Here is a 57671-nt window from a genome sequence, read left to right on the forward strand (position 1 = left end):
CGGGAGGGGACGGGCCGGAGGGGCCGGTGTTTGGGACGTAAAGCGTCAGCAGTCCCAAACACCGGCCCCGCAGGCCCGTCACCGCACCCACCACAAACCCAGCCCGCCGCAGGCGCAACGGCGAGACCACCCGCGGCGGAACAGACAGCCACGTGCGGGGCGCCGCAAAGCGCAACGGCGAGCAACCACCGCGGCGGAACAGACAGCTACGTGCGGGGCGCCGCAAAGCGTTCAACGGCGAACAACAACCGCGGCGGGACGGCCAGGTACGTGGGAGGAAAGCCAAGCGCAGCGGAACGTCAAGCGACGAGGGGCCGGTCATGTGCCGTGACCGGGGCGGGCAGTGTCGTGGTGCCGGTCAGGTAGCGGTCCGTGGCGGCCGCGGCCGCTCGGCCCTCCGCGATGGCCCAGACGACGAGGGACTGTCCGCGTCCCGCGTCGCCCGCGACGAACACGCCGTCGGCGCCCTCGGCGCCCTCGGCGGCGAAGGCGCCGTCCCGGGCGAAGTTGCCGCGGTCGTCGAGCGCGAGCCCGTACTGCGTCCGCAGGCCGCTGTCCCGTTCCGGGCCGGAGAAGCCGAGGGCGAGCAGGACCAGTTCCGCCGGCAGTACCCGTTCGCTGCCCGGCAGCGGTCGGCGGGCCTGTGGTTCGACCTCGGTGAGGTGCAGCGCACACACCCGGCCCGCCGGGTCCGCCTCGAAGGCCAGGGTCGCGGAGGAGAACAGCCGCGGATCGGTGCCCTCCCGGCCCCGGGCCTCCTCATGGGCGTGCGAGATCCGGTAGACCTTCGGGTACGTCGGCCAGGGGTGAGCCTCCGTCCGTTCGCGGCCCGGCTCCGGGTTGATGTCCAGCTGCACCACGGTCGACGCGCCCTGGCGCAGTGCGGTGCCCAGGCAGTCCGAGCCGGTGTCCCCGCCGCCGACGATCACCACGTGTCGGCCCTCGGCGGTGACCGGCGGTGTGGCGTAGTCGCCCTCCACCACGCGGTTGGCGAAGGTCAGATAGTCCATGGCCTGGTGGATACCGGCCAACTCGCGGCCGGGCACCGGGAGTTCCCGCCGCTCACCGGCGCCGACGGCGATGATGACCGCATCGTGCCGCCTCCGGAGTTCACGGGCGTCCAGCGCGCCCCCGACGTCGGCGCCGGTGCGGAACTTGGTGCCCTCCGCCATCATTTGCTCGATCCGGCGGTCGATGTGGTGCTTCTCCATCTTGAACGAGGGGATGCCGTACCGCAGCAGTCCGCCGAGGCGGTCGGCGCGTTCGTAGACGACGACGGTGTGGCCGGTGCGGGTGAGCTGCTGTGCCGCGGCCAGCCCGGCGGGGCCGGAGCCGATGACCGCGACGGTCTTCCCGCTGAGCCGGTGCGGCGGGTGCGGGGGTGCGTAACCGCGCTCCCAGATCTCGTCGGCGATGGCCTGCTCGACGTTCTTGATCGTCACCGGATCGGCGTTGAGGGCCAGTACGCAGGCTTCCTCGCAGGGCGCCGGGCACAGCCGCCCGGTGAACTCGGGGAAGTTGTTCGTGGCGTGCAGCCGCTCCGCGGCGGCCCGCCAGTCGCCGCGCGAGGCGTACGCGTTCCACTCGGGGATGAGGTTTCCCAGCGGGCAGCCGTTGTGGCAGAACGGTATGCCGCAGTCCATGCAGCGCCCGGCCTGCTCGGACACGAGAGGGAGCAGCGCCTGGCCCGCGTAGACCTCGTGCCAGTCGTTCAGCCGCTCCTCGACGGGTCGCGGCGGGACGGGCCGCCGCGGTGTCCTGAGGAATCCGTAAGGGTCGGTCATGCGCCGCCTCCATCGCACTTGCGGCGTTCCGGCCAGCCTACGCCTGACGGGTGCCGCTTTCATCGGACGGCGGGCGGCGGACGGCGGGCGCGGGGCCCGGGGCACTCCCTCCTGGCTCCCTCCTGCCTTCCTTCATCGCTCCCTCCTGGCTCCCTCTTGCTCCCTCCTCACTCACTCCTGCCGGTCCGTGGGTGTCCGGGCCGGGTAGCGGCTTGGCGCGTCCCCGTAGGGCATGGACGTGTCCCCTCCGGGCGGCGATCACCCAGTGTCTGTAGCGCGTAAAGGCGCAGGCGAAGGGCCCGAGCCGCCCCGAAAGGGCCCGGGCCACCCTGTGCCCGTCTCGGGGACGTGAGGGGATCCGCAGCCCGCGCCGGGCCGCCGGGGAGGGCGGCAGCCGGTTCGCGCTGGCCCGTCTGGCCGTGCCGGTCCCGAGCGCGGTGGCGCCGTCCTCTACGGCGGCGCCCGCGGCGAGGCCGAGGCGCTTGTCCGGCGCCTCGGCCCGCTGCGCCCTATGAGGTCCGCCGGTGCGCCGCGGGGGAAGCACTGCGGCGGCGGCCGGCCGGGGCGGGGACCGGGGCCGGCGGGAGGGAGCCGCTCCGCGGTCGGTCCCCGGGGCGGGGCGCGGTGTCACCGGACGGCAGGCCGAAAGGACCCGGGAGACAGACGGCCGGCCGGTCCGGTGACGGCCCGCAGCAACCCTTGCACCCTGCAATTCTTGATGCCACGCACCACGCGCGCCCGGATCAGGGTTGCCCCCAACAGCCGCAGTACGCGGCGCGGGCCGTCGTCCGCCGTCCCGGTGCTGCCCGTACTGCGGCGGGTCCGGTCAGCGCAAGGGCAGGGTCAGCTCGGCCGGATCGGCCGTGGTGGAGCCGAAGGACACGCTGCTTCCCCGTGGCGTACGGCCGGCGTACATCGGGTCCTTGGTGTCCAGGACCAGCGCCAGCCGGTGCCCGGCGGGCAGGTCGTAGGCGGTGGTGAAGAGGGAGAGGTCGAGCGGGAAGGCGCGGCCCGGCTTCTTGCCGGACCAGCTCTGCGGGGCGTGCGAGATGAGCTTGCCCACGCCCAGCGCGTTGACGTCGTAGAGGTAGCCGAACGCGGTGCCGTCCGGTGCGGCGGCGGTGACCTGGGTGTGCACCCGTGCGGCGCCGCGGAGGTGTTGGGCCGAGGTGTAGGGCGCCGACTGCCAGACGGCGGCCGAACTGCGGGGCAGCAGTGGGAGGATGACGGTCGGGGGCAGGGCGGCGACCTGGTCGAGCGCCCCGGCGAGGAGGGCGACGCCGCCGTCCGCGCCGGAGTCCGTGCCGCCGACGACGGACTTCCGCCAGCCGGGTGCGGCCGCCGGGCCGCCGAGTGCGCCGGTCTCCAGCGGGCCCGGGCTGCCCAGGCGGAGGTGGGCGGTGCGGGAGCTGATGGCGCGCCAGTCCGGGTAGTTCTCGTGGTTGCCGTTCGGCCGGACCTCCAGGTCCACCGACTGCCGCGGGCCGTGGTCGCCGCCGGTGCCCTTGAGGTGCTGGTCGAGCCAGTGGCGGGCGCTCTTCCAGGTCGGGTTGTCCAGGCCCAGCAGGCTCGTCAGCTCCTGGGTGGCGTGGTCGCCGGGGCGGAGTTCGAGCCGCTTGGGGCCGGTCAGCCGCTGGTAGAAGCCGGTCAGCTGGCTGGGGTTGAAGAAGCTGTCGCCCCAGGCGTGGGCGAGGAAGACGGCCGTGCCGTGGGCATTGATGCGGTTCACGTAGGTGGCGGGGGATCTGGTGTCCGCCCAGCGGACCACCTTGGGCATGTCCCGGCCGGCGAAGAGATCGGCCAGCATCCGGCCGTATTCGGGGCTGCGGCGGCCGGTGGGCGCCTGGATGGCGGCGAGGAGGGCGGCGGCCTGGAGGTGTCGGGTGCCGCCGCTGTACAGGGAGTTGGTGAGGTCGCCCCAGCCGCTCATGGCGGCGACCGCCTTGATCCGGGGGTCGAACGCGGCGCCCAGGAGGGTGATTCCGCCGCCCAGGGAGAGCCCGACCATGCCGATGCGCTGCCGGTCGGCCGGGGTGTGGGCGAGGGCCCAGTCGATGACCGAGGAGATGTCGGAGACGTCCTTGGGTCCGGCGACGTCGACCTGTCCGCCGGAGTGCCAGAAGCCGCGCACGGTGTAGGTGACGGCGATGTAGCCGGCGGCGGCAAGTTGCTTGCCCTGGGCGACGTACTCCAGGTCGTTCTGCCCCCAGCTGGCCGGCTGTACGACGAGGGGGTAGTGGCCCTTCCGGTCGGCGCCGGGGGTGCCGGGGGCGGGGGTGAACACATCGGCCTTGAGGACGGTGCCGTCCTTCATGGGGATGTCGGCGAGCCGGAACGAGGGGTGGCCGAGCTGCGCGGTGGCGGTGGCAGCGGGTCGGTGGGCGGGCGCCGGCGCGGCCGAGGCGGGAGCGGTGGTGAGGCCGGCACCGACGCCAAGTGCCGTGATGAGTAAGGCAGTTGTCGCTCGGTGCCGGTGGCCGTGGGGCCTGCGGTGGGTACGGCGGGATCGCGCCATCGATGCTCCATCGGAAATTCTGACCGCCGTGCCACGGTGACACCCATCCGGTTGCGGTGGTGGTGAGCGTACGGGCGCATGATCGGCCCCGGGAGGCCATGATCAGCCAAACTTACTCACTGGTAACCGGGCGGCGGTCGACCGGGGTGAGCGGGGTGCGGATGGTCACTTCCCTGCGGCGGGTCCCGGACCAGGGGGCCGGGACCGCCTCGATGTCGCGGGCCAGGCGGTAGGCGAGCGCTTCGTAGTTGACCCGCCAGCCGCGGAAGTGCGGCCATGCCTCCTCGGGGGTGCGCTCCATGGGGTAGCCCTGGGCCGCCATCCGCTCGACGCCCCGAAGGAAGTCCTCGTAGCTCAGCTGCAACGCGTCGTCGGGGTGCGGGTCCTGGTCGTAGGCGATGCCCTCGATGGTGGCGATCTCGCGCAGGCAGACGAAGCCGGCGCGCAGCGCCATCCGCACCTCGGCCTGCGGCTGGGAGGGGTTGAAGGACAGCCGCAGGGCCGCGGCGTCCATCACGGCCAGCAGGGCGATCAGCCAGTTGCGGGTCACCTTCGGGGAACGGAAGTGGATCAGGACGGGGTACGTCGTGTGGCTCTCGCTCACGTCCGCGCTCCACCGCTCCCAGGTGCGGAACAGCTCGGTGAGGTTGTCCAGCAGCTCCACCTGCGCGTAGCGGGCCAGGATCTCCGGTCCCCAGGCCGGGCTTCCGGCGCGCGCCTGCAGCAGCGTCACCTCGGTCTCCCGGCGTTGGTAGGCGCCGTAGAGGGCGGGCAGATAGCCGATCTGGAGGCCGATCACGATCGGGCCCGTGACGGCGGCGCAGAAGTCGATGGCGTTCAGCGTCGCGCGGTCACCGCTGGCGAAACCGAGCGTGAAGAGCGAGGAACCGGACTCGGTCAGCGCTTCCTTGACGCCGAGCCGGCTCACCGCCGCCTCCAGCAGGGCGTACCCGATCAGGAAGCAGCCCAGCCAGGTGATCAGGGTGACGACGATGGCCAGGGGTGCCATCGGGGCGAGGACCCGGTCCTTGGCCTCGGCGCTCGGCAGGCGGTCGGCCAGCAGCCGGAACGGCCGGTGGACCAGCCGCTGGACGATCCGGCCGAGGCCGGACGGCGTCGGCCGGGGGATCACCAGCGAGTGCAGCACCGAGGAGAACCCCCCGAGCACGATGACCGCACCGGCGATCCCCAGCAGTAGACGCACCGTCGTCCGCTCCTTCCCGGCCACCGGCCGCTTCGACGAAGGAAGCGTACGTGGGGGGTCCGGGCGGCGTCGTCAACCCGTCGGTTGAGTCGGACGCGAGGGAGAGGGCACGGGAACGTGCGCCGCCCAGTCCACGATCTGCACCGCCGCCCCGGCGGCCTCCTGCCCCCGGCAGCGCGCGTGGTGCCGGCGGGCGATGCCGTCCAGGTCCAGGTGGGAGCCGATGGCGGGCAGCGCGGCCAGCCGCCGGGCGTACGCCCACAGCCGCCGGTACCCGGCGATCCGGTGCACCGCCGTGGCGTCCAGATGCCAACGGTGGACGGTGTCGAGCTGGACCAGCGAGACCCACACATGGACGTCGGCGAGGGTGAGTTCCCCGTCGCGTACGTGGTCCCGGCCGGCCAGGCGCCGCTCCAGTCCGTCCAGTGCCCGGAACAGGCTCTCCAGCGCGTCCTGGTGGCCGGAACTGCCAATGCCGAGCCGGCCGGCGCGCTGTGCGGCCTCGTGGAGTTCGTGCTCGCAGAGCCGGGCGACCTCCTCGATGTCGTCGCGGGCGTGGGCCGGGTACAGCCCGGGGCCCTCGCCGCTGAACCGCCCGGCCAGGTCCCGCAGGATGTCCGGCGCGTGCGCGCTGACGATGCGGCCGGTCCAGCCGTCGCTGAGGACCGGGGCGGCCGCCGGTCCGGGGTGCTGGTGGGAACTGGCCTCGTACAGGGGGCGCAGGGCGGCGTATTCGCCTTCCGGGCCGTCGGGGACGGCCGGCAGCAGCGTCACCGGGAGGGTCTCGCCGAGGCCGAGCAAGCCGTGCGTGACGGCGATTCTCAGGGACTGCGGACAGGACCGCGTCAGATGCAGGCGGTAGCGGTGCGGCACGGGGTAGTGGCCGCTGCGGGCGTCACCGCCGATCCTGCCGCGGAGGGAGGGGACGACGGTCTGGGACGGGGTGGACATACGACTCCCTGGGATCCGGGGTGCTCTGAAGTGGCGGGGGGCGCGGAAGTGTGCAGGACCCGCGCGGCGGCAGGGCAGCACTGCACAGACAGGCGCAGCCCGGGCGGCTGCCGGCCGGCTCGGCGGGCCGTTGCCCGGCGGTCTACCGGCTTCGGGGAAGCGAACTCGCCGCGCTGCAGACGCGCAGCAGATCGATGTGGCGGCGCGACGTCAGAAGGGGGAGCGGCTGGATCGCGCCGTGCGCGCGAGCGATGCCCAGCCCTGCCTGCCCCATGATTTCCCACCTGTTCGCCAGGGTTCTTGCCCCTGAGTGTCGAGGCGCGGCCGGAGCCGCGTCAAGAGCCTGTCCACGGCCGTGGTGGCGCATGCGTCCGGGCCGGAAAACACCGCGGACCACCGGTGCCTCGCGCACCGGCGGCCGCGGTCCTGGCGTCACGTCAGGAGGAACCCCGTCCTCAGGGTGGCCTGGGAGCTGTTGCCCGCGTAGAGCTCGAACTCCCCTGGTTCGACGCGGAATTCGCCACGCGGGTCGTTGGTGTGGAAGCCCAGTTCCTGGCGTCCGAGGGTGAATCGGACCGTCCGCCGCTCCCCCGGCCTCAGGTGGACGCGGGAGAAGCCGACCAGTCTGCGGACCGGCTGGACGACGCTGGCGACCTTGTCGCGGAGGTAGAGCTGGACGACCTCGTCGCCGGCGCGGGTGCCGGTGTTCTCGACCCGTACGGCGGCCCGGACCGTCGCCCCGTCGTCGGCGACGCCCCTCGCCGGCAGGACCTCGGCCGACAGCTCCAGGCCGGAGCAGGCGAACGTGGTGTAGCTGAGGCCGTGGCCGAAGGGGTAGAGCGGGGTGTGCGGGAGGTCGAGGTACTTCGAGGTGTATTTGTTGTCCGGGTCGAAGGGGCGGCCGGTGTTCTCGTGTGCGTAGTACAGCGGCAGTTGACCGACCGAGCGGGGGAAGGTGACCGGTAGCTTGCCGCCGGGGTTGACCTTGCCGAAGAGGAGGTCGGCGACGGCGTGGCCGCCCTCGATGCCGGGGTGCCAGCCCTGGAGGACCGCGTCGGCGCGGTCGGCGACGCCGGTGAGGACGAGCGGACGGCCCGAGAGGACCACGACGATCAGGGGCTTGCCCGTGGCGGCCAGCTTCGCCACGAGCTGCGCCTGGACGCCGGGCAGGGTGATGTCGCTGCGGGCGGCCGCCTCGCCGCTCTGTGCGGCCTTCTCCCCCACCACGGCGACCACGGCGTCGGCGGCCCGGGCCGCGGCCACCGCCTCGTCGAAGGCACCGGTGTCGTCGCCCTCCACCGCGCATCCGCGGGCGAAGCGCACGGTGGCGGAGGGAGCGGCCTGCTTGATGCCGTCCAGGACGGACACCGCGGGGAACAGGGCGGCGCCGATGCTCGCCCAGGTGCCGTGCAGTTCCTTGGTGTCGTCGCCGAGCGGGCCGATGACGGCGATCGAGCCGGTGCGGGTGGAGAGCGGCAGGGTGTGCTTCTCGTTGCGCAGCAGGACCATGGAGCGGGCGGCCGCGGTCCGGGCCGCCGCGCGGGCCGCGGCGCTCGGTGCGGTGATCTCCGCGGCCTCGTCGGCGTAGGGCCGGTCGAAGAGGCCGGCGCGGAACTTGACGCGCAGCACCCGGGCGACCGCGTCGTCCAGCCGCTCGCGGCTGATCCTCCCTTGGGCGAGCAGCTTCTTGCCGTGCTCGGCGTACGTCGTCGAGACCATCTCCATGTCGACGCCGGCGCCCAGGGCGAGCCGGGCGGCGTCGGCGCCGTCCGCGGCGATGCCGTGCGCGACGAGTTCCTGGACGCCGGTGTAGTCGCCGACGACGAAGCCGTCGAAGCCGAACTCCTCGTGCAGGATGTCGGTCAGTGTGTGCCGGTTGGCGTGTGCGGGGACGCCGGCCACGGTGTTGAAGGACGCCATGACGGTGGCGACGCCGGCGTCCACGGCGGCCTTGAAGGGCGGCAGGCAGACGTCGCGCAGCCGCCGCTCGGAGAGGTCGGCGGTGTTGTAGTCGCGGCCGCCCTCGGGGAAGCCGTAGCCGACGAAGTGCTTGGCGCAGGCGGCGAGCCGGTCCCCGGCGGCGTAGTCCGTGCCCTGGTAGCCGCGGACCTTGGCGGCGGTCAGCTTCGCGGTCAGGTACGGGTCCTCGCCGCTGCCCTCGGCCACCCGTCCCCAGCGCGGCTCCCGGCTGACGTCCGCCATGGGCGCGAACGTCCAGTGGATGCCCTGCGAGGCGGCCTCGCGGGCGCTGGTCTCGGCGTCGGCGGTGACCACGCCGGGGTCGAAGCTGCTGCCCTGGGCGAGGGGTATCGGGAAGGTGGTGAGGTAGCCGTGGATGACGTCCTGGCCGAAGATCAGCGGGATGCCCAGCCGTGACTTCTCCACGGCCGCGCGCTGGAGGTCGTTGCACTTCTTGGCGCCGGTGAGGTTGAGCACCGAGCCCAGCAGGCCCTTGGCGGCGAGTTCGGCGCACTCCTTGTTCTGGCCGTCGCCCGGGCCGGTGTCGGCGTGCCAGGTCAGCTGCTGGAGCTGGCCGAACTTCTCCTCGACCGTCATCTTGGCCAGCAGTGCCCGCACTTGGCGTTCGGTCTTCGGGTCGCGGGGCGGCCGTGCCACGGTACGGGGTGCCGCGGCGGCGGACGACGGGAGAGTGCGGCCCGCGCCGGTCCCCACGAGGACCGCGGCCCCGGCGGATGCCTTGAAGATGTGACGACGGCTGATCGATCCGGAACCGGACACCGGCGACTCCTCACTGCGTGGGCACGCCGCCGACATGCACCGGCGTGGCGACTCAACGCGCTGATGGCGTACGGCAGTTAAGCGAGGCACCGGCACGGGGTCAATGGGTTGAACATGAAGCGCGGGCCGTGGGGGGCCACTGATTCATGAGATGTACGGTCACGGGGTGGGCAGCAGGGTGCTCAGCGGCCGGGCGGCCGCCTGGGCGGCGGGCCGGGAGACGTACAGGGCCGTGTGGAAGTGGCCGAGGGCTTCCTTGCCCGACGGATCGTCACCGGCCGCCGTCACCGCGGCGACGGCGTACCTCTGCTCGTCGGCGTCGGTGAACCGGCGTTGCGGATAGGTCCGGGTGCCGTCCTTCTCGGTGGTCAGCCCGAGCCGGGCCAGGCCGTCGGCGATCGGCCGGTAGGAGCCGGTGCGGAGGACGAAGGCCGCCACCCACGGCAGGTCCCGGCCGCCCTCCCGCGCCGCGTCCTTCGCCAGCAGCGAGTGGAAGGTACGGGCGGACAGGAAGCTCGCGCCGCCGGTCACCGTGATCAGCCGCAGGCCGCCGAGGGCCCGGCGCAGCGCGGGGCTCGGTTCGGTGGTTTCGAGGTTCTCGGCGAACGCGTCGTCCAGCAGGCCGACCGCGCGGCCGTACCCGATGGCCGGTGCGGCGATGTCGATGCCGACGACGGGCACCGCGTCGGGGCGGCGGCGCGCGGCGTAGAACTGCCGGTCCTGCTCGATGAGTTCGGCGGTGCTCAGGCCGGCGGCCGCGGCCGAGGTGTAGTGGGCCGCGAGCTCCGCCAGGGTCACGTCGTGGTTGAGCAGGGCGGCGTTGATGCCGTACGAGCAGCAGAGGTCCAGGACGGTCGCGGGCCGCCGGCCGGCGGCGCGGTCCTCCGGGGCGGCGGCGACGGCGGCGCTCAGGAGACGGCGGAAGACGCCCTGGGCGTGCTGCGGTGTCCGGTAGTCCAGCGCGCCCAGCACCCGGAAGTACGCGCGCGGGTCCGGCTGGTCGTAGAGGTCGTCGAAACGGGTCATCCGTGCGGGCGAACCGGAACCGCCGTCGTGCGGGGCAGGGGCCATCGGACTGTCTCCTCGCGCCGGGAATCAGGGGCGTCGGCGGCGCCGGCCGCGCACCGCCCTCCTGCGGTGGGCCGTGGGCGGTGGGCGGTCGGCGGCGCCGGAGAGCACAACGATCAGGGGAGATCTCCGTTGCCGCCCAGATTGGCGACCATGCGGCGCAGGACGTTGATGGTGGTCACGAAGTCGGCGGTGTCGATGCCCTCATGCGTCCGCCGATGGACCCGCAGGTTGCGCTCGTGTGCGCGCTGCCGTCCGGCCTCGCCCGCCTCGGTCAGCGTCATGCCGTCGGCGTCCTCGGTCAGCCACCCCCGGGCGGTCAGGTCGTCGTACACGGCGTCGAAGTCGGTGCCGAGGTCGTCGTACGGTCGCAGCCGCTCGGTCAGCGCGGCGCGGGTCCAGGTACCGGGGGCCCCGGCCGCGTGGTTGAGCGTCCACCAGTGCGGCTGTGTGAGGTCCTCCACCGCCAGCTGCGCGCGCAGGCCGCCGACCACCCGGCGGTAGGCCTCTCCGGTCCATGCGCCGATGGGCTGGGCGGCCAGTTCCTCCTCCGGGTAGTCCTTGAGTGTCACGGTGCCCTTGCCGTCCATGGTTCCTGAGTCCCTTCTCCGGGTTCCTGCACCCCTTCGTGATCAACAACGCACCCACCGTAGAACCTCAACTCGACTTGAGGTCAAGGTGGGCAGGCGGTTTCGGCTTCCTCAACTCCCCTCGGCATGGCAGTGTTTGACCGGTGCTATGGCAGGGGGACCAGGGGGCACGGCATGACCGGTATCGGAATCAGGCCGCTCGGCGACGACCCACAGCGGCTCGGTGCCTACCGGCTGCTGGGGCGGCTCGGTGCGGGCGGCATGGGGCGGATCTATCTGGGGCGGTCCACGGCCGACGGATCGCTGGTCGCCGTCAAGACGCTGCTCGCCGAGGGCGCGGTCAGCGACACCGACCGACGGCGGTTCGCCCGCGAGGTGGCGCTGGCCCGGCGGATCGAGAGCCCCCATACGGCGCGGGTGCTCGACGCCGACCCGGACGCCGAGCAGCCGTGGATGGCGATCGAGTACATCCCTGCGCCCTCGCTGTCCGAACTCGTCCGCACCGCGGGGCGGCTGCCCGGTACGGCCGTGCGCTGGATCGCCGCGGGAACGGCACAGGCCCTGGTCACCCTGCACGACGAGGGGATCGTGCACCGGGACGTCAAACCGCAGAACATCCTGCTGCCGCTGTCCGGACCCCGCCTCATCGACTTCGGCATCTCACACGCCTACGACCTCACCCGCACCTCGCTGACCCTGGGCACCATCGCCTTCACCTCGCCCGAGCAGGCGCGCGCCGAGCCCTCCACCGCGGCCAGTGACGTCTACTCGCTCGGCGCCACCCTCTTCCATCTCGCCGTCGGCCGCCCGCCGTACCCGGAGACCGGCGACATGATCCGGCTGCTGGCCGTCGTCCAGCGCGGCGACCTCGATCTCACCGGGCTGCCCAAGGAACTGGGCTCGCTGATCCGCCCGTGTCTGGCCATCGATCCGGACGAGCGTCCGCGGCCCGCCGACGTCCTGCGGGAGTTCCAGGAAGGGCTGGAACGGGTACCGACCTCGCGCCGCGCCGAACGCTGGCTGCCGCCGCGGTGGACCGCGCTGATCCAGGAGTACGAGGCGCAGGGGCGCGCCCTGCGTGCGGACGGCGGTGCGGAGGACCGCACCCTCGACGCACGGACGCGCGAGGTGCCGCCGCCCGGGCCCACCCGCGTCTACACCGAGCAGCGGGAGCGGGAGCGCGCCGGCACGCCGAAGTCCGCACCGAAGCCGAAGCCCAAGCCCACGCCCACGCCGAAACCGGCACAGCAGAAGCCCAGGCCGACGCCCCAACCCAAGCCCAAGCCCGTACAGGCGAAGCCCAAGCCCGCCTCGACACCGACGCCCAAGCCGGCGCCCAAGCCGGCCGCGAAACCGGCGGCGAAACCGGCGGCGAAGGCGACGCCGAAGCCCGCGCCGAAGCCCGCGCCGAAGCCGGCGACCCCCTCCGGCGGCAGCTCCTCGGGCAGCAGTTCCTCGTCCGGCGGGTGCGGCTGGCTGGTGCTCGTCCTCATCGCGTTCACGGTGTTCGTCTGGCAGCCGTGGAAGGCCGCCGACACCGCCGGTTCGTCGTCCGGTGCGTCCAGCAGCGCCTCGGGGAGCTCGTCGAGCGGGACGTACACCAGCGGCGGGAGCTCACTCGGATCCGGGCTGACGAGCGGGACGTCGAGCGGCTCGTCGAGCAGTTCCTCGGGGAGTTCGTCGGGGAGCTCTTCGGGAAGTTCGTCGAGCGGGACGTCCGGCGGGACCTCCACCAGCGGCGGGAGCGGAGGCGTGCCCACAGCCGTCGCCACGACCCGCACGCCCGGTCCTGTCGACCAGGCCTTCGCGGCCGTGCGGGCCGGTGACTGCCTGGACGCCTATCAGGACGGCTACGGGAGTTGGAGCCGTACGGTGCCGTCGCGGGTCGACTGCGGTGCGGCCAACGCGTATCTGCGGGTGGCCCGCGTCACCAGCTCCGGGAGCTGCCCGTCCGGCGGCGGGCGCGGCGGCTGGTGGCACTCCGCCGAGGACTACTCCACGGTCAACCTGTGTGTGGAGCGGCAGTTCCGCAACGGCCAGTGCTTCCTCGCCAAGGCCAGCGGCAACCGGCCCGGCGGCGCCAACCTCCTGACCCTGTGGAACTGCAACGCCGACAAGGTGCCCCGGGCGTTCAACTACATCATGCAGATCACCGCGGTCCTGTCGGCCTCGGCGGGCACCGACGCGTGCCCCGCCGATCCCGGCCACTACCGCTACTCCTGGAACGTCTACGACGGCCGGACGATGATCTGCGCCAAGGTCGCCTGAGCCGCCGCCACCCGCCCCGGCCGCCGCCCCCTTGTGAGGGCTCCTGCGGACGGCTTACGACCGCCGCACCACGGGTGACCGCCGAGGGATGTAGCTCCCGCCGGCGCCGGGTCGTCCCGCAGAAGGGTTTCCCCGGGCGTGCGAGGGATGCCCGCCCGGGTGCCGCTTCACCGCCGGGGACGCGGGCATCCGTACGTCCCGGGACACCCGCCGGGCAGGAAGGGAGCGCGAGGGCGATGGCCGGTACTTCGGTGGAGACGAAGAGCAGCGGAAGTGGGACCGCGGGGGCACGCCCGGCGGTGTCGGGGTGGGGCGCGTGGGGGCGGGCGCTGCTGGGCGGTGCGGTGATGGCGGCCGCGCTGGGGGCGGGCAATGCGCTGGGGGAACGGCTGGCGCGGTCGCTCGGCGCGGACGGCTGGGCGCGGCAGTTGCTGCCCGCGGTGCTGGTGAGCGTGCTGGCGGTGGGCGGCGTACGGGCGTTGCGGTCGGCCGGGCGGTGGGCGGGGTGCCGCCGGCTGGGGGCCGGGCCGCCGGCCGCGGCGGTGCGGGCCTTCCTGGGCGGGCTGGCCGTCACGGTGTCGTGTGCCGGCCTGGTGCTCGGGGCGGGCACGGCGGCCGGGTGGGTGCGGTGGTCCGGGCTCGACCCGGCGGCGCTGGGGGCGTTCCTGACGGGCAATGCGCTGGTGGCGGTGCTGCTGGAGGCCCTGCCGGAGGAGACGACGCTGCGCGGGCAGGCCTGGGCGGCGTTGCGGGACCGGTTCGGCGGGGTGGTGTCGGCGCTGGGGACGACGGTGGTCTTCCTGCTGGTGCCGGCCGCGTCCACGGTGGTGCAGGCCGGTACGGCCCGGGTGGTGGGCGGGCATCCGCCGGCGGTGGGCCCGACGCCGGCCGGCCAGGACCCGTGGGCGTATCTGGTGCTGCTCACGGTGTTCGGGCTGACGCTGGTGGCCGCCCGGACCGTTCCCGGCCGCGCGCCGCTGTGGGTGGCGATCGGTACGCATCTGGCGTTCCTGAGCGTCAACCGGGTGGTGTTCGAGGGGCGGGAGCGCGCGGCGGGCTGGTCGGCGAGCGTCGCCCCGGCGCATGCCGCGGTCCTGGAGCTGGGTTATCTGGTGCTCACGGCGGCGGTCTTCGTGGGGACGCGGTGGCTGTCCGGCCGGATGCGGGGGCGGGCCGCGCGGCGCTCGGTCGCCCGGACCAGGATCCCCACCAGTACGGCGAGGTCGGCGGCGCCGTCGGGGTCGTCGGCGTAGCGGGTGGTCTGGAGGGGACCCACCTCGTCGAGGACGACGCCTTCGCGGGCCAGGACGAAGGTGAGGGCGAGCAGCGCGGCCCGGCCGTTCCCGTCCGGGAAGGGGTGATGGAAGGCCACGTCGAGGAAGGTCCGGGCGGCGCGGGCGGGCAGCGGGACGCCCGCCTCGTCGCCCTCGCGCAGGCAGCGGGCGAAGTCCGCGCGGGTGTGCGGGGTCAGCGGGTAGCGTTCGCGGCCGTGCTTCGCGTAGGCGGCGCCGGTCCGGAACGGTGCGTCGGGGGTGCCGAGGACCAGGCGCTGCCAGCCGGCCAGCAGGCCGAAGGTGAGCGGGGCGCGGCGCGCCGCGTCCGCGCGGACCAGCGCGTGGGCGGACCGCAGCCGCCCGGCGCGGACCGGGTCGCGGCGGCGGACCGGGCCTTCGCACCAGGCGGTGAAGCCGTCCGTGGCCGGCACGACCGGGCCGGTGGCCTCGTACGCGCCGGTGTGCGCCCAGTCGACCCGTGCCCTGGCCCGGTGCCAGGCGGCGGTCGCGTCGGTGGCCGCGGTGGGCGGCTGCGCGTCAGTGGCGGGAGTGCCGGCGGTCATGGAAGTCCTCCAGGTGGGCGTGTTCCCGGTGGTCGCGGTAGGGCGGCCGGCCGGTCAGTCCGACGGCCAGGTCCTCGCCGACCGCATCGATCAGCGACGGGCCGGGCGCTGCCCAGCTCCTGAACCGCCCGCCGATGGCGGTCTCCACCGCCGCACCCGCGGCCGCCTGGTCCATCCCGGTCGAGGTCAGGAACCACTCCAGCGCGAGCGCGCACTGGCCGTACCAGCCGCTCTCCGCGCCGGTGCGGTCCAGTACCCGGGTCACCAGCCGCACCGCCGCCCGCTCCAGGTGCCAGCTGCGCTCCTCCGGGGTCGCACCCGGGGGCGGCGCCAACTGCTCGAAGCGGGCGGCGAGTTCCGCCAGCCAGGCTCGCCACTCCTGGAGGGCGGCGACGGCCCGGGCGGCGGTCTCGTCGGGGGTGGTCACCGAGACGGGGCCGCAGCACCAGCTGCCGACCACTCCCCCGGCCGGGCCGACGGTCCAGTTCCACTCCCGGGCCCAGAGTCCGTAGCGCTCCAGGAAGATCCGGTGGATATGGCGCTCGCACCAGCGCTCGCCCTGCCACCACCCGTCCATCCCGGACAGCACGGGCGGGACGTACTCCTTGATCAGGGCGGTGACGGTGGCCTCTTCGGCCGCGTCGAAGGTGAACGGGTGGCGCTGCGGGTCGAGTTCGGCCCAGGTCAGCGGGCGCGGCGGGGAATACGGCTCGGGCGGTTCGGCGGACGTGGCGGGCTCCAGGGGCCGGGAACAGGACAGTTGACCGATTATGCCCGGTCGTTCCGCATGCCCGCCTCCGCTTTTCCGTGCTTCGCGAGGGTGCGGGCGCGGAGCAGCACCATGCCGGTGTCGCCGTAGTCGGGGCGGGTCGGGTCGGGGTCCACGTGCGTGAGGACGAGTTCGTCGGTGCGGGGGCCGAAGACCTCGCGGAGGACGGTGGCGTCGACCGGGCAGCCGGGCCATTCGGGGGCGGTGCCGATGCGGTAGGTCGGCATGTTCTCCATGAAGGAGGCGACGAGGTGGCCGCCCGGGCGCACCGTGGCGAGGTAGGTGTGGCAGAGCTGCGCGAATTCCTCGAAGTCCTCGGTGATGCTCTCGGCCACGAAGTTCATCGACGCCAGTTCGTAGGTGCCGGCCGGCAGGGTCCGGACGTCGTCGTGCAGTACGCGGACGCGGGCCAGGGCCTCGGTGGCGGTCGGGGGCAGTGCGGGGTCCAGTTCGCGGCAGAAGGCGTAGAAGGCCTGCCAGCTCTCGTCGGGGCCGTGGCGGAGCTGGCCGGTCAGGTAGGCGACGTTGGCCGCGCTGCGCTCGACCGCGTCCACCTGCCGGCTGGCGGCGCCGGCCAGCATCAGCGGGTAGAGGTTGGGGCCCGCGCCGAATTCCAGGGAGCGGGCGATGCTGCCCGGCGCGAACCGGCGGTAGAAGGCGGAGTGGTGCCGGATGACGGCCGCGTCGCAGGGGTGGATCTCGCGGTAGTTCTCCGCGAGGTAGTCCTGGACCGGCCAGTGGTCCCAGTCGGCGTCGTCGTTGCGGACCGGACCCGGCGGGTGTTCGGCGGGCTCCTTCATGTGCCCTCTTTCGCGGTGCGGGGCGCACTGCCCCGGTCCACCGAGCGTACGCCCGGTACGTAGAGGAAGACCAAGGTGACGACGGCTCCGAGGACGCCGGCGCCGATGAGGGTCGCCCGGACGCCGGCGGCGGCCGCGACCGGCGCGGCCAGGGCGTAGGACAGCGGCAGCAGGGAGATCGACACGAACCATTCGACGCTGGAGACCCGGCCGAGCAGGGCGCCGGGTACGAGCCGCTGCTTCGCGGTGGCCCAGGCGACCAGGCCGGCGGTCTCGAAGCCGTTGACGGCGGCGCAGGCGACCGCCAGCTGCCAGGAGTGGGTGGCCAGGCCGTACCCGGCGACGGCGAGCGTGGCCAGCGTCCAGGAGACGTACACGAAGGTGATGAACCTGCTCGGTACCCCGGTCTGGCCGACGGCCAGGGCGACCAGCACGGACGCCAGTCCGCCGCTGGTGAGCACCACGCCCAGGTCCGCGGCGGAGCCGTGCAGCCCGTTCTTGACCAGGTAGGGCAGCAGCACCTCGGCCGGGCCGAGGAAGAGCAGGTAGGCGAAGGTGGCGGAGACGAAGGTGGCCCAGAGCCAGCTGTTGGCCCGGACGTACGCCAGTCCGCTGAGCAGGTCGGCCCAGAGCGAGCCGCGGGCGCCGGCCGGTGGCGGCTTGGGGCGGATGCACAGCAGACAGCCGACGGACACGGCGAAGGTGAGCGCGTCGAACGCGAACGCCCCGCCGGTGCCGATGCCGGCGACCAGGATGCCGCCCAGCGCGGTACCGCCGATCTGGACGGCGGCCGGGCGGACGAACTGGTCGAGGGCGTTGGCCTGGACGAGTTCGGACTTCAGGACGAGGGTCGGCACGACGGCGTCGTACGCCGGGGGGAAGAAGCCGGCGGCGCCGCCGTACACCATGACCACGACGATCAGCTGCCACAGCTCCAGGGCGTCGCCGAGGGCCAGGACGGCCAGTGTGAGCAGGCAGACGAAGCGGACGAGGTCACTGATCAGCATGGTGCGCCGGCGGTCGAAGCGGTCGCTGACCACGCCGCCGAGCAGCACCAGGGCGACCTGCGGGACGGCCCGTGCCACGCCGACCGCGGACATCGCGCCGGGCGAGCCGGACAGTGTGTAGACCTGCCAGGCCAGGGCGACGAGCAGTACCCCGTCGCCCACCAGTGAGATGCTCATCCCGATCCACAGGACCCGGAAGTCGCGGTGGGCGAGCGGGGTGAGCAGCCGTACCCGGCGGGCCCGGCCCGCATCCTCCATGACGCGCATTCAGGTCCTCTGCCGGAGTGCGAACCGCTCGGCCAGGGCGGAGATCGTCTCGTTGAGCCGGCCGATGTCGTCGTCGGTGTTCGCGGCGGTGACCTGGATGCGGATGCCCACCCGGTTGCGCGGGACGAGGGGGTACGCCGCCAGCGTCACGTAGATGCCGCGGTCCCACATGAACCGGCCGACGTCGTCCAGGTCGGAGTCGCGGGCGAGCGGGAGCTCGATGATGGGCAGTCCGCTTTCGTTGGGGGTCTCGATGCCCAGCAGGTAGAGGTGGTCCAGGATGCGGGCGGTCTTGCGGTGCAGGGCGGCGCGGACGGTGTCCCCGCGCCGGTCGTTGACGTCGAGGCCGGCGAGTGCGGTGGCCAGCGACGCCGTGGGGGACGGCCCGGAGTACAGGTACGGCGCGGCGGCGACCTTGAGGTGGTTCTTCAGCCACGTCGGCAGGGCCAGGAACGCCAGCAGCGAGGAGTACGCCTTGGAGAAGCCGCCGACCAGGACGATGCCGTCGTAGGTCTCGTCGAGGTGCCGCACGATGCAGTTGCCCCGGCTGCCGTACGGGGAGGTCTCGTCGGTGCCGCGCTCGCCGATGACGCCGAACCCGTGCGCGTCGTCGATGTAGAGCAGGGCGTCCCGCTGCCGGCAGATGCCCGCGAGCAGGGGCAGGTCGGGGAGGTTTCCGGTCATGCTGTCGACGCCGTCCAGGCACACCAGGCGGGAGGCTCCGCGCGGCGCCGAGCGCAGCAGGACCTCCAGTTCGTCCGGCCGGTCGGCGTGGAAGCGCTGCACCGTGGCGCCCTGGCCCCGGGCCACCAGGCACCCGTCGTAGACCGTGCGGTGCGCGCGGGCCTCGACGAAGATGTGTCCCTCGCCGCCCAGTACCGGTATCACGGAGGCGTGGATGAGGGTGATGGTCGGGAGCAGCAGGCTGTCCGGGGCGTGGAGCAGCGCGGTGAGCCGCTCCTCGATGTCGGGGTAGAGCCGGGGGTTGCCGATCAGCCGTGACCAGCTGGGGTGGGTGCCCCAGCGCCGGACCTGCGGTTCGATGGCGGCCATGATCTCGGGGTCGAGGTCGAAGCCCAGGTAGTTGCAGGAGGCGAAGTCGATGAGCCAGTGGTCGCCGCTGCGCAGGTGCCGGCCGTCCACCTCGTCGATGACCGCGTCGCACATGGGGTTGGTCTGCCGCAGGCGGTCGAGCTCGCCCCACCGCGGATCGCGTCGTGCTCCGCCGGTTGTCCTCAGTGCCTTGTGCACGTGTTCCTCCTCCGCCCCGGACCGGCGGGTACCGGTGCGCTGTGGGTCTGAGGGTGCGGTGGTCCGGCGGGATACCGGGCTGGTCGCCGCGCTGCCGGCCAGGGACGGGGCCCGGCTCTCGACCGTGCTCCGCAGCAGCTGTTCCGCCTGGTCCACCGTCATCGGGCGGGCGAACAGATAGCCCTGCCCGTACCGGCACCCCATGGCCAGGAGCCGGTCCCGTTGCACGTCCTCTTCGATGCCTTCGGCGATGACCTGCAGACCCAGGGTGTCGGCGATGCGCACAATACCCTCGACCAGGGCGACTTGTTGGGTGTCGACACCGATGTCGTCGATGAACGATTTGTCGACCTTCAGCAGGTCGATGGGGAATTCCCGGAGATAGCTGAGCGACGAGAAGCCGGTGCCGAAGTCGTCGATCGCCATGCGCACGCCGAGATCCTTGAGCGCCCCCATCACCGCGCGGATCTGCTCGTCGGAGTGCATCAGGACGGTCTCGGTCAGCTCCAGTACGAGGGAGCCGTGGGCCACTCCGGTGGCGCCGAGGACGGCACGGACCTCGTCGAGGAAGCCGGGGTCGCGGAACTGCCGGGCGGAGACGTTCACGTTGATGTGCAGCGGGTCCGGCCGGGGCAGCTCGCGCTGCCAGCGGGCGAGGTTGGCGGTGGCCTGCTGGAGCACCCAGGCGCCGAGCGGCATGATGTGCCCGGTCTCCTCGGCGAGCGCGATGAACTGATGGGGCGTCACCGCGCCGCGCCGGGCGTGCGGCCAGCGGGCCAGCGCCTCGAAGCCGGCGAGCGCGCCGGTTTCGATCTCCACGATGGGCTGGTAACGGACGTCGAACGCCTCCGCGTCCAGCGCGCCCTCCAGCCGGGACCGGAGTTCGTGCCGTTCGAGCATGCCGGTGTGCAGCCCCGCCTGGTACCGGCGCCACTGCCGCTTGCCGGCCGTTTTCGCCGCGTACAGGGCCAGGTCGGCGTGGCCGAGCAGTTCCTCGGCGTCGGCACTGTCCCGGGCGGTGGCGATGCCCACGCTGGCGGAGGTGCTGACCATCTGCGCGGAGAGCCGGAAGGGCTGGTTGAGGTTCTGTACGACCTGTTCGCCGAGCGCTTCGGCGTCGGCGGGCTCGCGCACGCCTTCCATGAGCACCCCGAACTCGTCGCCGCCCAGGCGTGCCGCGGTGTCGCTGGCCCGCAGCGTTCCGGTCAGCCGTCGCGCCACCGCGATCAGCAGTTCGTCGCCGACGGAGTGGCCGCTGGTGTCGTTGACGACCTTGAAGTCGTCGAGGTCGATGAAGAGGACGCAGGGGACGGTGCCGTCGCGGCGGCCGCGCAGCAGGGCGCGCTCGATCCGCTCCAGGAGGAGCAGCCGGTTGGGCAGGCCGGTGAGCGCGTCGTGGAAGGCGCGGTGGGTGAGTTCGCGTTCGAGTTTGCGCTGCTCGGTCACGTCCCGGAGGGTCAGGACCAGGCCGTGGACGGTCTGGTCGTGCCGCAGGTTGCTGCACCGGGCCTCGACGTCGATGCGTGCGCCGCCGCGGCGCAGGACCTGCCAGTCGTCGCGGCTGTCCTGACAGTCGTCCTCGCGCATCCGGGCCAGGGCGCGCAGGGCGCGTTCACCGTCCTGCTCGGCCATGAGCTCGGTGAGGCGCACTCCGTTGAGCGGGGTGCGGCCGAACATGCCCTCCGCGGACGGGCTGGCATAGCGGATGGCGTTGTCGTCGTCGAGGATGAGGATGACGTCCGAGGTGTTGTGCACCAGGGTGCGGAAGTACGCCTCGCTGTTGCGCCGGTTGATCTCCTGGCCGAGCGCGACGCGTTCCATCGCCAGGGCCGCCTGCGCGGCGAGGGTCTCGAAGGAGCCCCACCGTTCGGCCAGGCTCTTCTCGGTGCCGGCGACGATCAGGGCGCCGATCAGGGAGTCCCCGGCGGGGCCGTTGCTGACGGCCAGGGGGCAGAGCAGGGCGCTGGGCAGGGGGGCGAGTTCCGCGGCGGCCTGCGTGCCGAGGTCGGCGACGCGCACGATCTGTGTCTCGCGGGCCAGGAGCCGGGGGCGCCAGGCGTCGGCCGACTCGTCCTGCCAGTCGACGGTCCAGGTGTGCGGCCGGGTGGCGGTGGGCACGGTGTGCAGCCGCGTCTCACCGGGGCCGAGGGTCAGCAGGGCGACCTCGTGGCCCACCCCGGGGCCGAAGAGCGGTCCGGCCGCCCGGCGGATCGAGTGGGCGATCTCCTCGACGCCGGACGTGGACACCAGCGCGGCGGCCGCCACCCGCAGGCCGCGTTCCCGGGTCACGGCCATCAGGTGCACCACGACCAGTCCCGACAACCGGGCGAACACGAGCAGGAAGAGCACGGCCGAGAACACCGCGATCACGGGCACGTCGTGCAGGTCGCCACGGACGGCCTCCTGGACGAGCAGCACCGGCGCGATGAGCGACGCCAGCGCGAGCACGACGAGCCGCCGGGGGTGGATGCCCGCCTGGCGTACGGGCATGCGCTCGGTCAGTTCCACCATCGACGGGTGCAGTGCGGCCAGCCCCCAGGCGGTGAAGAAGACCACCCAGCCCAGGTCTATCGGCGTGCCCACCTGCCAGACCCCTTTGAGCTGGAGGAGCCCGTACAGGACGTCGGAGAAGAGGATGCCGAAGGTGCCGAGGGTGAGGAACTGGACGGCCCGGGTCCGCGCGGAGCCGGGTGTCAGCAGCCGGGCCAGCATCGCCAGCATCAGCACGTCGCCGAGGGGATAGGCGATCGAGATGGTCCGCTGCACCCACGTCATGTCGGGAGCCGTGGTGTACGGGTTGATCAGGTAGTCCCAGGAGAGCAGGGCCAGGCCGGAGGTGAGGATCATCGCGTCCAGCAGGCTCGCCACGTCGCGGCCGGTCCGGCGGTAGCGGATGAAGCCCAGCAGCCCGCCGGCGAACAGGGGGTAGGTCGCCAGGTAGAAGACGTCGGCGAGGGAGGGGAACGGGTTGTCCTGGTGCAGAAAGGTGTTGAGCACGTTGTACGTGGTGTCACCGGCGCCGAAGGCCACGTTCGCGGCGGCGAGCACCAGCCAGGGCCAGGCGTGGGCCGGCCGGTGCATGCGGATCCCGGCGATGATGGCCCAGACGCTGCCGAGGACGATGGCGGCCCAGGTGACGGTGTGTGCGGCAGGCACCGTCAGGTAGACCACGGTGGGCGGGATCACGCAGATGACATACGCGGTCATCAGGCGGTGTATGCGGCTCAAGGCGAACCGCCTCCTCCCGTGACCGGACGGACACCAACCGCCTGCGGGATCAACCTAGACGCTTTTTGATACTATGTCCGCTTTTCTGTATATGCATGACGGCATGCGTCATTGGCATATGCCAAAGGCATGGACAGGGAGACGCTGGCGCTGGTGGTCACGTCACCGGGCGCGCAACTCCTTCTTGAGGATCTTGCCGGTGGGCCCCTTGGGCAGCGCGTCGACGAGCCGGATCTCCCGGGGGTACTTGTACGCGGCAAGCTGTTGCCGGCAGTGGGCGGTGAGTTCCTCGGGCGTGGTGTGGGTGCCGCGGCGCAGCGCGACGACGGCGACGACCTCCTCGCCGAGCCGGTCGTCGGGGCGGCCGATGACCGCGGCCTCGGCGACGCCCGGATGGGCGTAGAGGACCTCTTCGACCTCGCGCGGGTAGACGTTGTAGCCGCCGCGGATGATCAGGTCCTTCTTGCGGTCGACGACGAAGAAGTAGCCGTCGTCGTCCTGGTAGCCGAGGTCCCCGGTGTGCAGCCAGCCGTCGCGCAGCGCCTCGGCGGTCTCCTCGGGACGCCGGAAGTAGCCCTTCATGACGTTGTGGCCGCGGATCAGGATCTCGCCCACGTGGTCGGGGCCGGGCGGCAGCGCGACGCCGGTGTCGTCGGCGATCCGCACCTCCACGCCCCAGATCGGCTTGCCGATGGAGAGCACCTTGCGCTGCTCGACACTGATGTTGAAGGTGGCGGTGCTGGCCGTCTCGGACAGGCCGTAGCCCTCCAGGACCGCCACGCCGGGGAACTTCTCCTCGAAGGCCCGGATGGTCTCGCCCGGCATCGGCGCGCCGCCGCAGGCCCCGACGCGCAGCGCTGACAGGTCCCGGTGGGAGGTGTCGGCCTGGAGGAGGGCCGTGTACATGGTGGGGACTCCGGCGAAGATCGTGCAGCGGTGCCGTTCGAGCGCGTCGAGGACCGCACCGGTCTCGAAGCGCGGGACCAGGGCGAGCGTCCCGCCGTACCGCACGGCCAGGTTGAGGACGCCGGAGAGGCCGAAGACGTGGAACAGCGGCAGCACCGCGAGGGCGACGTCGTCGGGGCGGCAGCCGAACACCTCGCCGGTGACGGTGCAGTTCATGTAGAGCTGGAAGTGGGTGAGCTCGGCGCCCTTGGGGCGGCCGGTGGTGCCGCTGGTGTAGAGCAGGACGGCGGTGTCGTCGGCGTCGGCCGGCGCGATCTCACCGGTGTCGTCGGCGGTGGTCAGCTCGTCGTAGGGCCGGGTGCCGGCGATCGGCCGCGCGCTGCCGGGCCCCGGAACGACGTACACCGGTACGCCGCCGGCGAGTTCGGCGCCCTTGACCGCCTCGTCGGCGAAGCCCTCGTGGGTCAGGAGCAGCCGGGCCCCGGAGTCGGTGAGGTGGTAGGCGATCTCGGGGGTCCTGAGCAGGGGGTTGAGCGGGACCATGACCAGGCCGGCCTTGAGGATGCCGAAGTAGGCGAACAGGAACTCCGGCACGTTGGGCAGGTGGACGGCGACCACGTCACCGCGTCGCAGGCCCAGCGCGCGCAGGGTCGCGGCGATCCGGCCGGAGGTCTCGTCGGCCCCGGCGTAGGTGGTGGTCCGCGAGCCGTGGTGGCACAGGGGTTTGTCCGGGTGGTTCCGGCGGGATTCACGAAGAGCGATGGCGAGGTTGAAGCTCATTCGGGCTCCTGGCGGGGTGCGGCCCGACTCCACGTGATGTGCGTCGGTGCGTGCCGAGCATAGGCATCGGCTGAGCAATGCTCAACGGGGCGAATGGGTTTGATTTCGCCGGGGGTTGGCGGCCGCTCCGGGGGCGGGCGCGGGTCACTTACGCGCCTGGTGGGCGGAGCCGGACCGGGGCCCGTTGGCGGTCAGGAAGCGGTCGCGGAAGGCGTCCATCCGCCGGACCGGCGTCCTGGGCCCGGGCCGCAGGCCGGGCTGCCGGCCCCAGCGATCGCCACCGGTACGTCCCGGCGAGCACCGCGACGGTCCGCCGCGGCCTCGGCGGCAGCAGGAGCGGCAGCGCCGCCCCGGCGGTCCCCTCCACCGGGATCCGGACGAACGCGCCGGGCGGCAGGCGGATCAGGTCGTCCGGCAGGACGAGCGCGCCGAACACGAGCACGGCGGCGAGGACGGAGGTGACGGCCCCGCGGCGCGGTCCGTTCACCCGTCCGTACAGGTGATTCCTGGAGAAGTGTGGGCGGCCGGGGGTGGTGCACGGGCAGGGAGAGTAGACACCCCGCGCGCCTCGCCCGGCCCTTCGGCCCGCCTGTGGCGCCAGTAGCCCTTGAGGCGTGCGCATGACGGAGACCCGCTGCTGGCCCGCTCCCCAGCGAGAGGTTTTGTGTTGAAGCATCCGCGCGTACCCACGCCTCGTTCCGTCCTCGCCGGCGTCGGTGTGGTGACCCTGGCCATCGCTCCCCTGCTCGCCCTGCAGAGCGCCCAGGCGCACACCGCCCGGGCCCCCGGCCCCCCGTCGGCCATCGCCGCCGCCGAACGGGCGGTGGCCATCAGCTCCTCGCTCGGCGCGGCCGGGGCCGGTTCCTACTACGACCCCGACAACCACAAGCTGGTGGTGAACGTGACCACCGAGGAGGCGGCCGGCAAGGCCCGGGCGGCCGGCGCCGAGGCGAGGATCGTCAAGCACTCCCTGGCATCGCTGGACGCGGCCCGGGCGACCCTCAAGGAGCACGCCTCGATCCCCGGGACCTCCTGGGCCATGGACCCGAAGATCAACAAAGTGGTCGTCACCGCCGACCGCACCGTCCGGGGGGAGGATCTGGAACGGCTCAAGGCGGTCGCCGGCTCGCTCGGCGACCGGGCGGTGATCCAGCTGTCGCCGGACACCATCGAGCCGCTGATCGCCGGCGGGGACGCCATCTGGGGCCCCGACGCGCGCTGTTCGCTCGGCTTCAACGTCACCAAGGGCGGGCAGCCGTACTTCCTGACGGCCGGCCACTGCACGCACGCGGTGCCGCTCTGGTCCGCCACCCAGCAAGGCCCCCCGATCGCGATGTCGGAGGCGGGGAGCTTCCCCGGTGACGACTTCGGGATCGCGCGGTACACCGCCGCGGACATGGCGCACCCGAGCGAGGTGAACCTCTACAGCGGCGGGGCGCAGCACATCGCCCGGGCCGCCGACCCGATCGTGGGCCAGAAGGTGCGGCGCAGCGGCAGCACGAGCCATGTGCACGACGGGGAGGTCACCGCGGTCAACGTGACGGCCAACTACCAGGAGGGGACCGTCGAGGGGCTGATCCAGACCTCGGTCTGTGCGGAGTCCGGGGACAGCGGCGGTCCGCTCTTCGAGGGGGACACCGCGCTCGGGCTGACCTCCGGCGGCCGCGGCAGCTGTGCCGCGGGCGGGGTGAGCCTCTACCAGCCGGTGACCGAGGCCCTGGCGAAGACCGGGGCACGGATCGGCTGACGCGGCCTCGTCCCGGCGGCCGGGCGGCCGCCGGGACGGGGGGCCGGGCCGGAGCTCCCGGTGCCGGCTCAGATCCTCGCCGGCGGGCGGTTGCGGTGCCGGTGGGCGGCGGTGGCCTCGGCAAAGGCACGGGCGAAGGCGTCACCGTTCGCGGCGGCGGTCACCACGCCCTGGTCGCTCACCGGTTCCGCACCCCCGGAGGCGGTGCGCACCTGGTCGGGCAGCAGCTTCTTCAGCACCTCGATCCCGGAGCCGAGCGCGCCGATGGCCTTGCCGTGCCGGTAGGCGTCGAGCACGAAGCGGCGGGCGGCGCCGTCGGCCACGGTGTCGCCGGCCCCGAGGCCGCCGTCGGGCAGCACCACCGCGTCGTAGAGCACGGAGGCCACGGTCGGCAGCGCCCGGTCCGCCGAGAGGCTGCCGGAGGCGCCGGAGACCTCACCGTCCTGGGGCGCCAGGGCCTCGACGAAGGCGCCCTGCTCCCCCAACGCCTGCTTCAGCCCGCCCACTTGCTGCGCGTCCACGCCGTCCCTGACCAGGACCGCGATCTGGCGGCTGCGGATGGAGCCGTCGCCCTTGAGGTTCTCGAAGCTCAGCGCCGGGGACGGGGTGGGCCGCGGGGTGTCGGTGGCCTCCGGGGCGGGAATGCCGAGGCCCTCGGCGACCTTGGAGGCCAGGGTGTGGTCGATGTGCGCCAGCTCGCCGACGGTGCGTTCGCGGACCTGCTTGGCGTTGACCTTGCCCAGTTCGAAGCGGAACGCGTCGATGATGTGCTGCTGTTCCCAGTCGGCCATGCTGTGCCAGAACAGCGCCGCCTGGGTGTAGTGATCGGTGAAGCTGGGGCTCCGCTTACGGATCTTCTGCCCGTCGACCCGCTCCGTCAGGTGCCGGAAGGCGGATTCGTCGGCGCCGGCGAGGGCCGGGCAGCCGCCGCCGAGGGAGTTCGGCGAGTAGCTGGTGCCCTGGTGGATCCGGCTCTGGTGGTAGCCGTCCCGCTGGTTGTTGCGGACCGGCGCGAGCGGCCGGTTGACCGGCAGCTGGGGGAAGTTGGGCCCGCCCAGCCGGATGAGCTGGGTGTCGAGGTACGAGAAGTTCCGGGCCTGGAGCAGCGGGTCGTTGGTGAAGTCGATGCCGGGCACGACGTTCGCGGTGTGGAAGGCGACCTGTTCGGTCTCCGCGAAGAAGTTGTCCGGGTTGCGGTTGAGCACCATCCGGCCGATGGGCCGCACCGGCACCAGCTCTTCGGGGATGATTTTGGTGGCGTCGAGGAGGTCGAAGTCGAAGGAGTGCTCGTCCTCCTCCGCTACGAGCTGGACGCCGAGTTCGTATTCCGGATATTCCCCGGCCTCGATCATGTCCCAGAGGTCGCGGCGGTTGAAGTCCGGGTCGCGGCCCATCGTTTCCTGGGCCTCGTCCCAGACCAGCGAGTGCACCCCGAGCTTGGGCTTCCAGTGGAATTTCACGAACGTGCCCTTGCCCTGCGCGTTCACGAAGCGGAAGGTGTGCACGCCGAAGCCCTGCATCATCCGGTAACTGCGCGGAATGGCCCGGTCCGACATCAGCCACATCATCATGTGGAGGGTTTCGGGCTGGAGCGAGACGAAATCCCACAGGGTGTCGTGCGCGGACGCCCCGGTGGGAATCTCGTTGTGCGGCTCCATCTTCACCGCGTGCACGAAGTCCGGGAACTTGATGCCGTCCTGGATGAAGAAGACCGGCATGTTGTTGCCGACCAGGTCGTAATTGCCTTCCGAGGTGTAGAACTTCGTGGCGAATCCACGGACGTCCCGCACGGTGTCCGCCGAACCGCGCGGCCCCTGGACCGTGGAGAACCGCACGAACACCGGCGTCTGCACGCCCGGGTCCTGGAGGAAGGCGGCCCGGGTGAACTCCGCGCAGGACTCGTACGGCTGGAAGTAGCCGTAGGCGCCGGCGCCCCGGGCGTGCACCACCCGCTCCGGGATCCGCTCGTGGTCGAAGCGGGTGAGTTTCTCCCGGAAGTGGAAGTCCTCCATCAGCGTCGGGCCGCGTTCACCGGCCTGCAGCGAATCGTCGGTGTGGTCGACGGTCACGCCCTGGTCGGTGGTCAGCGGACCGGCGGCAGGATCGTCCGCGAAATGCGCGCGGCGCTGCTCCTGTTTCTGGTCCGCCACCTCAGGCCGCCCTTCCCGCCTGGGCGAATTCCGTGACGAAGGTGGCGCAGTACGCCTTGAGGTCGGCCGGCTTACGGCTGGTGATCAGCGTGTTGTCGCCCGCCGTACAGACCTTGACCTGTTCGTCCACCCAGGTGCCGCCGGCATTGCGGATATCGGTCTGCAGACTCGGCCAGGACGTCAGGGTGCGGCCCCGCACCACATCGGCCTCGACCAGCGTCCAGGCTGCGTGGCAGATGGCCGCCACCGGACGCCCCCGGTCGAAGAAGCTCTTCACGAAGGCGACCGCGTTCTTGTCCATCCGCAGCGCATCGGGATTGGCGACGCCACCGGGCAGGACCAGGCCGCCGTACTCCGACACGTCGACCGCGTCCACCGTCCGGTCCACCGGAAAGGTGTCGGCCTTGTCGAGGTGGTTGAACGCCTGGATCCGGCCGGACTTGGTGGACACCAGATGGGGCACGTCCCCCGAATCCAGAACCGCCTGCCAGGGGCCGGTCAGCTCGACCTGCTCCACACCCTCGGGCGCTACCAGGAAAGCAATCTGCATGAGCCGTCATTCCTTTCTTGCTGCGGTACGGAGACCGCTGCCATGCGTGCGGTCGCGCCGGTCGTCGGCACAGGGCGCGGTGCGGCGGACGCCGGAATCGCGCGCAGGACGAATTCCCGGTGCGCCCGGCCGCCCATGCCCGATCCGCCGCGATTAAGCCGGATGCGTCCCGCGGTAACCGAACGGCTGGTGGCCGCCGCCCGGCCGCTCCGCCCGGTCCCTGAGCCGGGTGCCCGGGGCGCGGCCGGTGAAACGGGGCGGCGGGATCCGCGGCCGCCGCCCGGCGCACATGCGCACCGCAACGCCTCCGGGTAGCGTCGGAGGGGCGACGCGCACGGGCCGTTCCGCGATGCGCCGGTCCCGCCGCGCGTCCGCACGCACGCCACAGCGAGGGCTCTTCGACGCCACACGGACAGGCGGCCGGAGCCCTCGTCCTCACGGGCAACGGGCTCGACGAAAGGGCTCCTCATGCGGGTGTTGCCGGCCGCTCCCTCGATCGAAGGACTCACCGCCGTGGTCACCGGCGGCTCGCGCGGACTGGGTCTGCTCATGGCCCGTCAACTGCTGCGCCGGGACTGCGACGTCGTCCTGCTGGCACGGGACGCGGCCGAACTCGACCGGGCGGTCGGCAAGCTCGGCCGGCCGGGCGGCGGCGCGGTGCGCGGCGTGGTGTGCGACGTGCGCGACGGCGCCGCGGTCCAGGAGCGGTTGGCGGAGATCGCGCGGGACAACGGCAGGCTGGACATCGTCATCGCCAATGCCGGCATCATCCAGGTCGGCCCGGCCGAAGCCCTCGGCGTGGAAGGGTTCCGGGACGCCCTGGACTCCATCTTCCACGGCGCCCTGAACACCGCGTTCGCCGCCCTGCCGCACCTCAGGCGCAGTCCGGCGGGCGGCCGGCTGGCGCTCGTCGGGTCGGTCGGCGGCCTGCTGGCGGTGCCGCACCTGCTGCCGTACTCGTGCGCCAAGTCGGCGGTCGCCGCGCTGGCCGAGGGGCTGCACGCGGAGGAAGCCGCGTACGGGGTCACCGTCACCGGGGTGCATCCCGGGCTGATGCGGACCGGATCGCATCTGCACGCGCGGTTCGGCGGCGACCGGCGCCGGGAGTACGCCTGGTTCCAGGCGCTGGCCGGCGCGCCCGTCCTGTCGATGAACGCCGAGCGGGCGGCCGAGCGCATCGTCTGCGCGGTGCAGCGGCGGCGGCCCCGGATCGTGCTCACCCCGGCGGCCAAACTGGGCGCCGTGGCGCACGGCGTGGCGCCGGTGCTCACCACCCGGCTGGTGTCGGCGGTGGGCCGGGTACTGCCCCGTGACGGCGGCACCGGGACGGCGGAGGGCTACCGGGTCGAGGCGGAGGAGCAGCCGCCCGCCCGCCGGTTGCGCAGGGTGCTGGGCGTGCTCAACGAGCGGGCGGCCGGCCGCTTCAACCAGCGGGGCTGAGGCTCCGGCGGGACGGGTGGCGGCACAGGTGTGGACCGTCGGCGAACGGGCACGAGCAGCCGTGGACCCGGACGGCCGACGGAAGGAGACCACCATGCTGTTGGCCCACCCCGCAGTGCTGCAAGGGATCGCCGACGAGTACCGGACGCTGGAGCTGCTGCACGCGGACCGCGGCACCGAGGAGGTGCGGCAGCGGATGGACGACCTCGCGTACACGCTGTGCATCTCCACCGGTACCCGCGATGTGGACGCGGCCCTGATCGCCGCCGACCTCCGTCTGCCGGGCGCCCGCGTGGCGGACGACCCGCTGCTGCCCGGGGCCTGAGCCGGGCCCGGCCCGCGGCGGGGTCCGCCGGCGGTCGACACGCGCGTCGGCGTGCGGTCAGCGCGGAGAGACCCCTGGCTAGGTGTGCGGTTCTCCGTGGCCCTTGCCCTCGTGCGGCTTGAGTTTCTCCATGGCCTGCTTCGCCTTGCGCCGGGCCATCTCGGTGAGCTTCATGGGCCTGCCGCGGCCGGTCGGGGGCGGGGCCCCGCCGGGCTCGGGGGGCGGCTTCGGGGGGCCGGCCGCGGGCGGCGGGTTGTCCGGCGCGTCGTGTGGTTCCCCAGGGGTTCCGGCGTGGTCCATCTCGGGCTCCCTTTCCTCTGCTCCCCCGAGGCCGTAGGGGTGCCCCCGAGCTGGCCGCGCCCCTCCTCCTACTTCACCGCGACGGGCCCTCGCCCGCGACTCGGGGCAGCGAGCCGATGACGTCGGTGAGGTACGAGAACTCCTGCATCAGACGGGTCGCCTCGATGACGAGCACGCCGTAGGGGCGGGTCGGGTCGGCCAGCGGCAGGCCGGCCCGCGCGGCCTGCTCGGCGAGCGCACCGCGGCATTCCCGGGCCCGCTCGGCCGCGGCGCCCAGTGCGCGGGCCTGGGCGGCCACCAGGTCCTCGTCCAGCCCGCTCAGGAGCTGGGTGAGCGTCGAGAGGGAGGCCAGGAAGTCCGCGTAGGCGCGCAGGAAATCGCGGTGGCGGTAGCGGTCCTCGGCGTCCCGCCACTGGTCCAGGCTGCGCACGAGCGAGGCGACGTGGTGCAGTGCGCGCTCCAGCGCCGCCAGCACCGACCGGTAGCCCTCGAAGCCGGTCCGGCCGCGGTGGCGGCCCAGCAGCCGGCGCGGGTTGTAGTAGAGGCTCTCCCGCGCGGTGCGCAGACCGGCCCTGGCCTGGTCGATCAGCTCTCCGGTCTGTTCCGCGCGGGTGCGCCAGCGCTGCGTGGCTTCCGCGTCCAGCTCGCCCTGCCGCAGCAGCGGGTGCATGTCGGCGAACAGGTCGTCGAGGGTACGGGCCAGGGCGCGCAGGGCGTATTCGGCGCTGCGGTAGCGCATCGGCGGGACGAGCGTGACGTTCACCGCGAGGCCCACGGCGCAGCCGATGAGGACGAGCAGGACGATCTGCCCGAGCTGGGCGGCCCGGTCGAGGTAGGTGGTGGCGGAGGTGTAGGTCGCGAAGGCGAAGAAGGCCGCGGTGGCGACCTGATTGCCCTGGCTGCCCAGGGCCGGCCACCGGCCGAGGGTGAGGGCGATCAGCGCGACCAGGGCGAACGTGGCGAGCTGGGGTCCGCCGGCGAACCCCAGCACCGCCTGCACCGCCACTCCGGCGACCACCGCGCCGATGTAGCGCAGCGACTGGTGCAGGGACTGATACACCGTCACCTGCATGATCAGTACCGCGGAGAACGGCGCGAAGGCCGGTGACCGGGCGTGCAGGAGCTGGTAGGAGATCAGCCAGGCGATGGTGGCGGCCACGGTGCTCTTCCCGATGAGGAGCACCGTGTGCCGTTCGTGTCCGTCGTAGGCCCGGGCCCGCTGCCACCACGTCGCCGTACGGGCGGCCCGGCCGCGTCCCGTCGTCCGCTCCCCCGGGTCACCGGCCATGCCCGAAGCTCCTCTCCGCCGTCCGTCCCGCCTTGAGCCTCCCCCGAAAGCCGGTACCCGGCGCGGGCCGTGGCACCCGTCCGGCCGCCCCGGTCAGCGCGGCGGCAGGTGCCGGGCGAAGAACGTGCGGACCAGGTCGCGCACGGCGGGGATCGACCGCGCCGGGTCCAGCGCGCCGACCAGCGCGTTCCGGTCCCGTGCGGTCATCAGGCCGGCGGTCTGCAACTGCGGTGCGAAGGCGGCGTAGTCGGTGAAGACGGCGTGCGCGGTGTGCCGGATCTCCCGTCGGCGGGTGCGGCCGTGCGGGTGGGCGAGCAGGGCGGACCAGGAACGGTCCAGCTCCTTCCGGCCGGGGAAGCCGTCGGTGCCCACGAGCAGCAGCGGCCGGTCCACGCCGTCGCGGGCCACCGGGAACAGCGGTCCGGCCCGGCCGGGCCGCCGGGAGGGGTGGTCGAGGTGGCCCTCCAGGTTGACCGCGGCACGCAGGCAGCGGTCGTCGTGGAGGGCCTGGGCGGCGGTGGTGCCGCCGGCCGAGTGGCCGTAGATGCCCACCCGCCGGAGGTCCAGCGCGCGGCCGAGGCCGTCGGGCAGCGGGCGGCCGGCCGCGTCGGGGTTCCGGCCGGCGGCCAGTACGGCCAGCTGCGTGAGGACGAACCGGGTGTCGGCCAGCCTGGTGTCGATCATGGTGCGGAAGAGGTCCGGGTCCGTGCGGGGATCGCCGCGGAAGACGGTGGTGCGGACGGGGGCCGGGCGCTGCGGCGTGGTGACCGGGAACTCCACCTCACTGGCGTCGCCGGGGTGGTCGATGCTCACCACCACCCAGCCGTGGCCGGCCAGTTCCTCGGCGAGCCCGGTACCGAGCGTGCGCGGGTCGCCGCCACCGGGGGTGTGGAGCAGCACCGGGCGGCGTACGGGCTGTGCGGGCGCACCGGTGTGCGCATGGGTCCGGGTGGCGGCCCAGTCGACCCCGGACGTCGGCAGGCCGGGGTGGAAGCGCGGGTCGAGGCCCGCGAAGACCTGCGCGGCGCCCGGGGTCATCTGCGGTGCTACGGGGTGGCCCGCGACGGTCCGGGCCGGATAGCGGACCGTGATCATGAGTTCCCTGCGGGTAAGACGGCGGTCCCACGGGTCGTGCCGGGAGGGGTCGACCAGATAGAGCGTGGTGATCCCGAGCCGGTGCGGGCCGGTCGGCGCCGGCAGCCGCGGTACGAAGGCCGGCCGGTGGCCCGGGTGCCGTTCCCCGGGGCGGGTCCGGGCGGTGCCGCAGCCGCCGGTGAGCAGGAGGGCGGCGCCCAGTGCGGCCGTCGCGGCGACCGTCCGCCGGCCCGGCCCGGCCTGCCGGCCGTCCCCGCCCCCTGCCCCGTTGCGTACGCTCACGATGGACTCCCCTTCCCGGGCGCCTGCGCCGTGGCCTCGTGCCGTGGCGTGCAGTCGCATGCTGGCGGGCGGCGGGGAGCCGCGGCCATGGTTGAGGCCCTGGCCGAAAGGATGGCGTCACCAGGGGGAATGTGTGATCCGGCTGCACTTCACGGCCGCCGATGTCGGCCGGGTCCGCTTCGCCTCCCGGGCGGCGCCGCTGCTGGAGCTGAACACGGCGCTGATGATGATGTGCCGTCGCGACGACGGGGTGCTGTTCGGCCGGTGGCGGCACCGGGTCCTGCGGTCGCTGCCGGCCGCCGCGGAACCGCTGGGGGACCTGGTCCCGGCGGACCGGGCGCCGGTGTTCCTCGACGTCTTCGCCGACTCCCTCCCGGAGGGCCTGGCCACCGTCCGGTCGGCCCGCCCCGAGCTGGTCCGCGCCGAGATGGAGCGGGTGTACGCCACGGTGCCCGGGCCGCCCCCGCCGTGGATCCGCGGGCTGCACCAGGGGGACGCGGAGGCCTGGCGGGTGCTCGGCCGGGCCCAGCGCGCGGCCTTCGAGACGCTGCTGCGGCCCGTCTGGTCCCTGGTGCAGGACCTGCACCGGGCGGAGTTCACCCGGCATGCGCTGACCGTCGCCGAGCACGGGGTGGCCGCGGCGCTCGACGGGCTGGTCCCCGGGGCACGGCTGTCCGGGGACGTCTGGGAGTGCCCGGCGCCCTTCTCACGGGACGTCGTGCTGAACGGGCGCGGAGTGGTGCTGCAGCCCACCTTCCACTGGACCGGCCCGCCGCTGCTGGCCGATCTGCCCGGGCGCCCGCTGTACGTGACCTACCCGGCGGGCCCGGGGGTGCCGCTGGTGCCGCCCGGGGCGGACGACGGGACGGAGGCGCTGGCCGGGGTGCTGGGCCGGACCCGGGCCGCGATGCTGCAGGTGCTCGCCCGCGAGCACACCACCGGTGACCTCGCCCGACGGCTGGGCATCAGCAACGCCACCGCCTCGGCCCACACCGCTGCGCTGCGCGGGGCCGGGCTGATCACCACGGTGCGCGCGGGGCGGGCGGTGCTGCACCGGCGCACCGCGCTCGGCGGTCTGCTGGTGCAGCGGCAGGAGCAGCCCCACCTCGGGGGCGCCTGACGGCTAGGCGGCCGTGGCGCAGGGGACCGGGACCGGCCCGGGCATGGCGCGCCGGCGGGACTGCAGCAGGGCGCCGGCGGCGACCGCACCGGTGATGATCAGGCCGCCGGCCACCAGGGCGCCGCGGGCGCCGACCAGTTCCATGAGGAAGCCGAGCAGCGGCGGGCCGACCAGGCCCCAGCCGGTGCTGGCGCTGCGCCAGACGCCCAGCACCCGGCCGCGCATGTGGGCCGGCGGGTCGGTCTGCAGGACCGTGGTGCCGGCGGTGTCGGAGATCGACTCGACCACGGACATCGGCAGGACCAGGACGAGCAGGACGACCAGGGACGGGGAGAAGCCCGCGACGATCTGCAGCAGCGCTCCGGCCGCGGCCAGCGCGCCGACCAGGGCGACGGTGGGTTTGCGGAGGCGGGCGGCGAGCACCGCGCCGAGGATGCCGCCGACCGCGAGGACGGTGGAGACCGTGCCGAAGGCGGCCGCGCCGGCGCCGAGCGGGCCGGTGACCAGCACGGCCAGGGTCAGCTGGTAGTTGCGGCCGAAGATGGCGCTCAGGCCGGTGACGGCCGCCAGGGCCACCAGTCGCGGCCTGCGGAGGAAGAAGGCCAGCCCGTCGCGGGCGCCGGTGCCGGCTTCGGGTTCCGGCTCCGCGGCCGGTGCGGCGGGGGCGGCGGCCGCGCCGTCCGGCTCCCCGGCGGGCCGGCGCAGTGCCGTGCTCACCGGGCGCAGGAAGGGGATGACCGCGGCGACGAAGAGGAACGACAGGCCGTTGGCGGCGTAGGCGGCTCCGGTACCGAGGACGCCCACGGAGAGGCCGGCCAGGGCGGTGCCGCCCAGCCGTCCGACGCTGTGCACCAGCGATCCGACGGCGATGGCCGACGGCACGTCCTCGGTGGGGACCAGATCGTTGCCCAGCAGGGCGCAGGCCGGGCCGTCGACGGTGGCGATCAGGCCGGTGACGCCGGCCAGGGCCAGCAGGATGCCGTAGTTGAGCTGGTCGAAGGCGATCAGGGCGGCCGTCGTGAAGGCGATCACACCGAGGACGGCCTGGCTGACCGCGGCGGTGACCTTCCGGGGCCAGCGGTCGACGGCGGCGCCGCCGACCAGGCCCATGAGCAGCCCGGGCCCCGCCTGGACGGAGAGCGAGAGACCGGTGGCGGCCGCCGAGCCGGTCAGCTGCAGGACCAGGAGGTTCTGCACGGTGAGCTGCATCCAGGTGCCGGCGTTGGACACCAGGTTGGCGAACGACCACCAGCGCATGCTGCGGTAGCGCAGCGAGCGCCACGGAGCGTGGTCGCCCTTCCGGCTCCCTGCCGGGCCCTTGGCGGCGCCGAGGGCACGGCGGGGTGCGGGGAAGCGCACGGTGCGGGGCGCGCGGCCGTGCGGCCGGGCGCTCGTGGATTCGGTGGCGGACTCGGGCGGGGGCGCCTGCGCCGGAATGCGGGCAGGGGCGAGAGCAGGAGAAGGCACAGCGGCAGAGACTTTGTGAAGAGCCCGTCAGGCTCGGGAAGCGGTTCGGCGGGCGCGGGGCACCACTGCGTGCGCGGCGTCCGTACCGAGGTCTGTCGGTGCTGGGCTCAGGCCGGGCCGTCCGTGACGAAGCCTTGCGGGCCAGCGATGTCACATCTTCACAGATCGGCCGGGACGCCCGGAAGCGGGCGCGGGGCCCGCGGGGCCGCGCACGGCCGGCGGCCGGCCCCAGCCGGTGTCATCTCCCTTGTCCGGCACGGGAGATGACGGCCGGGGCGGGCGTAAGTGTGGTTGCTCACAGGGCGGTTCGCGGTCTGTGGGCCAGGTCTCAGTCGCCTGCCCTGAGGCCGTCGGAAGTGGGCCGCGTCACCGTCCGCGGCGGTCGTCGCGGACCGTTGCGGCCGCTTGCCCGGCGGGGTCCGGTCCGCGCCGGTGACCGGCGACAAGTCGCGGGGCCGCGGCCGCGCCCCCACATTGGAGGGAGCCCGCCCGGTGTCCGCGAAGGAGGCGTCCCATGCCCTCGGCCCGTCCGCGCTCCTGCCCGCCGCCCGACGGTCACGATCCCGGCCCGCGGATCCTGGTGCTCCGGGCGCTCGGACTGGGCGATCTGCTGACCGCGGTCCCCGCGCTGCGCGCGCTGCGCACCGCCCGTCCGGACCACACCCTCGTCCTGGCGGCGCCCCGGCGGCTCGCGGGGGCGGCCGCGGCGACCGGCGTGGTCGACCGGCTGCTGCCCACGGCGGCGCCCGGCCGGGAGGTCCCGCGGGCCCTCGACTGGCCCGGCCCGCCCCCCGACCTCGCGGTGGACCTGCACGGCAACGGCCCGGCCAGCCACGGACTCCTGCGGGCGCTGCGGCCCCAGCGGCTCTTCGCGTACGCCCATCCGGCCACCCCGGAGCTCGCCGGCCCGGACTGGCGGGAGGACGAGCACGAGCGGGACCGCTGGTGCCGGCTGCTCACCTGGTACGGGCTGCCGGCCGATCCGGCCGACCTGGGCATCGCCGCCCCGGCACTCGCCTCGCCGGCCCCCGGGGCCGTGGTGGTACATCCCGGCGCGGACGCGGCGGCCCGGTGCTGGCCGGCCGAACGGTTCGCGGCGGTGGCCGCGGCCCTGCACCGCGCCGGGCACCGGGTCGTGATCACCGCGGGCAAGGGCGAGGGGCCGCTCGCCCGGCAGGTCGCGGAACAGGCCCGGCTGCCGCGGGCGGCGGTGCTGGGCGGGGCCGCGGACCTGCCGTTCGCCGAGCTCGCGGCGCTGGTCGGACGGGCCCGCGCGGTGCTCGTCGGCGACACCGGGCTGGCGCATCTGGCGAGCGCGCTGGGCACGCCGTCGGTGGTGCTGTTCGGTCCGGTCGCCCCCCGGTTGTGGGGCCCGCCGGGCACGGGCCGGCACCGCGTGCTGTGGCATCCGGACCCCGACGACCGGCCGCGCCCCGGCGATGCGCACGGCGACCGGCCGGACGACCGGCTGCTGCGGATCACCGTCGAGGAGGTGCTCGCCGCGGTCGAGGCGCTGCCGCTTCCCGGCCGGCCGCCCTCCGTCATGGCCCCGGCGCGATGACCGGCCCGCTGCGCGCCCTGGTCACCGGCTGGTTCAGCTTCCTGCACGGCGAGGTGACGGCCGGCGACGCGCTCGCCGCCGAGGCCGTGCAGCGGGCGCTGCACGGGGCCGGTGTCCCGTACGACACCGCGTGGTCCCCGGTGTTCCGGCCGGACGCGCTCCACCTGGCGGACGCCGACCCGGCCCGCTACACCCATCTGCTGTTCGTCTGCGGACCGGTGCACTCCCGGCGGTCCCCGGACGGCGCGGAGAGCCCGCTCACGGCACTGCACGACCGGTTCGCCCGGTGCCGCCGGATCGCGGTCGGGGTGTCGGTCGTGGACCCGGCCGACCCGGCGGTGCGCCGGTTCGACGAGGTGCTCCCCCGTGACACCCCCGGGCGGCCCGCCGCCACGGTGGACCTCAGCCTGTCCGCGGCGGCGTCGGGGGCCCTGCCGCTGGTGGGGGTGGTGCTCACCGGCGGCCAGCACGAATACGGCGACCGCCGGCGGCATCACCAGGTGTCCGACGCGCTCACCGGGTGGCTGGGCACCGCCCGGGTGGCCCGGCTCCCGATGGACACCCGGCTGGACACCCGCGACTGGCGCCTTCCGGCCACCCCGCAGGAGGTGCATGCGGTGCTCGCCCGGCTGGACGCGGTGGTGACGACCCGGCTGCACGGGCTGGTGCTCGCCCTGCGCGCCGGGACGCCGGTGCTGGCCGTGGACCCGGTCGAGGGCGGCGCGAAGGTCAGCGCCCAGGCGACGGCGCTCGGCTGGCCGGCGGTGCTGCGCCCCGAGGAGGTCCGCCCGGCGGAGCTCGACCGGCTGCTCGCCTGGTGCCTGTCCCCCGTCGGCCGGGCCCGGGCCGCCACGTACCCGGAGCACCGGCCGGCCGGGGAACCGCTGGGCGGGCTGGTCGACCGGCTGCGCGGGGCCGCCGGGGCGGCAACGGAGCGGCCCGGCGCGGGTCAGCCGCGGTAGGACCGGGCCGAGGACGCCCGCTGCGGTGCCTCCAGCAGGCGCATCCGCCGTTCGATCTCCGGGGGCAGCCGGCGCCGTTCCCGCACCACCCAGGGCAGCCCGGCGGCGGCCTCGGCGAAGGCGGCCAGCGACACGGCGTCGCGCGGGACGGCCGCGGCCAGGGAGGCCGTGCGGCGCACCGCGCCGGGCAGCGGGCGGCGCAGCCAGGTGAACCAGAGGGTGTTGCGGATGCCCTGCCGGCGGCGGAGGGCGGGGTCCCGGTGCGGCGAGGCGCGGTGATGGGCCGTCAGGTGGTCGGCGTACGTCAGCCACCAGCCGGCCACCGCGAGATCGGCGGCGAGCAGCTCCTCCTCACCGCCGAGCACCAGCCGCGGCGAGAAGCCGCCCGCGGCGCGGAAGGCGTCGGTGCGCAGGACGGTCGCGGCGGCGAGGAACGAGCCCAGCGCCGGGCCGGGCAGCCACTTCGGGGCGGGCAGCGGCGACTGCCGGAGCTCGCGGACGATGGGGTCCTCGTGCGGCTCCCGCGGAGTGTCCGTGGGGGCCGGGCCGTCCGGGTGCGGATGAGCCAGGATGCGGGCGGTCACGGCGCCCAGGTTCCGGTGGGCGTCCAGCAGGTCGGCCGCACCGGCCAGCGAACCGGGCTGCCACCAGGAGTCGTCGTCGCAGAACGCAAGGTAGGGCGTGGTGGCGGTGCGTGCGGCCAGATTGCGGCCGACCGCGCCGAGGTTGCGGTCGAGGGCGATCAGCCGGGCCGGGAGGGGGTGGCGGCGCACGGCGGGGACGGTGCCGTCCGTCGAGTGGTTGTCGACGATGACGACCGGTGGCCGCTCGGGGAGTTCGGCCAGCCGGTCGAGGGTGTGCACCAGGTCGCGCCTGCGGTTGTGGGTGATGACGATGACGGTGGTGCGGGGATCGGTCACGGCGGGCTCCCTCGGCCGGGTGGCCGCGTCACGGGCGGGCTTCGAGGACCTGCAGGCGGCGTTCGACCCGCGGCGGCAGCCGGCGGCGGCGCGCCAGTGCGGCCGGCAGCCGGCGGGCCGTCTCGGACAGCGCGCGCCGGGCGTCCGGATCGTCGAGGCTGTCCAGCGCCAGCCGTACGGTATGGGTGAGCGCATGGCGGTACGGGCGGCGCAGCCAGGCGGCGAGCACCGCGTTGCGCCGTACCCGTACGGTGCGGCCCGGCCGGGGGATGCCGTCCGGGCCGTCGGGCTGGTGACGGGCGATCAGCTCGGGGCAGTAGGCGACGCCCCACCCGCCGGCCTCCAGGTCCATGGCGAGCAGGGATTCCTCACCGCCGAAGTGCAGTACGGGGTGGAAGCCGCCCACCGCCAGGAAGGCCGTCCGGCGCACCACCGAGGCGCACGCCAGGAAGCCGAGCACGGAGGGGCCGGGGAGGTCGGGTTCCCGGCCCAGGGGGGAGGCGGCGAGGGCGGCGTTGAGCGGGTCGCGGGCACCGGCCGGTCCGGTCAGGGTGCTGGCCGCGGCGAGGCCGAGCCGGGGGTGGTGGTCGAAGAGGTCGGCGGCGCGGGCCAGCGCGCCCGGTTCCCACCATGAGTCGTCGTCGCTGAAGGCCACGTAGGGCGTGTTCAGGGCCGCGGCTCCGTAAGTGCGGCCGACCGCACCGAGGTTGCGGCCCGCGGTGAGGACGTGCACGGCGGGGTGGTGGGTGCGCACCGCCTCCGGGGTGCCGTCGGAGGAGCCGTTGTCCACGACGACGACCGTTGGCCGCTCGGGGAGGCCGGCCAGCCGGTCGAGGGTGCGGGCCAGGCTGTGCCACCGGTTGCGGGTGATGACCACGACGCCGACCCGGGAGGTGGTCCGCGGCGTCACGAGCGGGCCCTCGGCCGGCCGGTGGCGGAGCGGGCGGCGCGCCGCGCCAGCGCGGTGGTGGAGCGGCCGTCCAGATAGGGCAGGACCAGCGCCTGGCCGCCCCATTCCTGGACGGTGGCGGCCTCGGGCAGGGTGTCGACGGTGTAGTCGCCGCCCTTGACCCAGACGTCCGGACGCAGCCGGCGCAGCAGGTTCACCGGGGAGTCCTCGTCGAAGACCGCGACCGCGTCCACGCAGCCCAGTCCGGTCAGCACCCGCATCCGGTCGTCGAGGCGGGTGAGCGGGCGGCCCGGCCCCTTGAGCCGGGCGACCGACGCGTCGGAGTTGAGGCAGACGATGAGGCAGTCGCCGATCCGCCGGGCGCTCTCCAGGAGCCCGACGTGCCCGGCGTGCAGCAGGTCGAAGCAGCCGCCGGTGGCGATGACGGTGCCGCCGCGGGCCCGTACCGAGCGGGCCAGCGCGAACGGATCGGCGTCCCGCGGCGGGGTGTGGTCCGCGGGCGGCGGGCCGTCCCACAGCGCCGGGCTGCCGGCGCCGCCGGCGGCGACGAAGGAGGTGGCTTCGGTGACGGCGAGCTGCACGGCTTCCTCGGGCAGCGCACCGTCGGCGAGCGCGGCGGCCGCGGTGGCGGCGAAGCAGTCGCCGGCCCCGCAGGAATCGCCGGTGGCCCGGTACGGGGCGGGCACCAGCATCGGGGAGTCGCCGCCGGCCCTGGCCAGCAGCGCACCGCGGGCGCCGAGCGTCACCGCGACGGCGGCCGCGCGCCAGTGGGCGGCCAGCCGGCTGCCGCGCGCCGCGTCGGCGTGCAGCGACCGGGCGTCGTCGCCGGTCAGCGTCCGGGCCTCGGCCGCGTTGGGGGTCACCAGCCGCGCACCGGGGACCGGCCGGCCGCCCCTGGGGTGCGGGTCCCACACCAGCGGCCCGCGGCGCGCGGCGTCGGCGAGCCGCCCGGCGACCGCCCGGGCGGTGCCACGGCCGTAGTCGGCGACCAGGACGGCCCGCGCCGCGTCGAGCGCGGCGGCCACGTCGGGGCCGGCCTCGCCGGGGGTGCCGCCCCCGCGGTCGAAGCGCACCAGGGGCCGGCCGCCGGCCAGTATCCGGGTCTTCTCGGGCAGCGTGCCGGTCAGCGGAAGCTCCACCAGCCGCAGCACCGGGCGGAGTTGGCGGCGGACCTGCTCGCTCGCCGGGTCGTCGCCCAGGGCCGTCACCAGGGTCACCTCGCGGCCGGCCCGGGCGGCGAGCGCGGCGGCCAGCCCGGCCCCGCCCGGCCGGCTGCGGTCGTCGGCCACCTCCACGACCGGGGCGGGCGCGTCCGGTGCCAGCCGGGTGGCGTCGCCCGCCAGGTCCCGGTCCAGCAGGACGTCGCCGACGACGAGCAGTGGCTGACCGGAGCTCATACCGCGCCCTCCGGGCTGATGCCGGGCTCCTCCGCGGACAGCGCGGCGGCGGCCTCGGGGCCGACCGCGTCGAAGTTCTCGCAGAGGATGTGCAGCGCGATCAGATGCGCCTCCTGGACGGTGGCGGTGCTGGCCGATTCGATGCACAGCGCTTCGTCGGCCGCGTCGGCCAGCGGGTTGGGCCGCGGACCGGTCAGCGCCCACACCCGCAGGCCGGCCTTGCGGGCGGTGTCGGCGGCGGCGAGCAGATTGCCGCTGCGGCCCGAGGTGGACAGCAGCACGAGGATGTCGCCGGGCCGGCCGTGGGCCGCGACCTGCCGGGCGAAGACCTGGTCGAAGCCGTAGTCGTTGCCGATCGCGGTGACGCTGGAGGTCTCCGCGTGCAGTGCGACGGCGGAGTAGGCGGGACGTTCCTGCTGGTAGCGGCCGACCAGTTCGGCCGTCAGGTGCTGGGCCTGGGCCGCGCTGCCGCCGTTGCCCGCCGCGAGCAGCCGGCCGCCCAGCGGCAGTACGGCGCTGAGGTGGGAGGCCCACTGCGCGAGCTGGTGCAGACTGTGCCGGCGCAGATGGCCCAGCGCCTCCTGGAGGGACTGGCAGTGCTGGTGTGCGCTCTCAAGGGGATGGCTCATGTCGATCGGGCCGCTCCGTGCGTGAAACCGGCGGCGGTCGGGGCCCGCACCTCCTTCAAAGGTCCGCGGTCGGGGGCCGGCCGGGTCGGCCGGGGCCGGAAAGCGTCGTCCCGGTTGGTTGACGGTTCGTCAGACGGCCTCCGGCACGGTCGGCCGGTGCGCGAGCAGCCCGCGGTAGACGGTCTCGGTGGCCGCCGCGACGGTGTCCCAGCCGTAGCGGGCCAGGACCCGGCGGCGGCCCGCGGCACCGCAGGCGGCCCGGTGTTCGGGATCGGCGAGGAGTTCGCCGACGGCCCGGGCGAGGGCGCCCGGGTCGCGGGGCGGGACCAGCCGTCCCGAGACGGTGTCGACGACGGTGTCCAGCTGGCCGCCGACCGCGGTGGCGACCACCGGGGTGCCACAGGCCATGGCCTCCAGGGGCACGATCCCGAACGGTTCGTAGTCCGCCGGGCACAGCACCACGTCGGCGGCGCGCAGCAGCGGCGGGACGTCCTCGCACGGCACCCCGCCGATGAAGCGGACCCGGTCGGCCACCCCGGCCGCCCGGGCGAGCGCCCGCAGCCGCCGCACCTCGGGATCCTGGTCGAGCTCGGCGGCGGGCGGCCCGCCGGCGATGACGAGGTGGGCGTCGGGCAGCCGGGGCAGCGCGGAGACGGACAGCGCGGCTCCCTTGCGGGGCACCAGTCTGCCGAGTTGCAGCAGCAGATGGCGTACCGGGCCGCGGTCGGCGACCGGCCCGTGCGGGCTGAACGCGGTGGCGTCCACCCCGCACGGCACCACGCTGACCTTGCGGGACGGGATGCCCATCCGCATCAGTTCGGTGACCTCGTCGCGGCAGGTGGCGATCACCTGGTCGCAGCGGTCGCCGACCTCGGCCTCGGAGGGGATGCGGCCGGCCGGGCTGGTGTCGCTGTCCTTCTGGTGGCGCCGCTTGACGGTGCCCAGCGCGTGGTAGGTGTGGGCCAGCGGCAGGTCCAGTTTCCGGGTGGCCTGTAGGGCGGCGAGTCCGGACATCCAGAAGTGCGAGTGCACGACGTCCGGCGGCCCCAGGACCCAGTCCTCGGTCAGCAGCCGGCCGAACTCCGGGATGAACGGCAGGAGTTCGTCCTTGGGCAGGTGGCACGGCGGACCCGCGGCGATGTGCCGGACGGTCACCCCCGGCCGCAGTCCGACCTGCTCGGGTGCCTCGGGTGCGTCCCGGCGGGTGTACACGGTGACCCGGTGGCCGCGGTCGGCGAGCGCACCGGCCAGCCGTGCCACGTGGACGTTCTGGCCGCCGGCGTCCACACCGCCGAGGACCGCGAGCGGGCTGGCGTGCTCGGAGACCAGTGCGATGGACAGGTGGGGGACGGTGCCGCGGGCGGTCATGCGAGTACCTCCGTGATCAGGCTTTCCCAGTCGTGGAGAAAGCGCTTGAGCCCGTACCGGCCGAGTGCGGCCTGCCGGGCCCGGGCGCCGTCCTCGGCGGCGGCCTCCGGTTCGGCCAGGTAGGTGCGGACGGCGCGGGCGAGGATCTCGGGACGGTTGGAGAGCGTGCCGGCGCCGGGGGGTACCGCCTCGACGGCCTCGGTCGTCGCCAGCGCCACCACCGGCATTCCCAGGTGCATGGCCTCCAGCAGGGACAGGCCGAGCGAGGTCCAGCGGACCGGGTGCACGTACACCCGCCGCTCGGCCATCGCGGTGTGCAGCTCCGCCTGCGGGAGTTCGACCGTGCGGCAGGCGTCCGGGGAGAGGCCGAGGTGGCCGGCGAGTCCCTCGGTGCGCATGCCGAAGACGTCGAGCGGGGCGGCCGCGGCCAGTGCCGGCAGCAGGTCGGTGCCGACCGTACGCCCGCGGCGGACCGGCTCGTTGACGACGACGGCGGCGCGCGGCAGCCGGCCGGTGTAGCGGTGGCCGGGGTCGACGATGCCGTGCTCGATCACGGCGGTGCGGGTCCGGCCGCTGTCCCAGAACAGCCGGTTGAAGTGGGTGACGTGCACCAGCACCAGGTCGTCACGGTCGGCGTACGGGTGCCGGGTGTGCGGTACGGCGCCGTCGGGGGCGTTGTGCTCCAGGTAGACGGCGGGCAGGTCACGGCCGGGGCGGCGGCCGCCGAGCCAGGACGCGGCGAGTTCCGCCTCGTGCGGCCGCTGCAGGACGACCAGGTCGACGGGGGTCTCCCGGAGCTGGGCCGGGGTCTTCTCCTGCACCGATCCGGGCCAGGGGAAGGTACGGGCCCGGCCCCGCCCGTCGGGTCCGCGGTCGGGGGTGACCGGCACCAGGTACGTGTGCGGGCCCTGGACGAACGCGGTGGTCCAGGAGCCGTGCACATGCCACAGCAGGATGTTCATACGGTCGCCCCTCGCTCGTCGTCGGTCGGTGTCCGTGGCGCGCCGGCCCCCGGGGCCCGGCCGTCCGCGTGGCCCGGTGCGGCCGGCACCGCCGCGCCCCGGCCCGCCGTCACCCGGGCCAGCGCGGCCAGCAGTTCGGCGTCCGTGACCCCGTCGAGGCAGGGGTGTCCGGGCACCGGGCAGCTCCGGGCGCGGCTGTCCGCGCAGGGCGCCTGCTGGTCGCCGAGCAGGACGTGCGGGACGCCGTAGGGAGCCCACCGTTCGGCGGGGACCACCGGGGCGAAGAGGGAGACGACGGGGGTGCCCACCGCGGCGGCCAGGTGTGCCGGGCCGGTGTTGCCGACGACCGCGGCCCGGGCCCCGGCGAGGACGCCGGCGAGCTGGTGCAGGTCGGTGCGGCCGCCGAGGTCGAGTGCGTGGTCGCCGGCCACGGCGGCGGTCAGCCGGCGTTCGTCGGGCCCGCCGGTGACGACGACGCGGTGGCCGGCCGCCGTCAGTGCGGCCGCGGCGCGGGCGGCCCGGTCGGCGCTCCAGGCCCGGGCGGGCACCGCCGCACCGGGATGCAGCACCAGGTAGGGGTCGCGGCCGGTGAGCCGTGTGGTGGCGGGCGGCGGCAGGATCTCCAGGGCTCCCCGGTCGCCGGGCGGCAGGGCGTAGCCGGCGGCCTCGGCGAGGTCCAGCGCGGCTGCGGCCTCGTGGCGGTGCGGCGCCCGCCGGTGCCGGAGGTCCAGCAGCGCGCCCGGGTAGTCCGGGCTGTCCGCGGCGGTCCAGATGCCGCCGGCCATCTTGAGCAGCAGCGCGGCCGGCAGCGGGCTCTGGTGGTACGAGACGAGGATCAGCGCCCGGTCGAACCGGCCCGCGGCCAGGGCGTCGACCAGCGCGTCGGTGGTGGCCCGGCTGACCGGCGGGGGCCGCAGGCCGACCCACGGCGCGTCGTGGACCAGCACCTCGTCGACTCCGGGCAGCAGGTGCGCGGCGCGCTCGCCGGCGGGGCCGCAGAGCAGCGCGGTGTGCGACGAGCCGGCCGCCACGGCCCGTACGGCGGGCCCGGCGAGCAGCACGTCGCCGGCGCTGTCCAGCCGGACGACGAGGGTGCGCGGCGCGGCGCTCATCGCACCGGCTCCGCACTGCTCGGCCGGCCCAGCAACTGCCGTACGGCGTCCGGGAGATCGGCCGCCCGGCAGGGCGCGGCGGCGATCTCCTCGGGGCGGGTGACGGGGGTGGGCACGAGCACGCCGCGGGCACCGGCGGCGCGGGCCGCGCCCAGGTCGGCGCCGATGTCCCCGACGACGGCGGTGTCCTCGGGTGCGACGCCGAGCCGGCGGCAGGCGGCGAGCACCAGGCCGGGTGCCGGTTTGCGGCAGCCGCAGCCGTCCGCGGGCCCGTGCGGGCACACCGCCCAGACGGCGAACGGCCCCAGCAGTTCTTCCACCCGGCGCTGCACGGCCTCGACCTGGCCCCGGGTGAGCAGACCGCGGGCCACCCCGGACTGGTTGCTGACCACGCCCACCGGTATGCCGCGGTCGCGCAGTGCGTCCAGTGCGGCCCGGGCGCCGGGCATCGGTGCGACCCGTGCCGGGTCGCCGTTGTAGGGCACGTCGGCGACCAGCGTCCCGTCCCGGTCGAAGAGCACCGCGGCGGGCCGCACCGGTGCGGGCGCGGCGGGGTACGGTCCCCCGGCGTAGAGCCAGGGACCGCCGGTCCGCTCCGGGGCGGCCACGGTCATACCCGTTCCGGGGCCGGCCGGGGCCGGACGTCGGGTGCGGGGTGTGCGCCGCCCCAGGGGTCCACCGGAGCGATGCGGCGGTGGCGGAGCAGCCCGCGCAGCCAGTGCGCGGTGGCGGCGGGCGGGATCAGGACGCTGGTCAGCGCCATGGTCCGGGTCTCCTCCCGGGTACGCGGTCCGGGTGCGATCCTGGCCCAGGCGAACTCGGCGGTCCCGGCGAGCCACAGGGCGGCCAGCGCCGCCGCGGCGCCCCGTTTGCCGGCCGCGCCGCACAGCAGCGCGCCGGCGGCCGCCGCGGTCACCGCGAGGTGTCCGGGGAGCCGGCCGCGCGGGGCCTGGGCGCGGCGCCACCAGCCGCGGCCGTGCCGGCGGGTCATCAGGACGTCGTCGGCGTTGCCGGCCTGGAGCCGTACCGAGACCCAGCGGTCGGCGGGGCGGACGGGGTGGGTGGTGCGGCGGCGGCCCTCGGCCAGCGTCCAGCCGGTCGTCAGCACCCGCAGGGCCAGGTCCGCGTCCTCCCGGAAGGCGCGCCGGAAGCGTTCGTCGAAGCCCCCGACGCATTCCAGGGCGGCCCGGCGGTAGGCCATGTCGGCGGTGATCCAGCGGGAGGTGGCCAGTCCCGCGGTGTTGCGTTCCCAGTCGGTGGGTTCGCGTCCGGACGGCAGCGGCACGTCGATCCGGGCCGAGACGCCGGCGGTGCGCGGGGTGGCGGCCGCGAGGTCGGCGGCCAGTTCCCTCGCCCAGGCGGGGCCGGGCAGCACGTCGTCGTCGAGGAAGACGATCCAGGGGGTTCCGCCGGCCGCCCGCCAGCCGGTGTTGCGGGCGGCGGCCGGGCCGCGGGCGCAGCCGGGCACGGTCACGGTGCGGTCGCGCAGCGCCCGGGGGATGTCGGCGGGCAGCGGTGTGCAGTCGTCGAGGGGGCGGTCGTCGACGAGGATCACCCGGCGTGGCAGGGGGCCGTCGGCGGCGGCGAGCGCGGCCAGACAGGCGGTCAGGCTGGGCCGGCCGAGCGTGGGGATCACGACGGTGTAGTCGGTGGACCGGTCACCCGGGGCGGACGGGGCGGTCATCGGGGATCGTCCGCTTCGTGCGCGGCGTGCTGCCCGGCGGCGAAGAGGTTCCGGCGGCGGACCGCGAACGGGCCGATGGCCAGCAGGTCGACGGGGGTGGAGCCGAGGCACTCCAGGGCGTCGCGGGGGTCGTCGACCATCGGCCGGCCGGCCGTGTTGAGGCTGGTGTTGACGACGACGGGCAGGCCGGTGAGCCGTTCGAACTCGGTCAGCATCCGGGCCACGAGCGGTTCGGCGGCCGGGTCGACGGTCTGGATCCGGGCGGTGCCGTCCACGTGGACCACGGCGGGGATGCGGTCCCGCCACTCGGGGGCCACGTCGTGGACGAACAGCATGTAGGGGCTGGGGAGTTGGCCGTCGAAGATGTCCGCCGCGCGGTCGGCGAGCACCATGGGGGCGACCGGCCGGAACTGCTCGCGGCCCTTGACGTCGTTGAGCCGCTCCAGGTTGGCGAAGTGGCCGGGGTGGGCCAGCAGGGAACGGTGTCCGAGGGCCCGCGGTCCGTATTCGGCGCGGCCCTGGAACCACGCGACGACCGCGTTGTCCGCGAGGGCCTCGGCGACGGTCCGGGCGATGTCGGCGGGGCGTTCGTAGGGGACGGCGGCGGCCCGGAGCCAGGTTTCGAGTTCGGCGTCGGTCCAGTCACGGCCGAGGGCGGCGCCGGGCATGGGCAGCGGTTCCTCGCCCGCGTCGGCGCCGATCAGCAGGGCGGAGCCGAGCGCGGTGCCCGCGTCGCCGGCCGCGGGCTGGACCCAGACCCGGCCGAACGGGCCCTCGCGGGCGATCCGCGCATTGGCGACGCAGTTGAGGGCGACGCCGCCGGCGAGGGTCAGCACGTCGTCGTGGGTCCGGCCGTGCAGCCAGCGCACCAGGTCCAGCAGGGTCTCCTCCAGGCAGGTCTGGGCACTGGCGGCGAGGTCGGCGTGGTCCTGGTGCCAGGGCTCGTCCGGGCGGCGCGGGGCGCACAGTTCGTGCCAGGGCACGCCGGTGGCGTGGAAGCCGCCGTCGCCGGTCGGGTGGATGTGGCGGCGGAGTTCGGCCAGCATCCGGGGCCTGCCGTACGAGGCGAGGGCCATGACCTTGAACTCGTCGGAGGAGCGCAGGAATCCGAGGTGCTCGGTCAGTTCCTCGTAGACCAGGCCGAGCGAATGCGGCAGTTCCTGACCGTACAGCGGCTCCAGTTTGCCCTGGACGCGGTGGGCGGCCAGGTGGGAGGTGGCCTCGCCGCGGCCGTCGAGGACCAGGACGGAGGAGGTGTCGGCGTCCGGTGCGGCGAAGGCGCCGGACGCGGCGTGCGCCATGTGGTGCGGCACGAACCGCACCGCGTCCGGGTCGAGGCCGGGCAGCGCCTGGGCGAGGAAACCGGGTGCCTCGCGGGCGTAGGTCAGGCGCAGGTGGTCCCAGGGGTCGTGCAGGCCCATCTGGGCGGCGGGCCGGGCCAGTCGGGGGTCGAAGGAGTAGGCGACCGCGTCGATGTCCTGGGGGCGCAGGCCGGCGTAGTCGAGGCACCAGCGGGCGGCCTGCTCGGGCAGTTCCCACGCGGAGAACGGCACCGGCCGTTTGCCGTGCTTGCGCCGGGAGAACCTCTCCTCCTCCGCCGCGGCCACCGTGATGCCGTCGATGACGAGTGCGGCGGCGGGGTCGTGGAAGAGTGCGTTGATTCCAAGGATGCGCATCACGGTTCGCGGGCCTTTCCTTCGTCCGGGGGCGGCGGTGGGGTCTCCGGGACTCGCGGGATCAGGGCGTCTGCCGCTCCCGGAACCACGCGATGGTGCGGGCCAGGCCGTCCCGTGGTGGCACCCGGGGTTCCCACTGGAGCTTGCCGCGGGCCATGGTGATGTCCGGGCAGCGCACCGCCGGGTCGTCGGTCGGCCGGTCGATGAACCGGACGGAGGACCGGGAGCCGGTCAACTCGATGACGAGCCGGGCGAGTTCGAGCATGCTGATCTCCGCCGGGTTGCCCAGGTTCACCGGGCCGCGCAGGTCGGACCCGGCGGCCGCGAGGATGCCGCGCACGGTGTCGTCGACGTAGCACAGCGAGCGGGTCTGGCAGCCGTCGCCGGTGACCGTGAGCGGATCGCCGGCCAGGGCCTGGCGGATGAAGGTGGGCACCGCGCGTCCGTCGTGGCCGCGCATGCGGGGGCCGTAGGTGTTGAAGAGCCGGACGATGCCGGTGTCGGTGCCGTGCGCCCCGGCCTCCGCGGTGGTGAGGGCCTCACCGAAGCGCTTGGCCTCGTCGTAGACGCTGCGGGGGCCGACGGGGTTGACGTTCCCCCAGTAGTCCTCGCTCTGCGGGTGCTGCTGCGGGTCGCCGTAGACCTCGGAGGTGGACGCCAGCAGGAAGCGGGCGCCGTTCGCCCGGGCCAGGGCGAGCATGTTGCGGGTGCCCAGGCTGCCGGTCTCCAGGGTGTGCAGCGGGAGTTTGAGGTAGTCGGCGGGCGACGCCGGGGACGCGAAGTGCAGCACCAGATCGGGCTCCGCGTCGAGGTGGACCGGCTCGGTGACATTCGCCTCGACGACCGTGAAAGCGGGGTGGTCGCGCACCGCGGATATGTTCTCCGGCCGTCCGGTGCTGAAATCGTCGATGCATATGACGGCGGTGCCCCGCGCCAGCAATTCGGTGCAGAGATGGGACCCGACGAAACCCGCGCCACCGGTCACCACCGCGCGTTGCCAATTCCGCGAAAGTGCCGTGTTCATGGGGCTCCTCAAAGCTTGGTCCGAAGTCGTCGGGCTCCTCGATCAGCGTCCTGGGCAGGGCCCGCGGCGGCGAGCCGGGCTCCGCCGGTCGGGTTAATCCGCCCCCGCCGCGCCGGGTCCCCGCGGGGCAGCGGGTACAACACGCGGAACGCCGTGTCTTCCGGCCGGGTGGGGGTACACGGGACAACCCGACCACCGGCCCGAGGAGCAAGGCGGCGTGATGCGGAACATCTTCGTGATCGGCCTGGACGACGGTAATCTCCCGCTTCTGCGCACGCTGCCCGGAGCCCACGACTACCGGTTCCACCGGCTGCTGACGCTGGAGGAACTCCAGGTCGGCGAGGTGTCCGTACCCGAGCTGCTGGAAAAGGCGCAGCGGCAGCTGGATTCCTTCGAGGGCCGCATCGACGCCATCGTGGGCTTCTGGGATTTCCCGGTGAGCACCTTCGTCCCGATCCTCGGCGAGCGTTACGGCACCCGTTGCACGAGCCTTGAATCGATCGTCAAGTGTGAGCACAAGTACTGGTGCCGGCTGGAACAGCAGAAGGCCATCGAGGAACATCCGCGCTTCGGCCGGGTGGACCTGGCCGCGGACGATCCGCGGCCGCCGGACGGCGTCCGGTTCCCGATGTGGCTCAAGCCGGCGCTCGCGTATTCCTCGGAGCTGGCTTTCGGGGTGGGCGATCAGAAGGAATTCCGTGCCGCGGTGGACGAGATCCGCGCGGGAATCGGGCGGGTGGGCCGGCCGTTCGCCGACATCCTCGACCGGGTGTCACTGCCGCCGGAAATGGCGGAGGTCGGTGCCGAGGTGTGTCTGGCCGAGGAACGGCTCTCCGGGCTCCAGGTCGCCGTCGAGGGCTATGTCCACGAAGGCGAGGTCACCGTTTACGGCGTGCTGGATTCCATCAATTACCCCGGTAAGCCGTCCTTCCTGCGCCACCAGTACCCCTCCACGCTCCCCGAGCCCGTCATCCGGCGGCTGCACGACGTCTCGGAGCGCCTGATCCGGCAGATCGGCATGGACGCCGCCACCTTCAGCATCGAGTACTTCTACGACCCGCGGACCGGGGACATCAACGTGCTGGAGGTCAACCCGCGGCACTCCCAGTCGCACGCCGAGCTCTTCGAGGACGTCGACGGGGTGCCCAACCACCACTGCATGGTGAGCCTCGCCCTCGGCCGGGACCCTGCCCTGCCCAAGGGCGCCGGCCGCTTCCGCACGGCTGCCAAGTGGTACTACCGCACGTTCACCGACGGCATCGTCCGCCAGGTGCCCACCGCGGAGGACCTCGCCCGCATCGAAGGGGAGATCCCGGGCGTGCGGATCGACCTGCGGCCCACGGAGGGGCAGCGGCTGTCGGACCTGGCGGAGCAGGACAGCTACAGCTTCGAAGTGGCCCACATCTTCACCGGAGGGGAGAGTGAGGAGGAGCTGTGCACCAAGTACGACCGGTGTGTGGCCGCCCTGGACCTCGCCTTCGACCCGCCCCCGCCCGGTGAGCGCGACAGCTAGCCCGGCCGCCTGCCCGGCCGCCGCGAAAGGAGAGCCCCGGCCGTATGCGTTTCGTCAGCGAACTGCCCTGTGCGACGACCGAGGAGGAGCACGTCGAGGTGCCGGTGTCCGACGGCACCCGGCTGTCGGCGCGCATCTGGCGCCCGGTCTCCTCCGACCGGGAGCCGGTGCCGGCGGTGCTGGAGTACATCCCGTACCGCAAGCGCGATCTGAGCTCCGTACGCGACTCGATGCACCACCCCTACCTCGCCGGGCACGGCTACGCCTGCGTCCGGGTGGACCTGCGGGGCACCGGCGAGTCGGAGGGGGTGCTCACCGACGAGTACCTGGAGCAGGAACAGGCCGACGCCGAGGACGTGCTGGCCTGGCTCGCCGCCCAGCCGTGGTGCGACGGCACCACCGGCATGATGGGCATCTCCTGGGGCGCGTTCGCCGCCCTCCAGGTCGCCGCCCGGCAGCCGCCGAGCCTGCGCGCCGTCGTCATCGCCTCCTTCACGGACGACCGGTACGCCGACGACATGCACTACATGGGCGGCGCGCTGCTGTCGGACAACCTGGCCGAGGCGGGCACCATGTTCGCCTACGGCACCTGCCCGCCGGACCCCGCCGTGGTCGGCGCGCGCTGGCGGGAGATGTGGCACGAGCGCCTGGCACACACCCGGCCCTGGGTCCTTCAGTGGCTGCGCCACCAGCGCCGCGACGACTACTGGCGGCACGCGTCGGTCTGCGAGGACTATGCGGCCGTGCGCTGCCCGGTCCTGGCCTCCAGCGGCTGGGCGGACGGCTATTCCAACGCCGTGACCCGGCTGCTGGCCAACCTGGACGTCCCGCGCAAGGGGCTGATCGGCCCCTGGTCGCACAAGTACCCGCACGTCGGCGAGCCCGGCCCGGCCATCGGCTATCTGCAGGAGGTGGTGCGGTGGTGGGACCACTGGCTCAAGGGCGTCGACAACGGGGTGATGGACGGCCCGATGCTGCGCACCTGGATGCAGGACAGCGTGCCGCCCTCGACGTCGTACGAGGAGCGGCCGGGCCGCTGGGTCGGCGAGCCGGACTGGCCGTCGCCGCACGTCCGGCCGGTGTGCCACCCGCTGCGCGGGTACCGCATCGACCCGCCCGAGGAGGCGGCGGAGGCGGCCAAGGAGGAGGCCGAGCCCGGTGACCGGGTGCGGGGCGATGCCGCGCTGACCGTCCGGTCCCCGTTGTCCGTCGGCCAGTTCGCCGGGAAGTGGGCCTCCTACAACGCTCCCCCGGACCTGCCGTACGACCAGCGGGAGGAGGACGGCGGCTCGCTGGTCTTCGAGACCCGGACGCTCACCGAGCGGGTGGAGATCCTCGGCTCCCCCACGGTGCAGCTGGAGTTCTCGGCCGACGAGCCGGTGGCCATGGTGGCCGCCCGGCTGTCCGACGTCAGCCCGGACGGTGCAGCCACCCGGGTCACCTACGGGCTGCTGAACCTGACCCACCGGAACGGGATCGGTACGCCGGAGCCGCTGGAGCCGGGTGCCCGCTGCCGGGCCACGGTGGAACTCAACGGTGTCGCCCAGGCGTTCCCGCCCGGCCACCGCATCCGGCTGTCGCTGTCCACGTCGTACTGGCCACTGGCCTGGCCGCCGCCCCGGCCGGTGCGGCTGACCGTGTACGAGGGCAGCAGCACCCTGACCCTGCCGGTGCGTCCGGTGCGCGAGCCCGACGTCGTGCCGGCCGACCCGTTCGGGGAGCCCGAGGCCGCTCCGCCGCTCGCCACCACGCAGCTGACGGCCCCGGAGCAGCGCTGGGAGGTCAAGCGGGACCTGGTCGACTACCGCTCCGAGCTGGAGATCGTCAAGGACCGCGGGACGGTGCGCTACGAGGACATCGGGCTGGACGTCGGGATCCGCGCCCACGAGCGGTACACGGCGGTCGCCGACGACTTCACCTCCGTCCGCGGTGAGGCGGCCTGGACCACGCGCTTCCGGCGCGACGACTGGGACGTCCGGGTGGAGACCCGCACCGTCCTCAGGTGCAGCGGGACGGAGTTCCACGTGGACGCCACCCTGGACGGCTTCGAGAACGACCGCCGGGTGTTCTCCCGTACGTGGAACGAGACGCTGCCCCGGGATCTGCTGTGACCTGCTGCCACCGGCGGTAGGGGCCTCCCACGGGAGGGGCCCCTCCCGCCCGGCTATCGCCCGGCCCGGCGTCCCCGGGACCGCAGCAGGGAGAGGGCGCCCAGCGCGGTGGCGGTGACCGCGCCCGCGGTCAGGGCGGGGTGCCGGGAGAGTGCCGCCTGGGCGGAGTGCGCCTTTGCCTGCGGGTCGAAGACGCCGTGGGCACCGTAGTCGTGGCCCGGGGTGTCGTCCGCCGGCTGCCACAGGTTGACGTCCCGGGCGGCGGACGGGGCCCGGTCGGTCTGCTGGGAGTCGAAGCCGGTCCGGGCGAGGTAGCGGTCGAGGAGGCCGGGGGCGAATTTCTCGGCCCAGATCGTCGCCGCGGTGGACGCGCCGACGTAGTACTGCTTGCGGCGCGGGTGGTTCGCGGCGTGCACGACGGCGCGGGCGGCGACTTCGGGCTGGTAGATGGGCGGCACCGGGGAGGGGTGCCGGGGCAGCCGGGAGAGCACCCAGGAGAACTGCGGGGTGTTGACCGCGGGCATCTGGACCACGGTGATCCGGACCTTGCTGCCCCGGTGGAGCAGTTCGGTGCGCACGGCGGAGGTGAAGCCGTTGATGGCGTGCTTGGCACCGCAGTACGCGGACTGCAGCGGTACGGAACGGTAGCCGAGCGCCGAGCCGACCTGCACGACCGTGCCGGCGTCGCGGGGGAGCATCCGGCGCAGCGCGGCCCGGGTGCCGTGCACGAAGCCGAGGTAAGTCACCTCGGTGACCCGGCGGTACTCGTCCGGCCCGATCTCGGTGAAGGGCGCGAAGACCGAGGTGAAGGCGTCGTTGACCCAGACGTCGAGCGGGCCGAAGGCGTCCTCGGCGGCCTGCGCGGCGGCCTCCACCTGTTCGTGGTCGGCGACGTCGGTGGGCAGTACCAGCGCCCGCCCGCCGGCCCGTTCGACCTCCGCCGCGGCCGCTTCGAGACCGGCTCGGCCGCGGGCCACCAGCGCCACGTCGGCGCCCCGGTCGCCGAACAGCCGGGCGGTGGCGCGGCCGATGCCGGCGCTCGCTCCTGTGATGACGACGGTCTGTGCCATGTCGGTGTCCTCCTCAGCCGGCCCGGTACGGTTCGGCGTCCGCGGTGCGCAGGGTCAGGCCGTGTCCCGGGGCACCGTCGGCGCCCGGTGTCACGCTGCCGCCCGACGGGTCCAGCACGCCGTCGAACAGCAGGTTCTCGATGCGGACGTGGTCGTGGAACCACTCCAGGTGGCGCAGGTTGGGGATCGCCGCGGCCGCGTGGGCGTGCACGTGGGGTGCGCAGTGCCCGGAGAGCGCCAGGCCGCGGGCCTCGGCGAGCGCGGCGGCGCGCAGCCAGATGGTGAGGCCGCCGCAGCGGGTGGCGTCGGCCTGGAGGCAGTCCACCGCGCGGGCGTCCAGCATGTGCGCGAAGTACGGGAGGGCGTAGCCGTATTCGCCTGCGGTGACCTCGGCCGGCACCGCTTCTCGGACCTGTGCCAGGCCCGTCAGGTCGTCGGAGGAGACCGGCTCCTCGAACCATGTGACGCCGTGCCGGTCGAGGTGGTCGGCGAGCCGGACGGCCTGCTTGACGGAGTAGCCGCCGTTGGCGTCGACGTACAGCTCGGTGGTGGGGCCGATGCTGGTGCGGGCCTGGGCGATGCGTTCCCGGTCGCGGCCCTCGGCGCGGCCCCAGGACTCCCCGATCTTGATCTTGACCCGGGGCAGTCCCTGCTCCTCGACCCAGCCGCGCAGCTGGCGGTCCTGCCGGTCCGCGTCGTAGGTGGTGAATCCCCCGCTGCCGTACACGGGCACCGCCCGGCCGGCCGCGCCGAGCAGCCGGACGAGCGGCAGGCCGAGCAGCCGGGCCTTGAGGTCCCACAGAGCGATGTCGACGGCGGACAGGGCACCGGCGATCAGCCCGGGCCGGCCGGCGTTGCGCACCGCCCGGGACATCGCCTCGTTGGCCGCGGGCACGTCCCAGACGGCCGCGCCGCGCACCTCCCGGGCCAGTACGTCGCGGACCACGGCGGCGGTCTGGGGCGCGCCGTAGGTGTAGCCGAGGCCGGTGCTGCCGCCGGAGCGGAGCTGCACCACGACCAGGGTCGTTTCGTGCCACTCCAGGGTGCCGTCGGCCTCGGGCGCGTCGGTGGGGACGGTGTAGGCGGCCGCCTCGACCGCGTCGACGACCGGGTCACCGCCCCCGCTGGTCCGATGCACCGTCAGCCCTGGTCCGAGCGGCCGTGCCGGTGCTTGCCGCCCGGAAGCATCTCCTGGACCTTCGCCTTGAGGCCCTGCTTGACCACCGCGGCGCGGTCGCTGTCGCCCTTCAGGATGGCCGTGGCCGCGGCCTCGATCTGGTCGAGGCTGGCGTGCGGCGGGATCGGCGGGACGGCCGGGTCGGTGCGGAAGTCGATGACGAACGGCCGGTCGGCGGCGAGCGCCTTGCGCCAGGCGTCCTCGACCTCGCCGGGCTTCTCCACCCGGACGCCGTCCAGGCCGATGGAGCGGGCGAAGTCGGCGTACCGCACGTCCGGGATCGCCTGGGAGGGCAGGAACTGCGGGGCGCCGGACATGGCGCGCATCTCCCAGGTCACCTGGTTGAGGTCCTGGTTGTTGAGCACGGCGACGATCAGCCGCGGGTCCTGCCACTCGGACCAGTACTTGCCGGCGGTGATCAGCTCGGCCATGCCGTTCATCTGCATCGCGCCGTCCCCGACCAGGGCGATCGCCGGCCGGTCGGGGTGGGCGAACTTCGCACCGATGACGTACGGCACGCCGGGGCCCATGGTCGCCAGCGTCCCGGAGAGCGAACCCCGCATCGTGCCGCGCATCCGCAGGTGGCGGGCGTACCAGTTGGCGGACGAGCCGGAGTCCGCGGCGAGGATGACGTCGTCGGGCAGCAGCGCGTCGAGGGCGTGCACGACGTACTCGGGGTTGACCGGGTCGGCCTCGACGGCGGCCCGCCGCTCCATCACCTCCCACCAGCGGGCAGTGTCCTTCTCGATCTTCTTCCGCCAGGTGCCGTGCTTCTTCGTCCTGAGCTGCGGCAGCAGCCGCTGCAATGTCGCCTTGGCGTCGCCGACGAGGTTGACCTCGAAGGGGTAGCGCATCCCGACCATGTGCGGGTCGATGTCGATCTGTACCGCCCGGGCCTGGTCCAGCTCCGGCATGAACTGGGTGTAGGGGAAGCTGGACCCCACCACGAGCAGCGTGTCGCAGTCCCGCATCATCTCGTAGGAGGGTCGGGTGCCCAGCAGCCCGATGGCCCCGGTGACGTACGGCAGGTCGTCGGGCAGCGCGTCCTTGCCCAGCAGCGCCTTGGCCACCCCGGCACCGAGCACGTCGGCGAGCTGCTCCACCTCGGCGCGGGCCCCGCGGGCGCCCTGCCCGATCAGGACGGCGACCTTCTCCCCGGCGTTGAGGACCTCCGCGGCGCGGGCGAGGTCGTCGTCGGTCGGCACCGGCGCGTAGGAGGCGAGGCCGAGGCTGGAGGGGACCATCTTGAAGGCGTGGGTGGGCGGCGAGTAGTCCAGTTCCTGGACGTCGGCGGGGACGATCACGGCGGTCACGGTCCGCCGGCCGTAGGCGGTGCGGATGGCCCGGTCGATCGCGTTGGGCAGTTGCTCGGGGACGGTCACCATTTCGAGGAAGTCGGAGGCGACGTCCTTGTAGAGGCTGACCAGATCGACTTCCTGCTGGTAGGAGCCGCCCATGGCGCTGCGGTTGGTCTGCCCGACGATCGCCACCACGGGCACGTGGTCGAGCTTGGCGTCGTAGAGGCCGTTGAGCAGGTGGATGGCACCGGGCCCGGAGGTCGCGGCGCAGACACCGACCCGGCCGGAGAACTTGGCGTAGCCGACGGCCTGGAAGGCGGCCATCTCCTCATGCCGCGCCTGGATGAACTGCGGCTTGTTGTCGGCGCGTTCCCAGGCGGCGAGCAGCCCGTTGATGCCGTCGCCGGCGTAGGCGAAGACGTGCTCGACGTCCCACTCACGCAGCCGGGCAAGGATGTGGTCAGAGACCTTGGTCGACACGGAGGTTCCTCTTTTCTCGTCGGTTGAGTGCGGCGGCCACCCCGGCGGCCAGCGCCCCGAGGCCGGTCAGGGCGGCGCCGGCGGTGACC

General features: G+C 74.1%; 44 protein-coding genes and 1 pseudogene (1 of these 45 running past the window's edge). 10 read left to right on the forward strand and 35 right to left on the reverse strand.

From position 1 onward, the window contains the following. Positions 1-299: 299 nt before the first annotated feature. From ACGF4C_RS14605 to ACGF4C_RS14635, 7 genes are all read right to left on the reverse strand, one after another. Positions 300-1784, reverse strand: coding sequence for a glutamate synthase subunit beta (locus ACGF4C_RS14605; RefSeq protein WP_393566324.1), 1485 nt, complete (start codon positions 1782-1784; stop codon positions 300-302). 826 nt (positions 1785-2610) lie between these two features. After that, the gene (locus tag ACGF4C_RS14610) at positions 2611-4299 is read right to left on the reverse strand and encodes a CocE/NonD family hydrolase (RefSeq protein WP_393566325.1); all 1689 of its coding nucleotides are present in this window, start codon (positions 4297-4299) and stop codon (positions 2611-2613) included. 112 nt (positions 4300-4411) lie between these two features. Continuing rightward, on the reverse strand, positions 4412-5503 hold the full coding sequence (locus ACGF4C_RS14615) for a hypothetical protein (RefSeq protein ID WP_393566327.1): 1092 nt from the start codon (positions 5501-5503) through the stop codon (positions 4412-4414). Between the two features lie 72 nt (positions 5504-5575). Then, a complete protein-coding gene (locus ACGF4C_RS14620) occupies positions 5576-6454 on the reverse strand; it encodes a glutathione S-transferase C-terminal domain-containing protein (RefSeq protein ID WP_393566328.1) in 879 nt (292 codons plus the stop codon). A gap of 432 nt (positions 6455-6886) precedes the next feature. Continuing rightward, complete coding sequence (gene bglX, locus ACGF4C_RS14625) at positions 6887-9193, reverse strand: beta-glucosidase BglX (RefSeq protein WP_393566330.1); 2307 nt, start codon at positions 9191-9193, stop codon at positions 6887-6889. Between the two features lie 159 nt (positions 9194-9352). After that, on the reverse strand, positions 9353-10264 hold the full coding sequence (locus ACGF4C_RS14630; RefSeq protein ID WP_393566332.1) for a hypothetical protein: 912 nt from the start codon (positions 10262-10264) through the stop codon (positions 9353-9355). A 113-nt stretch (positions 10265-10377) separates the two neighbouring features. Beyond that, entirely contained in the window at positions 10378-10851 is a 474-nt protein-coding gene (locus ACGF4C_RS14635; RefSeq protein WP_393566335.1) for a MarR family transcriptional regulator, read from the reverse strand. Between the two features lie 174 nt (positions 10852-11025). Here ACGF4C_RS14635 and ACGF4C_RS14640 point away from each other — a divergent pair, with 174 nt between their 5' ends. Both ACGF4C_RS14640 and ACGF4C_RS14645 read left to right on the forward strand, forming a co-directional pair. Beyond that, on the forward strand, positions 11026-13119 hold the full coding sequence (locus tag ACGF4C_RS14640) for a serine/threonine-protein kinase (protein ID WP_393566337.1): 2094 nt from the start codon (positions 11026-11028) through the stop codon (positions 13117-13119). Positions 13120-13466: 347 nt separating this feature from the next. Next, positions 13467-14117: pseudogene (locus ACGF4C_RS14645) on the forward strand (type II CAAX prenyl endopeptidase Rce1 family protein); the annotation flags it as partial. Between the two features lie 107 nt (positions 14118-14224). Here the strand turns inward: ACGF4C_RS14645 and ACGF4C_RS14650 are convergent. The 7 genes from ACGF4C_RS14650 to ACGF4C_RS14680 form a co-directional block, all read right to left on the reverse strand. Next, positions 14225-14956: a Fic family protein gene (locus tag ACGF4C_RS14650; protein WP_393566339.1), complete on the reverse strand. Its 732-nt coding sequence runs from the start codon at positions 14954-14956 to the stop codon at positions 14225-14227. After that, positions 14931-15545 (reverse strand): hypothetical protein, encoded by a 615-nt coding sequence (locus ACGF4C_RS14655; protein ID WP_393566341.1) that lies wholly within the window; start codon positions 15543-15545, stop codon positions 14931-14933. The genes ACGF4C_RS14650 and ACGF4C_RS14655 overlap by 26 nt, the downstream gene beginning before the upstream one ends. 179 nt (positions 15546-15724) lie before the next feature. After that, a complete protein-coding gene (locus ACGF4C_RS14660) occupies positions 15725-16525 on the reverse strand; it encodes a class I SAM-dependent methyltransferase (protein ID WP_393566343.1) in 801 nt (266 codons plus the stop codon). Next, positions 16522-17790 (reverse strand): MFS transporter, encoded by a 1269-nt coding sequence (locus tag ACGF4C_RS14665; protein ID WP_393566345.1) that lies wholly within the window; start codon positions 17788-17790, stop codon positions 16522-16524. Before ACGF4C_RS14665 ends, ACGF4C_RS14660 begins: the two co-directional genes overlap by 4 nt. A gap of 9 nt (positions 17791-17799) precedes the next feature. Next, entirely contained in the window at positions 17800-22278 is a 4479-nt protein-coding gene (locus tag ACGF4C_RS14670) for an aminotransferase class I/II-fold pyridoxal phosphate-dependent enzyme (protein WP_393566346.1), read from the reverse strand. 162 nt (positions 22279-22440) lie between these two features. Beyond that, positions 22441-23964, reverse strand: coding sequence for a long-chain fatty acid--CoA ligase (locus tag ACGF4C_RS14675; RefSeq protein ID WP_393566348.1), 1524 nt, complete (start codon positions 23962-23964; stop codon positions 22441-22443). Positions 23965-24112: 148 nt separating this feature from the next. Next, on the reverse strand, positions 24113-24451 hold the full coding sequence (locus tag ACGF4C_RS14680) for a hypothetical protein (RefSeq protein WP_393566349.1): 339 nt from the start codon (positions 24449-24451) through the stop codon (positions 24113-24115). 180 nt (positions 24452-24631) lie between these two features. Between ACGF4C_RS14680 and ACGF4C_RS14685 the strand changes: the two genes are divergently transcribed. Then, positions 24632-25711: a S1 family peptidase gene (locus tag ACGF4C_RS14685; RefSeq protein ID WP_393566350.1), complete on the forward strand. Its 1080-nt coding sequence runs from the start codon at positions 24632-24634 to the stop codon at positions 25709-25711. A 68-nt stretch (positions 25712-25779) separates the two neighbouring features. Here the strand turns inward: ACGF4C_RS14685 and ACGF4C_RS14690 are convergent, their stop codons facing one another. Together ACGF4C_RS14690 and ACGF4C_RS14695 are read right to left on the reverse strand one after the other, a co-directional pair. Then, entirely contained in the window at positions 25780-27861 is a 2082-nt protein-coding gene (locus tag ACGF4C_RS14690) for a catalase (RefSeq protein WP_393566351.1), read from the reverse strand. Between the two features lies 1 nt (position 27862). After that, entirely contained in the window at positions 27863-28411 is a 549-nt protein-coding gene (locus ACGF4C_RS14695; RefSeq protein ID WP_393566353.1) for a type 1 glutamine amidotransferase domain-containing protein, read from the reverse strand. Positions 28412-28879: 468 nt separating this feature from the next. On the opposite strand from ACGF4C_RS14695, the gene ACGF4C_RS14700 reads away from it, so the two are divergent. Both ACGF4C_RS14700 and ACGF4C_RS14705 read left to right on the forward strand, forming a co-directional pair. Then, positions 28880-29851, forward strand: a complete 972-nt coding sequence (locus ACGF4C_RS14700) for an SDR family oxidoreductase (protein WP_201802782.1) — start codon at positions 28880-28882, stop codon at positions 29849-29851. Between the two features lie 94 nt (positions 29852-29945). Next, positions 29946-30176, forward strand: coding sequence for a DUF5133 domain-containing protein (locus ACGF4C_RS14705; protein ID WP_393566355.1), 231 nt, complete (start codon positions 29946-29948; stop codon positions 30174-30176). 78 nt (positions 30177-30254) lie between these two features. Here ACGF4C_RS14705 and ACGF4C_RS14710 read toward each other — a convergent pair whose 3' ends face one another. The 3 genes from ACGF4C_RS14710 to ACGF4C_RS14720 form a co-directional block, all read right to left on the reverse strand. Further along, complete coding sequence (locus ACGF4C_RS14710) at positions 30255-30476, reverse strand: hypothetical protein (protein WP_393566356.1); 222 nt, start codon at positions 30474-30476, stop codon at positions 30255-30257. 73 nt (positions 30477-30549) lie between these two features. Next, complete coding sequence (locus ACGF4C_RS14715) at positions 30550-31764, reverse strand: aromatic acid exporter family protein (protein ID WP_393566358.1); 1215 nt, start codon at positions 31762-31764, stop codon at positions 30550-30552. 93 nt (positions 31765-31857) lie between these two features. Next, positions 31858-33141 carry an alpha/beta hydrolase gene (locus ACGF4C_RS14720; RefSeq protein WP_393566359.1) on the reverse strand — a complete coding sequence of 428 codons (1284 nt, stop codon included), beginning with the start codon at positions 33139-33141 and terminating at the stop codon, positions 31858-31860. A 133-nt stretch (positions 33142-33274) separates the two neighbouring features. Between ACGF4C_RS14720 and ACGF4C_RS14725 the strand changes: the two genes are divergently transcribed. Then, positions 33275-34261, forward strand: coding sequence for an ArsR/SmtB family transcription factor (locus ACGF4C_RS14725; protein WP_393566360.1), 987 nt, complete (start codon positions 33275-33277; stop codon positions 34259-34261). Positions 34262-34264: 3 nt separating this feature from the next. Here the strand turns inward: ACGF4C_RS14725 and ACGF4C_RS14730 are convergent, their stop codons facing one another. Then, positions 34265-35518, reverse strand: a complete 1254-nt coding sequence (locus tag ACGF4C_RS14730; protein ID WP_393566598.1) for an MFS transporter — start codon at positions 35516-35518, stop codon at positions 34265-34267. A gap of 724 nt (positions 35519-36242) precedes the next feature. On the opposite strand from ACGF4C_RS14730, the gene ACGF4C_RS14735 reads away from it, so the two are divergent. Beyond that, positions 36243-37289: a glycosyltransferase family 9 protein gene (locus ACGF4C_RS14735; protein WP_393566361.1), complete on the forward strand. Its 1047-nt coding sequence runs from the start codon at positions 36243-36245 to the stop codon at positions 37287-37289. Then, the gene (locus tag ACGF4C_RS14740) at positions 37286-38251 is read left to right on the forward strand and encodes a polysaccharide pyruvyl transferase family protein (protein WP_393566362.1); all 966 of its coding nucleotides are present in this window, start codon (positions 37286-37288) and stop codon (positions 38249-38251) included. The genes ACGF4C_RS14735 and ACGF4C_RS14740 overlap by 4 nt, the downstream gene beginning before the upstream one ends. Here ACGF4C_RS14740 and ACGF4C_RS14745 read toward each other — a convergent pair. From ACGF4C_RS14745 to ACGF4C_RS14795, 11 genes are all read right to left on the reverse strand, one after another. After that, positions 38239-39171 carry a glycosyltransferase family 2 protein gene (locus ACGF4C_RS14745; protein WP_393566363.1) on the reverse strand — a complete coding sequence of 311 codons (933 nt, stop codon included), beginning with the start codon at positions 39169-39171 and terminating at the stop codon, positions 38239-38241. The two genes, ACGF4C_RS14740 and ACGF4C_RS14745, sit on opposite strands and share 13 nt — an antisense overlap. Before the next feature lie 28 nt (positions 39172-39199). Beyond that, complete coding sequence (locus tag ACGF4C_RS14750; RefSeq protein ID WP_393566365.1) at positions 39200-40081, reverse strand: glycosyltransferase family 2 protein; 882 nt, start codon at positions 40079-40081, stop codon at positions 39200-39202. Next, positions 40078-41478 carry a D-glycero-beta-D-manno-heptose 1-phosphate adenylyltransferase gene (gene rfaE2, locus ACGF4C_RS14755; protein ID WP_393566366.1) on the reverse strand — a complete coding sequence of 467 codons (1401 nt, stop codon included), beginning with the start codon at positions 41476-41478 and terminating at the stop codon, positions 40078-40080. The genes ACGF4C_RS14750 and rfaE2 overlap by 4 nt, the downstream gene beginning before the upstream one ends. Next, positions 41475-42107: an SIS domain-containing protein gene (locus tag ACGF4C_RS14760; RefSeq protein ID WP_078866047.1), complete on the reverse strand. Its 633-nt coding sequence runs from the start codon at positions 42105-42107 to the stop codon at positions 41475-41477. Before ACGF4C_RS14760 ends, rfaE2 begins: the two co-directional genes overlap by 4 nt. A gap of 129 nt (positions 42108-42236) precedes the next feature. Next, positions 42237-43475 (reverse strand): glycosyltransferase, encoded by a 1239-nt coding sequence (locus ACGF4C_RS14765; RefSeq protein ID WP_393566368.1) that lies wholly within the window; start codon positions 43473-43475, stop codon positions 42237-42239. Further along, a complete protein-coding gene (locus tag ACGF4C_RS14770; RefSeq protein WP_393566370.1) occupies positions 43472-44437 on the reverse strand; it encodes a glycosyltransferase in 966 nt (321 codons plus the stop codon). Before ACGF4C_RS14770 ends, ACGF4C_RS14765 begins: the two co-directional genes overlap by 4 nt. Continuing rightward, positions 44434-45549, reverse strand: coding sequence for a glycosyltransferase family 9 protein (locus tag ACGF4C_RS14775; protein WP_393566371.1), 1116 nt, complete (start codon positions 45547-45549; stop codon positions 44434-44436). The genes ACGF4C_RS14770 and ACGF4C_RS14775 overlap by 4 nt, the downstream gene beginning before the upstream one ends. Then, positions 45546-46163, reverse strand: coding sequence for a D-glycero-alpha-D-manno-heptose-1,7-bisphosphate 7-phosphatase (locus ACGF4C_RS14780; RefSeq protein ID WP_393566373.1), 618 nt, complete (start codon positions 46161-46163; stop codon positions 45546-45548). The genes ACGF4C_RS14775 and ACGF4C_RS14780 overlap by 4 nt, the downstream gene beginning before the upstream one ends. Beyond that, positions 46160-47233: a glycosyltransferase gene (locus ACGF4C_RS14785; RefSeq protein WP_393566374.1), complete on the reverse strand. Its 1074-nt coding sequence runs from the start codon at positions 47231-47233 to the stop codon at positions 46160-46162. Before ACGF4C_RS14785 ends, ACGF4C_RS14780 begins: the two co-directional genes overlap by 4 nt. Next, the gene (locus tag ACGF4C_RS14790; RefSeq protein WP_393566599.1) at positions 47230-48909 is read right to left on the reverse strand and encodes a carbamoyltransferase; all 1680 of its coding nucleotides are present in this window, start codon (positions 48907-48909) and stop codon (positions 47230-47232) included. Before ACGF4C_RS14790 ends, ACGF4C_RS14785 begins: the two co-directional genes overlap by 4 nt. Positions 48910-48970: 61 nt before the next feature. Then, complete coding sequence (locus ACGF4C_RS14795; RefSeq protein WP_393566376.1) at positions 48971-49933, reverse strand: UDP-glucuronic acid decarboxylase family protein; 963 nt, start codon at positions 49931-49933, stop codon at positions 48971-48973. A gap of 220 nt (positions 49934-50153) precedes the next feature. On the opposite strand from ACGF4C_RS14795, the gene ACGF4C_RS14800 reads away from it, so the two are divergent. Together ACGF4C_RS14800 and ACGF4C_RS14805 are read left to right on the forward strand one after the other, a co-directional pair. Then, positions 50154-51446 carry an acetyl-CoA carboxylase biotin carboxylase subunit family protein gene (locus tag ACGF4C_RS14800; RefSeq protein WP_393566378.1) on the forward strand — a complete coding sequence of 431 codons (1293 nt, stop codon included), beginning with the start codon at positions 50154-50156 and terminating at the stop codon, positions 51444-51446. Positions 51447-51490: 44 nt separating this feature from the next. Beyond that, positions 51491-53557, forward strand: coding sequence for a CocE/NonD family hydrolase (locus ACGF4C_RS14805; protein WP_393566379.1), 2067 nt, complete (start codon positions 51491-51493; stop codon positions 53555-53557). A gap of 53 nt (positions 53558-53610) precedes the next feature. On the opposite strand, the gene ACGF4C_RS14810 is transcribed toward ACGF4C_RS14805, so the two are convergent. The 4 genes in view from ACGF4C_RS14810 to ACGF4C_RS14825 are tightly spaced (at most 13 nt apart) and all read right to left on the reverse strand, a layout consistent with a single transcriptional unit that may run on beyond the window. Continuing rightward, positions 53611-54627 carry an SDR family oxidoreductase gene (locus ACGF4C_RS14810; RefSeq protein WP_393566380.1) on the reverse strand — a complete coding sequence of 339 codons (1017 nt, stop codon included), beginning with the start codon at positions 54625-54627 and terminating at the stop codon, positions 53611-53613. 13 nt (positions 54628-54640) lie between these two features. Beyond that, positions 54641-55771, reverse strand: coding sequence for an enolase C-terminal domain-like protein (locus tag ACGF4C_RS14815; protein WP_393566601.1), 1131 nt, complete (start codon positions 55769-55771; stop codon positions 54641-54643). Then, complete coding sequence (locus tag ACGF4C_RS14820) at positions 55768-57582, reverse strand: thiamine pyrophosphate-requiring protein (RefSeq protein WP_393566381.1); 1815 nt, start codon at positions 57580-57582, stop codon at positions 55768-55770. Before ACGF4C_RS14820 ends, ACGF4C_RS14815 begins: the two co-directional genes overlap by 4 nt. Continuing rightward, positions 57563-57671, reverse strand: partial view of an FAD-linked oxidase C-terminal domain-containing protein gene (locus ACGF4C_RS14825; RefSeq protein WP_393566382.1) — the end only. 3023 nt of this gene lie beyond the right edge of the window; the window shows 109 of its 3132 coding nt (coding positions 3024-3132); its start codon lies off the right edge, out of view; it ends in the stop codon at positions 57563-57565. The genes ACGF4C_RS14820 and ACGF4C_RS14825 overlap by 20 nt, the downstream gene beginning before the upstream one ends.

Source organism: Streptomyces sp. NPDC048197 (assembly GCF_043202395.1).
GTDB classification, from domain to species: Bacteria; Actinomycetota; Actinomycetes; order Streptomycetales; family Streptomycetaceae; genus Streptomyces; species Streptomyces siderophoricus.

What these genes read in the sequence shown, in the direction of transcription:
- ACGF4C_RS14605 (WP_393566324.1), bottom strand. Translation starts at nt 1,784, where the DNA reads ATGACCGACCCTTACGGATTCCTCAGGACACCGCGGCGGCCCGTCCCG.
- ACGF4C_RS14610 (WP_393566325.1), bottom strand. Translation starts at nt 4,299, where the DNA reads ATGGCGCGATCCCGCCGTACCCACCGCAGGCCCCACGGCCACCGGCAC.
- ACGF4C_RS14620 (WP_393566328.1), bottom strand. Translation starts at nt 6,454, where the DNA reads ATGTCCACCCCGTCCCAGACCGTCGTCCCCTCCCTCCGCGGCAGGATC.
- ACGF4C_RS14630 (WP_393566332.1), bottom strand. Translation starts at nt 10,264, where the DNA reads ATGGCCCCTGCCCCGCACGACGGCGGTTCCGGTTCGCCCGCACGGATG.
- ACGF4C_RS14635 (WP_393566335.1), bottom strand. Translation starts at nt 10,851, where the DNA reads ATGGACGGCAAGGGCACCGTGACACTCAAGGACTACCCGGAGGAGGAA.
- ACGF4C_RS14640 (WP_393566337.1), top strand. Translation starts at nt 11,026, where the DNA reads ATGACCGGTATCGGAATCAGGCCGCTCGGCGACGACCCACAGCGGCTC.
- ACGF4C_RS14650 (WP_393566339.1), bottom strand. Translation starts at nt 14,956, where the DNA reads ATGACCGCCGGCACTCCCGCCACTGACGCGCAGCCGCCCACCGCGGCC.
- ACGF4C_RS14660 (WP_393566343.1), bottom strand. Translation starts at nt 16,525, where the DNA reads ATGAAGGAGCCCGCCGAACACCCGCCGGGTCCGGTCCGCAACGACGAC.
- ACGF4C_RS14665 (WP_393566345.1), bottom strand. Translation starts at nt 17,790, where the DNA reads ATGGAGGATGCGGGCCGGGCCCGCCGGGTACGGCTGCTCACCCCGCTC.
- ACGF4C_RS14675 (WP_393566348.1), bottom strand. Translation starts at nt 23,964, where the DNA reads ATGAGCTTCAACCTCGCCATCGCTCTTCGTGAATCCCGCCGGAACCAC.
- ACGF4C_RS14695 (WP_393566353.1), bottom strand. Translation starts at nt 28,411, where the DNA reads ATGCAGATTGCTTTCCTGGTAGCGCCCGAGGGTGTGGAGCAGGTCGAG.
- ACGF4C_RS14700 (WP_201802782.1), top strand. Translation starts at nt 28,880, where the DNA reads ATGCGGGTGTTGCCGGCCGCTCCCTCGATCGAAGGACTCACCGCCGTG.
- ACGF4C_RS14705 (WP_393566355.1), top strand. Translation starts at nt 29,946, where the DNA reads ATGCTGTTGGCCCACCCCGCAGTGCTGCAAGGGATCGCCGACGAGTAC.
- ACGF4C_RS14710 (WP_393566356.1), bottom strand. Translation starts at nt 30,476, where the DNA reads ATGGACCACGCCGGAACCCCTGGGGAACCACACGACGCGCCGGACAAC.
- ACGF4C_RS14715 (WP_393566358.1), bottom strand. Translation starts at nt 31,764, where the DNA reads ATGGCCGGTGACCCGGGGGAGCGGACGACGGGACGCGGCCGGGCCGCC.
- ACGF4C_RS14730 (WP_393566598.1), bottom strand. Translation starts at nt 35,518, where the DNA reads ATGCGCTGGTGGTCGTTCGCCAACCTGGTGTCCAACGCCGGCACCTGG.
- ACGF4C_RS14735 (WP_393566361.1), top strand. Translation starts at nt 36,243, where the DNA reads ATGCCCTCGGCCCGTCCGCGCTCCTGCCCGCCGCCCGACGGTCACGAT.
- ACGF4C_RS14740 (WP_393566362.1), top strand. Translation starts at nt 37,286, where the DNA reads ATGACCGGCCCGCTGCGCGCCCTGGTCACCGGCTGGTTCAGCTTCCTG.
- rfaE2 (WP_393566366.1), bottom strand. Translation starts at nt 41,478, where the DNA reads ATGAGCTCCGGTCAGCCACTGCTCGTCGTCGGCGACGTCCTGCTGGAC.
- ACGF4C_RS14760 (WP_078866047.1), bottom strand. Translation starts at nt 42,107, where the DNA reads ATGAGCCATCCCCTTGAGAGCGCACACCAGCACTGCCAGTCCCTCCAG.
- ACGF4C_RS14765 (WP_393566368.1), bottom strand. Translation starts at nt 43,475, where the DNA reads ATGACCGCCCGCGGCACCGTCCCCCACCTGTCCATCGCACTGGTCTCC.
- ACGF4C_RS14770 (WP_393566370.1), bottom strand. Translation starts at nt 44,437, where the DNA reads ATGAACATCCTGCTGTGGCATGTGCACGGCTCCTGGACCACCGCGTTC.
- ACGF4C_RS14775 (WP_393566371.1), bottom strand. Translation starts at nt 45,549, where the DNA reads ATGAGCGCCGCGCCGCGCACCCTCGTCGTCCGGCTGGACAGCGCCGGC.
- ACGF4C_RS14780 (WP_393566373.1), bottom strand. Translation starts at nt 46,163, where the DNA reads ATGACCGTGGCCGCCCCGGAGCGGACCGGCGGTCCCTGGCTCTACGCC.
- ACGF4C_RS14785 (WP_393566374.1), bottom strand. Translation starts at nt 47,233, where the DNA reads ATGACCGCCCCGTCCGCCCCGGGTGACCGGTCCACCGACTACACCGTC.
- ACGF4C_RS14790 (WP_393566599.1), bottom strand. Translation starts at nt 48,909, where the DNA reads ATGCGCATCCTTGGAATCAACGCACTCTTCCACGACCCCGCCGCCGCA.
- ACGF4C_RS14795 (WP_393566376.1), bottom strand. Translation starts at nt 49,933, where the DNA reads ATGAACACGGCACTTTCGCGGAATTGGCAACGCGCGGTGGTGACCGGT.
- ACGF4C_RS14800 (WP_393566378.1), top strand. Translation starts at nt 50,154, where the DNA reads ATGCGGAACATCTTCGTGATCGGCCTGGACGACGGTAATCTCCCGCTT.
- ACGF4C_RS14805 (WP_393566379.1), top strand. Translation starts at nt 51,491, where the DNA reads ATGCGTTTCGTCAGCGAACTGCCCTGTGCGACGACCGAGGAGGAGCAC.
- ACGF4C_RS14810 (WP_393566380.1), bottom strand. Translation starts at nt 54,627, where the DNA reads ATGGCACAGACCGTCGTCATCACAGGAGCGAGCGCCGGCATCGGCCGC.